The sequence below is a fragment of the Parasphingomonas caseinilytica genome, assembly GCF_036663755.1.
Taxonomy (GTDB): Bacteria; Pseudomonadota; Alphaproteobacteria; order Sphingomonadales; family Sphingomonadaceae; genus Sphingomonas.
The window spans coordinates 570,477-626,377 of the sequence record NZ_JAXOJL010000001.1 but is presented as its reverse complement, the minus strand read 5'-3'; the positions used below and the strand labels follow the sequence as shown (position 1 = coordinate 626,377).

The 55,901-nt window shown below is 64.9% G+C and carries 57 protein-coding genes (2 of these 57 cut by a window edge); 40 read left to right on the top strand and 17 right to left on the bottom strand.

The genetic code is table 11. The features are described from left to right. Positions 1 to 300, bottom strand: the 5' portion of a protein-coding gene (locus tag U1738_RS02905) for a TlpA family protein disulfide reductase (RefSeq protein ID WP_332787517.1). It extends 210 nt beyond the left edge of the window; only the first 300 of its 510 coding nucleotides appear in the window; its start codon is at positions 298 to 300; the stop codon falls past the left edge of the window. 142 nt (positions 301 to 442) lie between these two features. On the opposite strand from U1738_RS02905, the gene U1738_RS02900 reads away from it, so the two are divergent. From U1738_RS02900 to U1738_RS02880, 5 genes are read left to right on the top strand one after another with little or no spacing between them, the layout of a single operon-like run. Next, positions 443 to 1,351, top strand: coding sequence for a class I fructose-bisphosphate aldolase (locus U1738_RS02900; RefSeq protein WP_332787516.1), 909 nt, complete (start codon positions 443 to 445; stop codon positions 1,349 to 1,351). Positions 1,352 to 1,360: 9 nt separating this feature from the next. Next, on the top strand, positions 1,361 to 1,843 hold the full coding sequence (locus tag U1738_RS02895; RefSeq protein WP_332787515.1) for a hypothetical protein: 483 nt from the start codon (positions 1,361 to 1,363) through the stop codon (positions 1,841 to 1,843). Beyond that, positions 1,833 to 2,531 (top strand): thiamine phosphate synthase, encoded by a 699-nt coding sequence (gene thiE / locus U1738_RS02890; protein ID WP_332787514.1) that lies wholly within the window; start codon positions 1,833 to 1,835, stop codon positions 2,529 to 2,531. Before U1738_RS02895 ends, thiE begins: the two co-directional genes overlap by 11 nt. A gap of 33 nt (positions 2,532 to 2,564) precedes the next feature. Continuing rightward, the gene (relB, locus tag U1738_RS02885) at positions 2,565 to 2,759 is read left to right on the top strand and encodes a type II toxin-antitoxin system RelB family antitoxin (protein ID WP_332787513.1); all 195 of its coding nucleotides are present in this window, start codon (positions 2,565 to 2,567) and stop codon (positions 2,757 to 2,759) included. Next, complete coding sequence (locus tag U1738_RS02880) at positions 2,737 to 3,009, top strand: type II toxin-antitoxin system RelE/ParE family toxin (protein WP_332787512.1); 273 nt, start codon at positions 2,737 to 2,739, stop codon at positions 3,007 to 3,009. The genes relB and U1738_RS02880 overlap by 23 nt, the downstream gene beginning before the upstream one ends. Before the next feature lie 4 nt (positions 3,010 to 3,013). Here U1738_RS02880 and U1738_RS02875 read toward each other — a convergent pair whose 3' ends face one another. After that, on the bottom strand, positions 3,014 to 3,607 hold the full coding sequence (locus U1738_RS02875) for a peptidoglycan L,D-endopeptidase MepK (protein WP_443026966.1): 594 nt from the start codon (positions 3,605 to 3,607) through the stop codon (positions 3,014 to 3,016). A 79-nt stretch (positions 3,608 to 3,686) separates the two neighbouring features. Here U1738_RS02875 and U1738_RS02870 point away from each other — a divergent pair, with 79 nt between their 5' ends. The 25 genes from U1738_RS02870 to U1738_RS02750 all read left to right on the top strand — a co-directional run bounded on the left by U1738_RS02870 (position 3,687) and on the right by U1738_RS02750 (position 26,675). Continuing rightward, positions 3,687 to 4,649, top strand: coding sequence for a L,D-transpeptidase family protein (locus tag U1738_RS02870; RefSeq protein WP_443026980.1), 963 nt, complete (start codon positions 3,687 to 3,689; stop codon positions 4,647 to 4,649). Positions 4,650 to 4,722: 73 nt separating this feature from the next. After that, positions 4,723 to 5,259, top strand: coding sequence for a M23 family metallopeptidase (locus U1738_RS02865; RefSeq protein WP_332787511.1), 537 nt, complete (start codon positions 4,723 to 4,725; stop codon positions 5,257 to 5,259). 37 nt (positions 5,260 to 5,296) lie between these two features. Then, entirely contained in the window at positions 5,297 to 5,860 is a 564-nt protein-coding gene (gene efp / locus U1738_RS02860) for an elongation factor P (protein ID WP_332787510.1), read from the top strand. Between the two features lie 161 nt (positions 5,861 to 6,021). Then, entirely contained in the window at positions 6,022 to 6,834 is an 813-nt protein-coding gene (locus U1738_RS02855; protein WP_332787509.1) for an inositol monophosphatase family protein, read from the top strand. A gap of 195 nt (positions 6,835 to 7,029) precedes the next feature. Then, a complete protein-coding gene (ndhC, locus tag U1738_RS02850) occupies positions 7,030 to 7,404 on the top strand; it encodes an NADH-quinone oxidoreductase subunit A (RefSeq protein ID WP_055778644.1) in 375 nt (124 codons plus the stop codon). Then, on the top strand, positions 7,395 to 7,946 hold the full coding sequence (locus tag U1738_RS02845; RefSeq protein ID WP_332787508.1) for a NuoB/complex I 20 kDa subunit family protein: 552 nt from the start codon (positions 7,395 to 7,397) through the stop codon (positions 7,944 to 7,946). The genes ndhC and U1738_RS02845 overlap by 10 nt, the downstream gene beginning before the upstream one ends. Further along, entirely contained in the window at positions 7,943 to 8,836 is an 894-nt protein-coding gene (locus tag U1738_RS02840) for an NADH-quinone oxidoreductase subunit C (RefSeq protein WP_332787507.1), read from the top strand. Before U1738_RS02845 ends, U1738_RS02840 begins: the two co-directional genes overlap by 4 nt. Next, positions 8,836 to 10,071, top strand: a complete 1,236-nt coding sequence (locus U1738_RS02835) for an NADH-quinone oxidoreductase subunit D (protein ID WP_055778652.1) — start codon at positions 8,836 to 8,838, stop codon at positions 10,069 to 10,071. Before U1738_RS02840 ends, U1738_RS02835 begins: the two co-directional genes overlap by 1 nt. After that, positions 10,068 to 10,247, top strand: a complete 180-nt coding sequence (locus tag U1738_RS02830) for a hypothetical protein (RefSeq protein WP_332787506.1) — start codon at positions 10,068 to 10,070, stop codon at positions 10,245 to 10,247. The genes U1738_RS02835 and U1738_RS02830 overlap by 4 nt, the downstream gene beginning before the upstream one ends. Next, the gene (locus U1738_RS02825; protein WP_332787505.1) at positions 10,240 to 10,908 is read left to right on the top strand and encodes a complex I 24 kDa subunit family protein; all 669 of its coding nucleotides are present in this window, start codon (positions 10,240 to 10,242) and stop codon (positions 10,906 to 10,908) included. The genes U1738_RS02830 and U1738_RS02825 overlap by 8 nt, the downstream gene beginning before the upstream one ends. After that, positions 10,908 to 12,212, top strand: a complete 1,305-nt coding sequence (gene nuoF / locus U1738_RS02820) for an NADH-quinone oxidoreductase subunit NuoF (RefSeq protein WP_332787504.1) — start codon at positions 10,908 to 10,910, stop codon at positions 12,210 to 12,212. The genes U1738_RS02825 and nuoF overlap by 1 nt, the downstream gene beginning before the upstream one ends. Next, positions 12,209 to 12,895 carry a hypothetical protein gene (locus U1738_RS02815; protein WP_332787503.1) on the top strand — a complete coding sequence of 229 codons (687 nt, stop codon included), beginning with the start codon at positions 12,209 to 12,211 and terminating at the stop codon, positions 12,893 to 12,895. The genes nuoF and U1738_RS02815 overlap by 4 nt, the downstream gene beginning before the upstream one ends. After that, on the top strand, positions 12,888 to 14,894 hold the full coding sequence (gene nuoG / locus U1738_RS02810) for an NADH-quinone oxidoreductase subunit NuoG (protein WP_332787502.1): 2,007 nt from the start codon (positions 12,888 to 12,890) through the stop codon (positions 14,892 to 14,894). The genes U1738_RS02815 and nuoG overlap by 8 nt, the downstream gene beginning before the upstream one ends. Before the next feature lie 106 nt (positions 14,895 to 15,000). Further along, entirely contained in the window at positions 15,001 to 16,173 is a 1,173-nt protein-coding gene (gene nuoH, locus U1738_RS02805; RefSeq protein ID WP_332787501.1) for an NADH-quinone oxidoreductase subunit NuoH, read from the top strand. After that, positions 16,170 to 16,655 carry an NADH-quinone oxidoreductase subunit NuoI gene (gene nuoI, locus U1738_RS02800; RefSeq protein ID WP_332787500.1) on the top strand — a complete coding sequence of 162 codons (486 nt, stop codon included), beginning with the start codon at positions 16,170 to 16,172 and terminating at the stop codon, positions 16,653 to 16,655. Before nuoH ends, nuoI begins: the two co-directional genes overlap by 4 nt. Positions 16,656 to 16,688: 33 nt before the next feature. Next, the gene (locus U1738_RS02795) at positions 16,689 to 17,300 is read left to right on the top strand and encodes an NADH-quinone oxidoreductase subunit J (protein WP_055778675.1); all 612 of its coding nucleotides are present in this window, start codon (positions 16,689 to 16,691) and stop codon (positions 17,298 to 17,300) included. 46 nt (positions 17,301 to 17,346) lie between these two features. Further along, positions 17,347 to 17,652 carry an NADH-quinone oxidoreductase subunit NuoK gene (gene nuoK, locus U1738_RS02790; protein ID WP_055778679.1) on the top strand — a complete coding sequence of 102 codons (306 nt, stop codon included), beginning with the start codon at positions 17,347 to 17,349 and terminating at the stop codon, positions 17,650 to 17,652. A gap of 7 nt (positions 17,653 to 17,659) precedes the next feature. Further along, a complete protein-coding gene (gene nuoL, locus U1738_RS02785) occupies positions 17,660 to 19,780 on the top strand; it encodes an NADH-quinone oxidoreductase subunit L (RefSeq protein ID WP_332787499.1) in 2,121 nt (706 codons plus the stop codon). After that, on the top strand, positions 19,777 to 19,899 hold the full coding sequence (locus tag U1738_RS02780; RefSeq protein WP_332787498.1) for a hypothetical protein: 123 nt from the start codon (positions 19,777 to 19,779) through the stop codon (positions 19,897 to 19,899). The genes nuoL and U1738_RS02780 overlap by 4 nt, the downstream gene beginning before the upstream one ends. Continuing rightward, positions 19,896 to 21,437: an NADH-quinone oxidoreductase subunit M gene (locus tag U1738_RS02775; RefSeq protein WP_332787497.1), complete on the top strand. Its 1,542-nt coding sequence runs from the start codon at positions 19,896 to 19,898 to the stop codon at positions 21,435 to 21,437. The genes U1738_RS02780 and U1738_RS02775 overlap by 4 nt, the downstream gene beginning before the upstream one ends. Then, the gene (nuoN, locus tag U1738_RS02770; RefSeq protein ID WP_332787496.1) at positions 21,434 to 22,879 is read left to right on the top strand and encodes an NADH-quinone oxidoreductase subunit NuoN; all 1,446 of its coding nucleotides are present in this window, start codon (positions 21,434 to 21,436) and stop codon (positions 22,877 to 22,879) included. Before U1738_RS02775 ends, nuoN begins: the two co-directional genes overlap by 4 nt. Before the next feature lie 44 nt (positions 22,880 to 22,923). After that, positions 22,924 to 23,745, top strand: a complete 822-nt coding sequence (locus tag U1738_RS02765) for a biotin--[acetyl-CoA-carboxylase] ligase (RefSeq protein WP_332787495.1) — start codon at positions 22,924 to 22,926, stop codon at positions 23,743 to 23,745. Positions 23,746 to 23,848: 103 nt separating this feature from the next. Beyond that, the gene (locus tag U1738_RS02760) at positions 23,849 to 24,631 is read left to right on the top strand and encodes a type III pantothenate kinase (RefSeq protein WP_332787494.1); all 783 of its coding nucleotides are present in this window, start codon (positions 23,849 to 23,851) and stop codon (positions 24,629 to 24,631) included. A gap of 185 nt (positions 24,632 to 24,816) precedes the next feature. After that, a complete protein-coding gene (locus U1738_RS02755) occupies positions 24,817 to 26,397 on the top strand; it encodes a ribonuclease J (protein WP_332788206.1) in 1,581 nt (526 codons plus the stop codon). A gap of 8 nt (positions 26,398 to 26,405) precedes the next feature. Next, entirely contained in the window at positions 26,406 to 26,675 is a 270-nt protein-coding gene (locus U1738_RS02750) for a DUF1467 family protein (RefSeq protein WP_332788205.1), read from the top strand. Positions 26,676 to 26,880: 205 nt separating this feature from the next. Here U1738_RS02750 and U1738_RS02745 read toward each other — a convergent pair whose 3' ends face one another. Then, complete coding sequence (locus U1738_RS02745) at positions 26,881 to 29,202, bottom strand: hypothetical protein (protein WP_332787493.1); 2,322 nt, start codon at positions 29,200 to 29,202, stop codon at positions 26,881 to 26,883. An 82-nt stretch (positions 29,203 to 29,284) separates the two neighbouring features. Between U1738_RS02745 and U1738_RS02740 the strand changes: the two genes are divergently transcribed. The 4 genes from U1738_RS02740 to U1738_RS02725 all read left to right on the top strand — a co-directional run bounded on the left by U1738_RS02740 (position 29,285) and on the right by U1738_RS02725 (position 33,391). Continuing rightward, positions 29,285 to 29,578: an Hpt domain-containing protein gene (locus tag U1738_RS02740; RefSeq protein ID WP_332787492.1), complete on the top strand. Its 294-nt coding sequence runs from the start codon at positions 29,285 to 29,287 to the stop codon at positions 29,576 to 29,578. Between the two features lie 71 nt (positions 29,579 to 29,649). After that, positions 29,650 to 30,831, top strand: coding sequence for a hypothetical protein (locus U1738_RS02735; protein WP_332787491.1), 1,182 nt, complete (start codon positions 29,650 to 29,652; stop codon positions 30,829 to 30,831). Positions 30,832 to 30,866: 35 nt separating this feature from the next. Continuing rightward, positions 30,867 to 32,006, top strand: a complete 1,140-nt coding sequence (locus U1738_RS02730; RefSeq protein WP_332787490.1) for a DUF2336 domain-containing protein — start codon at positions 30,867 to 30,869, stop codon at positions 32,004 to 32,006. Next, a complete protein-coding gene (locus U1738_RS02725; protein ID WP_332787489.1) occupies positions 32,003 to 33,391 on the top strand; it encodes a sensor histidine kinase in 1,389 nt (462 codons plus the stop codon). Before U1738_RS02730 ends, U1738_RS02725 begins: the two co-directional genes overlap by 4 nt. Here U1738_RS02725 and U1738_RS02720 read toward each other — a convergent pair. The 4 genes from U1738_RS02720 to gltX all read right to left on the bottom strand — a co-directional run bounded on the left by U1738_RS02720 (position 33,357) and on the right by gltX (position 37,511). After that, positions 33,357 to 34,436, bottom strand: coding sequence for an AI-2E family transporter (locus U1738_RS02720; RefSeq protein WP_332787488.1), 1,080 nt, complete (start codon positions 34,434 to 34,436; stop codon positions 33,357 to 33,359). The two genes, U1738_RS02725 and U1738_RS02720, sit on opposite strands and share 35 nt — an antisense overlap. 118 nt (positions 34,437 to 34,554) lie before the next feature. Then, positions 34,555 to 34,755: a hypothetical protein gene (locus U1738_RS02715; RefSeq protein WP_332787487.1), complete on the bottom strand. Its 201-nt coding sequence runs from the start codon at positions 34,753 to 34,755 to the stop codon at positions 34,555 to 34,557. Position 34,756: 1 nt separating this feature from the next. After that, positions 34,757 to 36,040, bottom strand: coding sequence for a citrate synthase (locus U1738_RS02710; protein WP_332787486.1), 1,284 nt, complete (start codon positions 36,038 to 36,040; stop codon positions 34,757 to 34,759). A 25-nt stretch (positions 36,041 to 36,065) separates the two neighbouring features. Continuing rightward, a complete protein-coding gene (gene gltX, locus U1738_RS02705; RefSeq protein ID WP_332787485.1) occupies positions 36,066 to 37,511 on the bottom strand; it encodes a glutamate--tRNA ligase in 1,446 nt (481 codons plus the stop codon). Positions 37,512 to 37,538: 27 nt separating this feature from the next. Here gltX and U1738_RS02700 point away from each other — a divergent pair, with 27 nt between their 5' ends. Continuing rightward, positions 37,539 to 39,782, top strand: coding sequence for a ComEC/Rec2 family competence protein (locus U1738_RS02700; RefSeq protein ID WP_443026965.1), 2,244 nt, complete (start codon positions 37,539 to 37,541; stop codon positions 39,780 to 39,782). A gap of 375 nt (positions 39,783 to 40,157) precedes the next feature. On the opposite strand, the gene lexA is transcribed toward U1738_RS02700, so the two are convergent. Continuing rightward, positions 40,158 to 40,823 (bottom strand): transcriptional repressor LexA, encoded by a 666-nt coding sequence (gene lexA, locus U1738_RS02695; RefSeq protein WP_332787484.1) that lies wholly within the window; start codon positions 40,821 to 40,823, stop codon positions 40,158 to 40,160. A gap of 54 nt (positions 40,824 to 40,877) precedes the next feature. Further along, entirely contained in the window at positions 40,878 to 42,062 is a 1,185-nt protein-coding gene (locus tag U1738_RS02690; RefSeq protein ID WP_332787483.1) for a molybdopterin molybdotransferase MoeA, read from the bottom strand. Positions 42,063 to 42,334: 272 nt separating this feature from the next. Here U1738_RS02690 and U1738_RS02685 point away from each other — a divergent pair, with 272 nt between their 5' ends. Continuing rightward, on the top strand, positions 42,335 to 44,659 hold the full coding sequence (locus tag U1738_RS02685; protein WP_332787482.1) for a TonB-dependent receptor: 2,325 nt from the start codon (positions 42,335 to 42,337) through the stop codon (positions 44,657 to 44,659). Between the two features lie 396 nt (positions 44,660 to 45,055). Here U1738_RS02685 and moaC read toward each other — a convergent pair whose 3' ends face one another. From moaC to U1738_RS02665, 4 genes are all read right to left on the bottom strand, one after another. Then, positions 45,056 to 45,523 (bottom strand): cyclic pyranopterin monophosphate synthase MoaC, encoded by a 468-nt coding sequence (gene moaC, locus U1738_RS02680; protein WP_332787481.1) that lies wholly within the window; start codon positions 45,521 to 45,523, stop codon positions 45,056 to 45,058. A gap of 95 nt (positions 45,524 to 45,618) precedes the next feature. Next, entirely contained in the window at positions 45,619 to 46,404 is a 786-nt protein-coding gene (gene trpC, locus U1738_RS02675) for an indole-3-glycerol phosphate synthase TrpC (RefSeq protein ID WP_332787480.1), read from the bottom strand. Next, positions 46,401 to 47,396 (bottom strand): anthranilate phosphoribosyltransferase, encoded by a 996-nt coding sequence (gene trpD, locus U1738_RS02670; protein WP_332787479.1) that lies wholly within the window; start codon positions 47,394 to 47,396, stop codon positions 46,401 to 46,403. Before trpD ends, trpC begins: the two co-directional genes overlap by 4 nt. Next, complete coding sequence (locus tag U1738_RS02665) at positions 47,393 to 47,977, bottom strand: anthranilate synthase component II (RefSeq protein WP_332787478.1); 585 nt, start codon at positions 47,975 to 47,977, stop codon at positions 47,393 to 47,395. Before U1738_RS02665 ends, trpD begins: the two co-directional genes overlap by 4 nt. Positions 47,978 to 48,106: 129 nt before the next feature. Between U1738_RS02665 and U1738_RS02660 the strand changes: the two genes are divergently transcribed. Beyond that, complete coding sequence (locus U1738_RS02660) at positions 48,107 to 48,529, top strand: hypothetical protein (protein WP_332787477.1); 423 nt, start codon at positions 48,107 to 48,109, stop codon at positions 48,527 to 48,529. A 4-nt stretch (positions 48,530 to 48,533) separates the two neighbouring features. Here the strand turns inward: U1738_RS02660 and trpE are convergent, their stop codons facing one another. Next, positions 48,534 to 50,045: an anthranilate synthase component I gene (gene trpE, locus U1738_RS02655; protein ID WP_332787476.1), complete on the bottom strand. Its 1,512-nt coding sequence runs from the start codon at positions 50,043 to 50,045 to the stop codon at positions 48,534 to 48,536. Positions 50,046 to 50,162: 117 nt separating this feature from the next. After that, positions 50,163 to 52,112, bottom strand: coding sequence for a peptidylprolyl isomerase (locus tag U1738_RS02650; protein WP_332787475.1), 1,950 nt, complete (start codon positions 52,110 to 52,112; stop codon positions 50,163 to 50,165). A gap of 139 nt (positions 52,113 to 52,251) precedes the next feature. Here U1738_RS02650 and tpiA point away from each other — a divergent pair, with 139 nt between their 5' ends. Then, a complete protein-coding gene (tpiA, locus tag U1738_RS02645) occupies positions 52,252 to 53,001 on the top strand; it encodes a triose-phosphate isomerase (RefSeq protein ID WP_332787474.1) in 750 nt (249 codons plus the stop codon). Between the two features lie 280 nt (positions 53,002 to 53,281). Here tpiA and U1738_RS02640 read toward each other — a convergent pair whose 3' ends face one another. After that, a complete protein-coding gene (locus U1738_RS02640) occupies positions 53,282 to 54,664 on the bottom strand; it encodes a leucyl aminopeptidase family protein (RefSeq protein ID WP_332787473.1) in 1,383 nt (460 codons plus the stop codon). A 171-nt stretch (positions 54,665 to 54,835) separates the two neighbouring features. Here U1738_RS02640 and U1738_RS02635 point away from each other — a divergent pair, with 171 nt between their 5' ends. Together U1738_RS02635 and U1738_RS02630 are read left to right on the top strand one after the other, a co-directional pair. Continuing rightward, complete coding sequence (locus U1738_RS02635) at positions 54,836 to 55,225, top strand: MAPEG family protein (RefSeq protein ID WP_332787472.1); 390 nt, start codon at positions 54,836 to 54,838, stop codon at positions 55,223 to 55,225. Between the two features lie 98 nt (positions 55,226 to 55,323). Continuing rightward, positions 55,324 to 55,788, top strand: a complete 465-nt coding sequence (locus U1738_RS02630; RefSeq protein ID WP_332787471.1) for a hemerythrin domain-containing protein — start codon at positions 55,324 to 55,326, stop codon at positions 55,786 to 55,788. 5 nt (positions 55,789 to 55,793) lie between these two features. Here U1738_RS02630 and rimO read toward each other — a convergent pair whose 3' ends face one another. Beyond that, positions 55,794 to 55,901: the 3' end of a 30S ribosomal protein S12 methylthiotransferase RimO gene (gene rimO, locus U1738_RS02625; RefSeq protein ID WP_332787470.1), read on the bottom strand. It continues 1,221 nt past the right edge of the window; the window shows 108 of its 1,329 coding nt (coding positions 1,222-1,329); its start codon lies off the right edge, out of view; its stop codon occupies positions 55,794 to 55,796.

Sequence of the window (55,901 nt, the reverse complement as noted above, 5' to 3'; positions counted from 1 at the left end):
CGGCAACGACCCCTCTGTCGTAATCGCATAGACTTTCAGCCCGTTCTTGCGTTGCAGATCGTAATAGCGATCGAGCAGGGGCAGTTCCTCACGGCAGGGCACGCACCAGGTCGCCCAGTAATTGAGCACCACGACGCTGCCGCGCAGCTCTTCGCTCTTGATCTTTGTGCCATCGACCAACGTGATTTCGAACGGCGGCGCGATGTCGCCTACCTTGGGGGAGCGCGAGCCACCGATCAGCAGCGCGGCGGCAAGGCCCAGCGTGAAAGGCTTGATAAGCCGCGACAATCGATTCGCCATGATCTTCCCCCCGGAAACCCGGCACGAAGGTGCGCCCCGGTCCGGGACAGGTCAAGCGAGGCTGTCCGCTACGATGTTGCTCGTCTTCGCCGCACCGGCTAACAGCCGCGCCAGAACAAGTTCAGTGGACAGGGGATCAAAGATGACGCCGATCGTGAAGGCCATTCTCGACAAATACGAGTCCGATAATCCTGCGACCAAGGCAAATCTCGGTCGCATCCTGATGCAGGGCAAGCTGGGCGGCACCGGCAAGCTGATCATCCTGCCGGTGGATCAGGGTTTCGAACACGGGCCTGCGCGCAGCTTCGCGATCAATCCCCCGGCCTATGACCCGCATTACCATTGGCAGTTGGCGATCGACGCCGGCTTGTCGGCATTCGCCGCACCGCTCGGCATGATCGAAGCGGGTGCGACGACCTTTGCCGGTCAGGTGCCGACGATCCTGAAGGTCAACAGCTCTAACAGCTGGGCGCAGGGCGCGAACCAGGCCGTGACCGCTTCGGTCGAGGATGCCGTGCGGCTGGGTTGTGCTGCAATCGGCTTCACGATCTATCCGGGATCGGACGATTTGTTCGAGATGATCGGGCAGATCCGCGAAATGTCGGCCGAGGCCAAGGCGCTAGGCATCGCGACGGTGATCTGGTCGTACCCGCGCGGTGGCGTGCTGCCGAAATCGGGCGAACTGGCTTTGGACGTCGGCGCCTATGCCGCGCACATGGCGGCCCTGCTGGGCGCACACATCATCAAGGTGAAGCTGCCGAGCGATCACATCGAGCAGGCGGAAGCCAAGCCGATGTACGAGGGCACCGACTGGTCGAAGCAGTCCGATCGCGTGAAACACGTCGTGCAGTCGAGCTTTGCCGGGCGGCGCATCGTGGTGTTCTCGGGCGGTGCCGCCAAGGGTGCCGATGCGGTCTATCAGGACGCGCGCGACATCCGTGACGGCGGCGGCAACGGATCGATCATCGGTCGCAACACCTTCCAGCGCCCGCGCGACGAGGCGCTGGCGATGCTCGACAAGCTGGTTCGCATTTACAAGAACGAGGAATAAGCCTTCGCCATGGAGTTCGCCTATCATCGTAGCCTCGGCCCGATGATCGGCGTGCTTCTGGGAATCGCGATCGTCGAGATGTGCGTCGTGCATCTCGTCGTCGCGGCGCTTTGGGGCTGGATCGCCGCAGTGATCGTCGGCGTGATCGATCTGTCGCTGGTGGTGTGGCTCGTCGCGCTGCTGCGCTCGTTCAAGCGCCTGCCGGTGACGATCGTGGGCGGCGTGCTGAAGATGCAGGCGGGATCGCTTCGGTCCGTGACGATACCAGTCGGGCAGATCGCCGGGTTGCGGAAAAGTTGGGACGCGGCGGCGATCAAGGATCGCGGTGTCCTGAACTTGGCGCTGGCGAGCTGGCCGAGCGTCGTAGTCGATCTGCGTGAGCCGATCGTGATGCGGCGCGGCCGGGCGGTGAAGGCGATCGCGCACAAGCTGGACGATCCGGCGGCTTTCCATGCCGCCATCGTGGCGCTATCGCCGCGCGATGGACATTGAAGACCAGTTTGGGGAAGACCCTTTAGGCCCGCTCGACCCCAATTTCGCGGCGCGGTTCGTGCGCGATATGCGGCGGCCGCCGTGCCAGCTCTACCTCGTCTCGCCGCTGGATGTCGGCGGGGGGTTCGCCGATCGGTTGAAGCGTGCGCTGGACGCCGGGCCGGTGGCTGCGTTTCAGTTTCGGGTAAAGGACGTGGATCAACATGCGGCGGCGGCCTTGGCCGAACCGTTGCAGCGCATCTGCGCCGACGCGGATGTGGCGTTCATCGTCAACGACAGCATCGCGCTGGCCAAGCGGCTGGGGGCGGACGGCGTGCATCTCGGGCAGGATGACGGCGATCCGCGCGATGCGCGTGAGCAACTCGGGCCGACGGCGCAGATTGGCGTGACGTGTCACGACAGCCGGCACCTTGCGATGGAAGCAGGCGAGGGCGGCGCGGATTATGTCGCGTTCGGGGCGTTTTATCCGACGATCACCAAGACGGTCAGTCATCATGCCGATCCGGTGCTGCTTAGTTGGTGGTCGACCGTATTCGAGATTCCGTGTGTCGCGATTGGCGGGATCACGCCGGCCAATGCCGCGCCGCTGGTTGCGGCGGGGGCGGATTTTCTTGCCGTGTCCAATGCGGTATGGGGCGGGGACGAGGCGGCGGCGATCCGCGCGTTCGGCAAGGTGCTGAGGGGCTAGAGGCCTCGCTATTTTGGTGATAATCTCTGGGCCATGGCGAAACTGTCACCCATCGAGTCCGAGTTCGCATCGACCGAAGAGGCCGAGGCGTATGATGTATGGTTTCGCGCCAAGGTGCAGTCCGCGCTGGACGATCCCGGGCCTTTCATTCCGCATGATGAGGTAATGGCGGAAATGCGAGCATTGATTGAGTCGAAAAAGCGCAATGCGTCTAATTTGGGACGATAGAGCAAGACGCGATCTTCGCGAAGTTCTCGACTATATTTCAGATCGTAATATTGTTGCTGCTGAACGTCTTGAAGAGACGATTTCACACACGCTCGAGTTTCTGACGATCCACCCATTCATGTATCGGGCTGGCCGAATTTCGCGTACGCGGGAAGCGGTAGTTCACCCCAATTATGTTGTGGTCTACAGCGTTGACGATGATCTCATCACGATCAGACGCGTTCTCCACGCCCGCCAGAATTACCCCTGACGCATCACCAATGCCGTACGCGTCCGGTGTCCACATGGACGAAGCCGTCGCGCGGATAATAACCGACACCGCCGCCGCCCAGCGCCATCGCCGCGCCGTGAAGCCGTTCCAGGCTGACACCCGGCACCATGATGTCGGTCGCTTTGCCGAGCATGTGCTGGCTCTGGCTCGCGACGCCGGTATGCGCACCGCCTTTGGCGCGAAGCGCGGCGTTGGTGTGGGGGGAGCGGTAGCCGGAGATCAGGTCGATCTTGCTGCGCCCGGTCACTTCGAGCTTTTCGCGAAGCTGGACCAACAAGGCGAGCAGGCGGCGATCCATCACGGTCGCTTCGCCAGTGCGCCAGTCGCGCAGGCCGTGGTTCAGTTCGGCCAGGCCATCCGGGACGAACTGACCGCTGCGAGCGAAGACCGCATCGACGCTTTCGTTGGTGTGCACGTTGCGGATCGCGAGGCGCAGTTCGCCGCCCAAAGCCATCGCCGGAAACGGAAAGAATGCCGCCATGCCGCCCAACGCGGCGGCGCCGATCAGCCTGCGACGCGAAAGATCGGGATTTCGTGACGGCTGGGAAACAAGCCGGTCGTCCAACGTTGTCTGCATATCGTATATGTAGGAGTTTGAATTCTTGAGGAAAACCGCTCTCGGCGCAGCCTGTCTGGCGATTGCCTCGCTTGGTCCGATATCGGCGCAGGCGCAGGGAACCAAAGCCGCCGTTGCTTCACCGGGGCTCGATCGATCGACGCTGCACGTCCAGGTGATTCTCGATCATCTCGGCTTTTCGCCGGGCGTGCTCGATGGGCGATCCGGCAAGTCGCTGACCGCGGCACTGAAGGGGTTTCAGGAAACGCGCAACCTTAAACAAACCGGCGAGATGGACCCCGCGACGCTGTATGCGCTCCACCAATATCGCGACTGGAGGCCGACCCAGACGGTGACGCTGACGCAAGAGATGCTGGCCGGGCCGTATGTCGATCCGATGCCCAAGGATCCGCAGCTTCAGGCCAAGCTGCCCGCGCTTGGTTATCGCAACGCGCTGGAGAAATTGGGTGAGATGTTTCACACCAAGCCGGAAGTGCTGGTCGAGCTGAACGGGGCGGGGACGAAGCTTGCCGCTGGTGCGAAGATCATCGTGCCGAACGCCATCGCCACGGCGCGTGCCTATGACGCCAAGCTGCCGGCAACGTGGCGGCAGACGCTGTCCGACCTGAATGTGAGTTCCGACCAGCCCAAGGGCACCCGCATAGTCGTCGACAAGTCCGACGAGGTGCTGCGCGTGTTCGACAAGGACGGCAAGCTGGTCGCGCAATTCATGGCGACGATGGGCAGCAGCCATGATCCACTGCCGATCGGCAAGTGGACGGTGAAGGGCGCGTCGTACAATCCGACGTTCCATTATAATCCCGACCTGTTCTGGGATGCCAAGGACAGCGCCAAGGCGGCGAAGCTGCCGGCCGGGCCGAATGGGCCGGTCGGCGTGATCTGGCTCGATTTGTCGAAGCCGCATTACGGCATCCACGGTACGCCCGAACCGAGCACGATCGGGCGGGCGGAAAGCCATGGCTGCATTCGCCTGACCAACTGGGATGCGGCGCGGCTGTCGCTGATGATCAAGCCGGGGACGCCGGCGATCTTCCAGAAGTGAGGTAGTTCTGGGACTGCTTCGCAAACTGGGCATCGGGCTTATCGTCGTCTCGCTGGCGGCGATCGGCCTGTGGGTGGCGGCGCTGAAGTGGTTGCCGGATGCGCCGACCGGGGCGGGCGGCCCCGCCGCGTCGCCGTCGCCGCAAGCGGTGATCGTGGCGCATGACGGGCCATTGGCGATACCGGTCACGGGCGTTGCGAGCAGCGCGGTGCGCGATAGCTGGGGCGATCCGCGCGAGAATGGTTTGCGCGAGCATCACGGGACCGACATCGTCGCGGCGGCCGGTACGCCGGTGATCGCGGCTGCGCCGGGGCGGATCGAGAAATTGTGGGACAGCGCTGCGGGTGGGATCACCCTTTACGTGCGATCACCGAAGCGCGTGTGGCTGTATTATTACGCGCACCTGAGCGGCTATGCGCCCGGGGTGCACGAGGGTCAGGTGGTAAAGGCCGGCGATCCGCTGGGCTTCGTAGGCGATACCGGTAATGCCGGGGCTGGCAATTACCACCTGCATTTCGGGCTGACCCGCACGACGCCTGAGCAGCATTGGTACGAGGGGCGGGATGTCGATCCTTACCCCTACCTTGCCGAAAAGCCCGCCGCCCGCTAAGGCCGCCGCCTTCGCTCTTTCCAGCTACAGGTATCCCATGAAGATCAACGCGGTCGAGATTCGTCCCGGCAACATCCTCGAATATGAAGGCGGCATCTGGAAGACCGTCAAGATCCAGCACACCCAGCCGGGCAAGGGCGGGGCGTATATGCAGGTCGAGATGAAGAACCTGATCGACGGCCGCAAGACCAACGTCCGCTTCCGTTCCGCCGAGAGCGTCGAGCGCGTGCGGCTCGACACGGTCGATTTCCAGTTCCTGTTCCGGGAAGGCGAAACGCTGACCTTCATGGACAAGATCAACTACGAACAGGTCTCGCTCGACGCGGGCATTCTGGGGGACGCCGCGGCGTTCCTGCAGGACGGCATGGACGTGGTGATGGAGCTGTGGGACGAGCGCCCGATTTCGGTGCAGCTGCCCGACACGATCGAGGCGATGATCGTCGAGGCCGATGCCGTGGTGAAGGGGCAGACGGCGTCTTCCTCCTACAAGCCGGCGATCCTCGAGAACGGTGTGCGCGTGATGGTGCCGCCGCATATCGGTGCGGGCACGCGGATCGTGGTCGACGTTTACGAGCAGACGTATGTGAGGCGGGCTGAGTGAGGCCGAGCGGACGAGTCAAATAGCGACGCTATTTGTCCGATCCGCCGCCCGGCCGGCGAGCGCAGCTCGACCGACGACACGGGCTTTGCCCGTGGCGCGCGTTTGCGGCACGGCCCCACCCCAACCCCTCCCCTGAAGGGGAGGGGCTTAAAGGATAGATTATGGTTTCCCATTCCGGCCTGATGACGATCATGGACCGCGCCGCGCGCAAGGCGGGGCCGCGGCTGCGTCGTGACTTTAACGAGGTCCAGCAATTGCAGGTCAGTCGCAAGGGCCCGGCCGATTTCGTGTCGATGGCCGATCAGCGTGCCGAGCAGACCCTGTTCGAGGAACTGAGCCACGCCCGCCCCGATTGGGGTTTCCTGATGGAGGAGCGCGGCGAGATTGCCGGCGATCCCAACAAGCCGCGCTTCATCGTCGATCCGCTGGATGGCACGTCGAACTTCCTGCACGGCATTCCGCATTTCGCGATCTCGATCGCGGTCGAGGAGACGCTGGCCAATGGCAAGCGCGAGATCACCGCGGGGCTGGTCTATCAGCCGCTGACCGACGAGAGTTTCTGGGCCGAAAAGGGCAAGGGCGCATGGGTGCAGTCCGAGCGGCTGCGCGTTTCGGCGCGCCGCGACATGGCGGATGCGTTGATCGCGACCGGCATTCCGTTCCTGGGCCATGGCAATTTCGCGCAATGGAGCCGCATTTTCGGGGCGATCGCGCCGGAAGTGGCCGGCATTCGGCGCTTCGGTGCGGCGTCGCTGGATTTGGCGTGGGTCGCGGCGGGGCGGTATGACGGGTTCTGGGAATCGGACCTGCAGCCGTGGGACGTCGCGGCCGGCATGTTGCTGATCAAGGAAGCCGGCGGCTTCGTCACCGACTATCGCGGCGGCGACCAGATGCTCGCGCGCAAGGAGATCCTGGCGGCGAACGACGTGCTGCAATCTAAGCTGCACAAGCTGGTGGCCGGGGCTTTGCGGTAAAGGCAGCAACCGTCATCCCAGCGAAGGCTGGGATCTCTGTGGGGATGACGCGGCGCTCTCCTCATGGCGACCCCAGCCTTCGCTGGGGTGACGATTGTATGATTGTTGCGAGTCATTCTCACGCCACTCGCCCTTGCCCGTCAAAGACCATCGTCCTAAAGCCCGGACCATCCACTTCGCACATGCGAGAAACCCTTGGTCGACCTGTCGCAATATCTTCCGATCCTGCTTTTCCTGGGCGTCGCCATCGTCCTGTCGAGCGCGTTCGTGTTCCTGCCGATGATCGCGGCGCGCTTCACCGGCGCGCACAAGCCGACGGCGGAAAAGCTCACCGAATATGAATGCGGTTTCCCGGCGTTCGAGGACAGCCGCAGCCAGTTCGACGTGCGCTTCTACCTCGTCGCGATCCTGTTCATCATCTTCGATCTGGAGGCGGCGTTCCTCTATCCATGGGCGGTGAGCGTGTTCAAGCTGGGCTGGCTCGCCTGGGGCTCGATGATGGTGTTCATCGCCGAACTGGCGCTCGGCCTGATCTATGCCTGGAAGAAGGGAGCGCTGGAATGGGAGTAGAGCTTACGGCCCAGCCGATTGGCGCGCCCGCGACCGGCACTTTGCCTGACGTCGCATTCCTGAACGACATCAACAGCGAGCTGGGCGACAAGGGTTTTCTGGTCACCTCGACCGAAGAGCTGTTTCAGTGGGCGCGTACGGGTTCGCTGTGGTGGATGACCTTCGGTCTCGCGTGCTGCGCGGTCGAGATGATCCACGTGAACATGCCGCGCTACGATCTCGAACGCTTCGGCGCTGCGCCGCGCGCGTCTCCGCGCCAGTCGGATGTGATGATCGTGGCGGGCACATTGTGCAACAAGATGGCCCCGGCTTTGCGCAAGGTCTACGACCAGATGTCGGAGCCTAAATACGTCATTTCGATGGGGTCGTGCGCCAATGGCGGCGGCTATTATCATTACAGCTACAGCGTCGTGCGCGGGTGCGACCGGATCGTGCCGGTGGATATCTACGTGCCGGGCTGCCCGCCGACCGCCGAGGCGTTGTTGTACGGGATCATGCAGTTGCAGCGAAAGATCCGCCGTGTCGGGACGATCGAACGGTGAGGTCGCCCGCGCCCGCTTACACGTCCAACGACGGCGTGATCGATGCTGCCGGAAAGGCGCTCGGCAATAAGGTTTTGTCGTCGCTCGAGGCGGTTAACGAGGTGTCGTTCACGGTCGATCGCGAAAGCCTGATCGATACGATGATCCTGCTGCGGGACACGCCGGGGCTCGAATATCAGCAACTCATGGAGATCGCCGGCGTCGATTATCCGGAACGGGCGGACCGTTTTGAGGTGGTCTATTGCCTGCTCTCGCTGACGCGCAATCACCGCATCCGCGTGCATGTGCAGACCGACGAGGAAAAGCCGGTGCCGTCGGTGACGGGCATCTGGCCGGTCGCGGGCTGGCTGGAGCGCGAGGTGTACGACATGTACGGCGTGCTGTTCTCGGGCAATCCGGACCTGCGCCGCATCCTGACCGATTACGGTTTCCGCGGGCATCCCCAGCGCAAGGATTTCCCGCTCTCCGGCTTCGTCGAACTGCGCTACTCGGAAGAAGCGAAGCGCGTTGTGTACGAGCCGGTCAAGCTGGCGCAGGATTTCCGCACGTTCGATTTCACGTCCCCGTGGGAGGGGGCGGAGTATATCTTGCCGGGTGACGAGAAGGCGAAACTGCCCGAAGCGAAGGGTGCTCCGACACCGCTGAAAGCCGACGAAATCGTCAAGGCCGATGCCGCCAAGAGCGAGGCCAAGGCACCACCGCCGGAAGTAAAGACCACTGAGGCTCCGGCGCAAACGGGGGCGGGCAAGGCGTCCCCCGACGCCGAGCCCAAGCCTGCCGATCCGGATGTCGTGAAGACGCCGCGCAAGCGTACGCCGAAGGCGGAAGCATCCGGCGATACGCCGCCTGCTAAGCTGCGTGCCCCGCGCAAGCCGAAGGCTGACAAGTAATGGCCGATCATCTCGAAGCGGTCGAACACCGCATGGACGCCGCCGACCCCACGCCGGGCGATGTGGAGATCCAAAACTACACGATCAATTTCGGCCCGCAGCATCCGGCCGCGCACGGCGTGTTGCGCCTCGTCATGGAGCTGGACGGCGAGATCGTCGAACGCGTCGATCCGCATGTCGGCCTGCTGCATCGCGGCACCGAGAAGCTGATCGAGCATAAGACCTACATCCAGGCGCTGCCGTATTTCGACCGGCTCGATTATTGCTCGCCGCTTTGCATGGAGCATAGCTTCGTGCTGGCGATCGAGAAACTGCTCGATCTGGAAGTGCCGATCCGCGCGCAATATCTGCGCGTGTTCTTCGCCGAGCTGACCCGCATTTCGAACCATATGCTCAACCTCGGGTCGCACGTGATGGACGTCGGCGCGATGACGCCTAACCTGTGGCTGTTCGAAATCCGCGAAGACTGCATGAACTTCTTCGAGCGCGTGTCCGGCGCGCGTATGCATTCGGCCTATTTCCGTCCGGGTGGCGTGCATCAGGATACGCCGCTGAAGCTGTTGACCGATATCGCCGACTGGCTCGACACCCGTCTGCCGCGTTTGTTCGAGGATGCGATTTCGCTCGTCGCGGACAATCGCATCTTCAAGCAGCGCAATGTGGATATCGCCACGGTCAGCCGTGACGATGCAGTGAAATGGGGCTTTTCCGGCCCGATGATTCGTGGATCCGGCATTCCGTGGGATCTGCGCAAGTCGCAGCCATACGATGTCTATGCGAAGATGGATTTCGACGTGCCGGTCGGCACGCGCGGCGATTGCTACGACCGGTTCATGGTGCGCGTCGAGGAGGTCCGCCAGTCGGCGCGGATCATGAAGCAATGCCTGAACGAAATGCCGGACGGGCCGATCGCGAGCCTTGATCGCAAGGTCGTGCCGCCCAAGCGCGGCGAGATGAAGCGGTCGATGGAAGCGCTGATCCATCACTTCAAGCTGTATACCGAAGGCTTCCACGTGCCGGCGGGCGACGTGTACGTCGCGACCGAAAGCCCGAAGGGCGAGTTCGGCGTGTATCTGGTCGCCGATGGCAGCAACAAGCCGTACCGCTGCAAGATCCGCCCGACCGCGTTCAGCCATTTGCAGGCGATGGACTTCATGGCCAAGGGGCACATGCTGGCGGACACAACGGCGATCCTGGGCGCGATGGATATCGTGTTCGGGGAGTGCGACCGGTGATGCGTCAGGTCCACATTGTTAATTTGGTTGCTGCGACCATCGGGGCGCTCGCTGCCGCATTGCTCATCGATGGCAATGTTAAGCTTTCGTCATTTGCTGGTTGGTTCCTGGTGGTTTTGTTCGCGCTCTATGTTTCTGAGATCGCGATTTCGAAAATGAAGCGAAGCAATGGCTGAAGCACCCCAAATCCCCGACGAGGCCGAGACCCGCGCGCGCTGGGGCGCGTTTGCGTGGACCGAGGAAAACCAGAAGAAGGCGAACGAGATACTCGGGCGCTATCCCAAGGGGCGCGAGCGATCGGCGTCGATCCCGTTCCTCGATCTCGCCCAGCGGCAGGTCGGCGCGGAAACGCAGACCCAGGGCTGGTTGCCGGTGCCGGTGATCGAATTCGTCGCGCGCCAGATCGGGGTGCCGTACATGCGCGTGTATGAGGTCGTGACTTTCTACACGATGTTCAATCTGGCGCCGGTCGGCCGCTATCATGTGCAGGTCTGCGGCACGACGCCGTGCATGCTGGCGGGTTCGGACGATGTGCTGGCGGCGTGCAAGAACAAAGGTCTGATCAAGGGGCGGACGACGCCCGATGGCCTGTTCACGCTGACCGAGGTCGAGTGCCTCGGCACTTGCGCCAACGCGCCGATGGTGCAGATCAACGACGATAATTACGAAGACCTGGACTATGATCGTACCAACGCGATCCTGGAGGCGCTCGCTTCCGGCCAGACGCCCAAGCCCGGCTCCACGATCGGCCGCAGATCGAGCGAACCCACCGGTGGGGCGACCTCGCTTGCCGCGATGGTGGACGAGAACCACGATTATCGGGGGGAGTGGGCATAATGCTCGCTGACAAGGACCGCATCTTCACCAACGTATACGGGTTCCAGCCCTGGAACCTGAAGGCGGCGATGGCGCGTGGCGATTGGGACAAGACCGCCGATCTGATGAAGATCGGGCAGGACGGGCTGATCGACAAGGTCAAGGCGTCGGGCCTGCGCGGGCGCGGCGGGGCAGGGTTCCCGACCGGCATGAAGTGGAGCTTCATGCCCAAGGAACCGAAGCCGGACCGGCCGAACTTCCTGGTGATCAACGCGGATGAGAGCGAGCCGGGGTCGTGCAAGGACCGCGAGATCATTCGTCACGATCCGCACAAGCTGATCGAGGGCGCGCTGATCGCAGGCTTCGCGATGCGCGCGCGCGCGGCGTACATCTACATTCGCGGCGAGTATATCCGCGAGGCGGAGACGTTGTTCGCGGCGGTGGCGGAGGCTTATGCCGCCGGGCTGATCGGCAAGAATGCGTGCAAATCGGGCTATGATTTCGACGTCTTCGTCCACCGGGGTGCTGGCGCGTATATCTGCGGCGAAGAGACCGCGATGCTTGAAAGCCTGGAAGGCAAGAAGGGGCAGCCGCGCCTGAAGCCGCCATTCCCGGCCGGCGCTGGTCTGTACGGTTGCCCGACGACGGTGAACAACGTCGAATCGATCGCGGTGGTGCCGACGATCCTGCGCCGCTCGCCGGAATGGTTCGCCAGCTTCGGTCGCGAGAAGAACGAAGGCACCAAGCTGTTCCAGATCAGCGGCCATGTGAATACGCCGTGCGTCGTGGAAGAGGCGATGAGCATCACCTTCCGCGAACTCATCGAGACGCATTGCGGCGGCATTCGTGGCGGGTGGGACAATCTGCTCGCGGTGATCCCGGGCGGATCTTCGGTGCCGCTGGTGCCGGCGGCCGAGATCATGGACGTGCCGATGGATTTCGACGGGCTGAAGGCGGTCGGTTCCGGCCTCGGCACGGCGGCGGTGATCGTGATGGACAAGTCGACCGATATCGTCCGCGCGATCAGCCGCATCTCGTATTTCTACAAACACGAGAGCTGCGGCCAGTGCACGCCGTGCCGCGAAGGCACCGGCTGGATGTGGCGCGTGATGGAACGGATGCGCACCGGCGACGCGGACATCTCCGAGATCGACATGCTGCAACAGGTCACCAAGCAGGTCGAAGGCCATTCGATCTGCGCGCTGGGCGATGCCGCGGCGTGGCCGATCCAGGGGCTGATCAAGCATTTCCGGCCGGAGATGGAGCGGCGGATTATCGCCAAGAATGGCGGTGGTGATGCGCCGATGATGGAGGCGGCGGAGTGAGGCCTCACGTTTCCCTTGTATTTGGAATTTTGGGTGTCGCTGCGGTTTGTGCGCTTCCTGCGCACGCTCAAAAGACGGGCACGCGTATCGACCATAATGCGGGCGCGGTCGGTTCGGTCAGCCGCCTTGATGCTGAGACTGCGGCTATTGCGGCTAATACTTTCGCTCAGTGTTTGGCGCGACGTGAAGGTAAGAGCATGAGGAATGCGCTCGCGTTCCCATTCGTGTCGCCCGAGCAGAGCAAGGCAATCGCAAGATTGCGTACCCAGTTCGAAGAGTGCCTGGGTAATGCCAATGAGTTTGATCAATTGGTACTCGGCCAGGTGTTGCAGGCGGGCGGCGCTGCCGAATGGTTCGTTCGGACCGAATTGAAGAATGTCGATCTGAGTTCGTTAAAGGGAATGTCGGACGAGGCCCTCGAGAAAACTTCCTTTCGACCACGAACCGCACTGGAAGATCTGGGGCTTTGTATCGTTCGTCGTGATCCGGATCGTGCTCGTGGTTTCGTAGAAAGCAAGATGGGTACTTTGGAAGCAAAGACAGCCTTCAAGGCGATCACGCCGGATTTAGGGCCATGCGTGACTGGCGGAACTGAAATGAAGTTGAATTCGGTAAATTTGCGAGCGGTCGTCTCGTACGCACTGTACCGCGCATCTTCTATGCTGGGAGCGACTGGTGCCTAAGCTCAAAGTCGACGGCGTCGAAATCGAAGTTCCTGCCGGTGCCACGGTGCTGCAGGCGTGCGAGATCGCCGGCAAGGAAATCCCGCGTTTCTGCTATCACGAGCGGCTGAGCATCGCGGGGAATTGCCGCATGTGTCTGGTCGAGGTGAAGCCGGGGCCGCCCAAGCCGCAGGCGTCGTGCGCGTTGCCGGCGGCCGACAATCAGGAGATATTCACCAACACGCCGATGGTGAAGAATGCCCGTGAGGGCATCATGGAATTCCTGTTGATCAATCACCCGCTCGATTGCCCGATCTGCGATCAGGGCGGCGAGTGCGATTTGCAGGACCAGTCGGTCGCTTACGGGCGCGGACAGTCTCGCTACGGCGAGAACAAGCGCGCCGTGACCGAGAAGTATATGGGGCCGATCGTGAAGACGGTGATGACGCGATGCATCCAGTGCACGCGCTGCATCCGCTTTGCCGAGGAAGTGTCCGGCGTGGAGGAAATCGGCGCGATCTATCGCGGCGAAGACATGCAGATCACGTCGTATCTCGAGAACGCGGTGAAGAGCGAGCTTTCGGGTAACGTGGTCGATCTGTGCCCGGTCGGTGCGCTGACCAGCAAGCCGTACGCGTTCGAGGCGCGGCCGTGGGAACTGAAGAAGACGCTGACCATCGACGTGATGGACGCGGTGGGGACGAATATCCGGCTCGACAGCCGTGGGCGCCAGGTGCTGCGCGCGCTTCCCGTGATCAACGAGGACGTCAACGAGGAATGGGCGTCGGACAAGACGCGCCACGCGGTGGACGGTCTGGTGCGCGGGCGGCTGGACAAGCCGTATGTGCGGGTGAACGGCAAGCTGGTTGCGGCGACGTGGGACGAGGCGTTTGCGGCGATTGCGGATGTTGCCAAAGGTGCCGCCGACAGCGTTGCAGCGATCCATGGCGACCTGTTGGATTGCGAAACGCTGTTTGCTACGAAATCGCTTTTGAAATCAATGGGTTCTTCGCTGATCGAGGGTCGCCAGACGGGCATGGCCTATGACACGTCCTCGATGGCGGCGGTGAATTTCAACACCACCATCGCCGGTGCGGAAGATGCGGACGTTATCTTGCTGGTCGGGACCAACGTGCGCTGGGAAGCTCCGCTGGTGAACACGCGGATCCGCAAGGCGATCAAGAAGGGTGCCAAGGTCTTCGCGATCGGGCCGGAAACCGAGTTGACCTACAAGGTCGAGTGGCTCGGCAATGATCTGGCGCTGCTCGGCAAGTTGCCCGAGGCCGTGACGGAAGCGTTCAAGGGTGCGGCCAAGCCGATGATGATCGTCGGCGGCGCGGCGCTCAAGGGCGGGCACGGCGCGGCGCTGGCGTTGGCAAGCACGCTGAACCTCGTTCGGGATGGCTGGAACGGTTTCAACGTGCTGCACTTCTCGGCGGCGCGGAATGGCGGGCTGATGCTCGGTTGGGCGCAGAAGGGTGGGATCGCGGATATCGTCGCGGCCAAGCCGAAGCTGGCGTTCTTCCTCGGCGCGGACGAGGTGGATTTCGGCGCGTTTGCGGACAGCTTCAAGGTGTATATCGGTCATCATGGCGACAAGGGTGCCGCGCATGCCGACGTGATCCTGCCGGGTGCGAGCTATGCCGAGAAATCGGGCACCTGGGTCAATCTCGAAGGACGCGTGCAGCGTGGCGAGCGGGCCGTGTTCCCGCCGGGCGATGCGCGTGAGGACTGGACGATCCTACGCGCGCTGTCGGCGGTGCTGGGCAAGACGCTGCCGTTCGACACGATCGACGAACTGCGTGCGGCGATGAGCGGGGACACACCCGATCTCGCGACGTTGGGCCTCAAGACCTTCGCGTGGAACCCGCCGGCGCTCGACGCGACGGGATCGGGCGAAGTCGCGTATCCGATCAAGGATTTCTACCTGACCAACGCGATCTGCCGCGCGAGCCCGACGATGCAGCGCTGCTCAGCCGAACTGGTGCATGGCCAGGATTATGCGGAGGCGGCGGAATGACCACCGATATCGTCATCCTGGCGCAGGCCGGGATCGCGTGCCGCACGGATGCGCTTCGTAACATGGCGGCCCCGGCCTTCGCCGGGGTGACGTTGGAGTGGGTCAAATGACCGCGTTCTTCCAATCCTTCGGCATGGAATATGGCTGGGCGTGGTTCACCTCCACCATCATCGGCATCCTCGTGATCGCGTTGCCGCTGATGCTGGCGGTGGCGATGATCATCTATGCCGATCGCAAGATCTGGGCAGCGATGGCGCTGCGCCGCGGGCCGAATGTGGTCGGGCCGTTCGGGCTGCTACAATCGTTCGCGGACGGCCTGAAAGTGTTCCTGCAGGAAACCATCGTGCCGACGGCGGCAAACAAGGTGCTCTTCCTGCTCGCGCCGATCATCACCTTCACGGTCGCGTTGATCGTGTGGGCGGTGGTGCCGTTCCAGGTCGGCGTGGTGCTGGCGAACATCAATGTCGGCCTGCTGTACGTGCTCGCGGCGTCGTCGCTCGGCGTGTACGGGATTATCCTGGCGGGCTGGTCGTCCAACTCGAAATACCCGTTCTTCTCGGCGATCCGCGCGGCGGCGCAGATGGTGAGTTACGAAGTCGCGATCGGGTTCGTGCTGATCTCGATCGTCTTGTGGACCGGCAGCTTCAACCTGACGGCGATCGTCGAGGGGCAGAAGGGTCTGTACGGCTTCGTCAACGGTTATGCGTTCAACCCGCTGCTGTTCCCGATGGCGATCGTGTTCTTCATCTCCTCGCTGGCAGAGACGCAGCGCGCGCCGTTCGATCTGACCGAGGCGGAGAGCGAACTCGTCGCCGGGTACCAGACCGAATATTCGTCGATGTCATTCGCGCTCTACTGGCTCGGCGAATATGCCAACGTCATCCTGATGTGCACGCTGAACGCGACGCTCTTCTGGGGTGGGTATCTGCCGCCGTTCGACTGGGCGCCATTGTATCTGGTGCCGGGGATCATCTGGCTGTTCGCCAAGATCCTGTTCTTCTTCTTCGCGTTCAGCTGGGTGAAGGCGACGGTACCGCGCTATCGCTACGACCAGTTGATGCGGCTGGGGTGGAAGGTGTTCCTGCCGCTGTCGCTGTTCTGGGTTTTCCTGGTGTCCGGCTTCCTGATGCTGACCCGCGTCGGCACCGAGTGCAGCCCGGCGGAGCGCGTGTATCTCAAGCAATATGCGACGGGCTTCTACGACGCCCAGCGTCCGCAATATCCGACCGACGGCGTGTGTCGTGACAAGGTCGTTACCAAATCGGAGGCCAGCTCGTGAGCATCGGTCAGTACGTCAAGGCGTTCACATTGTGGGAGTTCGTCAAGGCGCATGCCCTGACGTTGAAATACTTCTTCAAGGCGAAGGCGACGATCAACTATCCGTTTGAGAAGAACCCGATCTCTCCGCGCTTCCGGGGCGAGCATGTGCTGCGCCGGTATCCGAACGGCGAGGAACGCTGCATCGCGTGCAAATTGTGCGAGGCTGTGTGCCCGGCGCAGGCGATCACGATCGAGGCCGAGCCGCGTGACGACGGATCGCGCCGCACGACGCGCTACGATATCGATATGACCAAGTGCATCTTCTGCGGCCTGTGCCAGGAAGCATGCCCGGTCGATGCGGTGGTCGAGGGTCCGAACTTCGAATATGCGACGGAAACGCGCGAGGAACTGATCTACGACAAGGCGAAACTGCTCGCCAATGGCGATCGGTGGGAGCGCGCGATCGCGGCGAACCTTGCCGCCGATGCGCCGTACCGTTAAGCGCGCGACAACTCTGAGGGGCACACAGATTCCGTGATCCAAGCCATAGCCTTTTACCTGTTCGCCGCGATGGTGATCGTGTCGGGAGCGTTGACCATTACGGCGCGCAACCCGGTGCATGCCGTGCTGTGGCTGATCCTGGCCTTCTTCAATGCCGCAGGGCTGATGGTGCTGGTCGGTGCCGAGTTCATCGCGATGCTGCTGGTGATCGTCTATGTCGGTGCGGTCGCGGTGCTGTTCCTGTTCGTCGTGATGATGCTCAACATCGATTTCGCCGAATTGCGGCAAGGTTTCGCGCGCTATGCGGCGATCGGGCTCGTGCTGGCGATCGCGCTGGCGGCCGAGATCATGATCGCGTTCGGCGCGTGGAGCGCGGGCGGGTTGCAACTGTCGCGACGCGCGGCGGTGATCGACAATGCGGTGCCGAACATCGAGGCGATCGGGCAATTGCTCTACACGCGCTATCTGTTCGTGTTCGAAGGCGCGGGGCTCGTGCTGCTCGTCGCGATGATCGGGGCGATCGTGCTGACGCATCGCGAGCGTGGCGGCGTACGCGGGCAGAATATCGCGCGTCAGGTGGCGCGCCGTCCGCAGGATGCGACGCGCAATACGCAGCCGGGCGTCGGCCAGGGGGTGGAATTGTGATCCTTCGACAGGCTCAGGACGTACGGTTCAGCGGAGTGCTTCGCACGTGATTGGTTTGACGCACTATCTGGTCGTCGCGGCGATCCTCTTCGCCTTGGGCGTGGTGGGCATCATCGCCAACCGCAAGAATTTGATCGTCATGTTGATGGCGGTGGAATTGATCCTGCTAAGCGTGAACCTGAACTTCGTCGCTTTCTCCAGCTATCTGCATGACCTGGTTGGACAAGTGTTCGCGATGTTCGTGCTGACCGTCGCGGCGGGCGAGGCGGCGATCGGCCTGGCCATTCTGGTGATCTATTTCCGTGGGCGCGGGACCATTTCGGTCGATGACGTCAACCGGATGAAGGGGTGATCGAGTAGTGAACGCGATCCTCTTCGTCGTCTTCCTGCCGCTGCTGGCCGCGATTGTCGCGGGCCTCGGCCGCAACGTGATCGGGCTGGTGCCGTCCAAGGTGATCACCACCGGTGCGCTGTTCCTGTCCTGCGCGCTGAGCTGGCCGATCTTCCTGGAGTTCATCAATGGCAGCGCCGAGGCGTATGTCGTGCCGGTGCTGCACTTCATCCATTCCGGCGACATGGACGTCTCCTGGGCGCTGAAGGTAGATGCGCTGACCGCGGTGATGCTGGTCGTCGTCACCAGCGTTTCGGCGCTCGTCCATCTCTATAGCTGGGGCTATATGTCCGAGGACGACAGCCAGCCGCGCTTCTTCGCATATCTGTCGCTGTTCACCTTCGCGATGCTGATGCTGGTGACGGCCAACAACCTCGTGCAGATGTTCTTCGGCTGGGAAGGCGTCGGTCTCGCCAGCTATCTGCTGATCGGCTTCTGGTTCAAGAAGCCGAGCGCCAATGCCGCCGCGATCAAGGCGTTCGTCGTCAACCGCGTCGGCGATCTCGGCTTCATGCTGGGCATCTTCGGCACGTTCCTGGTGTTCGGCACCGTCTCGATCCCCGAAATCCTCGCCGCCGCGCCGGGCATGGCGGGATCGACGATCGGCTTCCTGGGCCATCGCTTCGATACGATGACCGTTCTTTGTCTTCTGCTATTCGTCGGCGCGATGGGCAAATCGGCGCAGCTCGGCCTGCACACATGGTTGCCGGACGCGATGGAAGGCCCGACGCCGGTGTCGGCGCTGATCCACGCCGCGACGATGGTCACGGCCGGCGTATTCATGGTGTGCCGCCTGTCGCCGATGTTCGAAACATCGCCCGTGGCGCTGGGTGTCGTGACCACGGTGGGTGCGGCGACGTGCCTGTTCGCCGCGACCTGCGGTCTGGTGCAGACCGATATCAAGCGCGTAATCGCCTATTCGACCTGCTCGCAGCTCGGTTATATGTTCTTCGCGGCCGGCGTCGGCGCGTATGGCGCGGCGATGTTCCACCTGTTCACGCACGCCTTCTTCAAGGCGTTGCTGTTCCTCGGCGCGGGTTCGGTGATCCATGCGATGCATCACGAACAGGACATGCGTTATTATGGCGGCTTGCGGAAAAGCATTCCGGTCACGTTCTGGGCGATGATGGCGGGCACGCTGGCGATCACCGGCGTCGGCCTGCCGGCGGTGTTCGGTAACACCCTTGCGATCGGTTTCGCCGGCTTCCATTCGAAGGACGCGATCATCGAAGGCGCCTGGGCTGCGGGTCGGCCTGGCGTGTGGCTGGTCGGCGTATTGGTCGCGTTACTGACGAGCTTCTATTCGTGGCGGCTGATGTTCCTGACCTTCTACGGCGCGCCGCGCTGGGCACAGTCGGAGCATATCCAGCATGCGATCCATGACGCGCATGGGCATCACGATGCGCACGGCCAAGATGCGCATCATGCCGATCACCACGCCGATCATGACGATCAGTCGATCGAGGACACGACAGCGCATCCGCACACGCATGACGCCCACGCGCATGATGTGGCGGAAGGGACGGGTGGCTATCATCCGCATGAAAGCCCGCTGCCGATGCTGATTCCGCTGATCGTATTGTCGATCGGTGCGATCGCGGCCGGCTTCGCATTCCACGGCTTCTTCATCGAGCCCGATGCGGGCGAGCGGTTCTGGCACAATGCGATCGCGTTCCGCGAACATCTGATGCACGAGATGCACGGCGTGCCGACGGCGATCAAACTGAGCGCGACGATCGCGATGCTGCTCGGCCTGTGGACCGCGTGGATGGCGTATATCCGCAATCCGGGCTTCCCGGCGAAACTCGCCGCGCAGTTCAGCGTGATCTACGATTTCCTGCTGCACAAATGGTATTTCGACGAGCTGTATCACCTGATCTTCGTGCGCCCGGCGTTCGCGATCGGACGGTTGTTCTGGCACCGTGGCGACGAACAGACGATCGATCGCTTCGGGCCGAACGGCTCGGCGTGGCTGGTGCAACAGGGCACGCGCGTCACCGCCAAGGTGCAAACGGGGTATCTCTATAGCTATGCGTTCGTCATGCTGATCGGCCTGACCGCCGCGATTACCTGGGCGATTTCCCAATGAGCGGCGTTCCGAACATCGTCGTCCCGGCGCAGGCCGGGACCGCCGGGATGCCGGGTGATTGGCTTGCCACAAACGCAGCGGCCCCGGCCTGCGCCGGGGTGACGGGAGACGTGTCGTGAGCGGGTTCCCGATCCTCACGGTCATGCTGGCGATCCCGGCGGTCGCGGCGGTGGCATGCCTGTTCGTTTCGGCCAACACCGCGCGGTGGCTGGCTCTGGCGGCGACGCTGGTGGATTTCGTGCTCGGCATCGGGCTGTGGACGCAGTTCGATATCGGCGGGCCACAATGGCAGTTCGTCGAGCATGCCGGGTCGCTCGGTGTGTTCGACTGGAAGCTCGGCATCGACGGGTTCGCGCTGCTGCTGATCATGCTCAGCGTGTTCCTGATGCCGATCTGCATCGGCGCGAGCTGGGTCGCGATCACCAAGCGCGTGCCGGAATATATGGCGGCGTTCCTGCTGACCGAAGTGCTGATGATCGGCACGTTCGCGGCGCAGGATCTGTTCCTGTTCTACATCTTCTTCGAAGCCGGCCTGATCCCGATGTACCTGATCATCGGCATCTGGGGCGGGGCGAACCGGATCTACGCGAGCTACAAATTCTTCCTCTACACGTTGCTCGGATCGGTGTTGATGCTGGTCGCGATGCTGTGGATGGTGAACTATGCCGGCACGAGCGATATCCCGACGCTGATGAACACCGATTTCCCGGCGCATGCGCAGACCTGGCTGTGGCTGGCATTCTTCGCCTCGTTCGCGGTGAAGATGCCGATGTGGCCGGTGCATACCTGGTTGCCGGATGCGCACGTGCAGGCGCCGACGGCCGGGTCGGTGATTCTGGCCGGCGTGCTGCTGAAGCTCGGCGGTTACGGTTTCCTGCGTTTCTCGCTGCCGATGTTCCCGGAGGCTTCGGCGCAGCTCACTTGGCTGATCCTGACGCTGTCGGCGGTGGCGGTGATCTATACCTCGCTCGTGGCGCTGGTGCAGTCGGACATGAAGAAGCTGATCGCCTATTCCTCCGTCGCGCACATGGCGATCGTGACGATCGGCCTGTTCGCTTTCAACCAGCAGGGCATCGAGGGCGCGATGATGGTCATGCTGTCGCATGGCCTGGCGTCGGGTGCGTTGTTCCTGTGCGTCGGCGTGATCTACGACCGGTTGCACACGCGCGAGATCGATCGCTACGGCGGCCTCGCGATCAACATGCCGCGCTATGCATTGTTCTTCCTGCTCTTCACGATGGCGTCGATCGGCCTGCCGGGGACGAGCGGGTTCGTCGGCGAATTCCTGTCGCTGATGGGCACGTACAAGGTTTCGACCTGGGCGACGTTGCTGTGCACGACCGGCATCATTCTGGGCGCGGCGTACATGCTGTATCTGTACCGTCGCGTGGTGTTCGGCGATCTGGTCAAGGACGACGTCAAGGCGATGCCGGACCTCAGCCTGCGCGAGATCGCGTTGCTGGCGCCGATCGCCGCCGTCATTCTGTGGATGGGCGTCTATCCGGAAAGCTTCATGGCGCCGATGCGCGGTGACGTCTCCGCTCTGGTCGCCCGCGTGGCGCGCGCCGCGCCGGCCGGGGACAGCAAGCCGACGATAGGAAAGGCACCGGCGGTCATGCCCGCGCATGCCGGGGAACACGCCGGGGATCATAAATGAGCACGTCCGCCAATCTGTTGTTGACCCTGCCGGAGATCGTGCTGGCGCTTGGCGCGCTGGCACTGATGATGGTGTCCGCCTGGGGCGGGCAGGCGTCGACCGAGGCCGTGTCCTGGACTGCGGTCGCGGTGCTGGCAGGCGCGGGCATCGCGCTGGTCGGCCCGAGCTCGCATGGCGGGTTGGCCTTTGACGGCCTGTATCATGCCGATGCGTTCGGCGCGTTCGCCAAGGTACTGATCTATATCGCGGCAGCCGTCGCCATCATCATGGCACCGCGCTTCTTCGAACGCAGCACCGGCGACGATCTGCGCCCGGAATATCCGGTGCTGATCCTGCTGTCCGCCGTGGGCATGGGCATGATGGTGTCGGCGGGCGATCTGCTGACGCTCTATGTCGGGCTCGAACTGCAGAGCCTTGCCGCCTATGTGCTGGCGAGCTTCATGCGGCGTGACACGCGCTCGGCCGAAGCGGGCCTCAAATATTTCGTGTTGGGCGCGCTGGCGAGCGGCATCCTGCTTTACGGTATCTCGCTGATCTACGGGTTCAGCGGTTCGACTACGTTCGACCAGATCTCGGCTGCCTATGCCGGCAGCAAGTCGCTCGGGCTGACGTTCGGGCTGGTGTTCGTCTTCGCAGGGCTGGCGTTCAAGATCAGTGCGGTGCCGTTCCATATGTGGACGCCGGACGTATACGAAGGCGCGCCGACGCCGGTGACGGCATTCTTCGCCAGCGCGCCCAAGGTGGCGGCCATGGCCATGGCGGTGCGCGTCGCGATCGAGGCGATGGGCCCGGCGACCGATGCGTGGCGGCAGATCGTGATCTTCGCGGCCCTGGCGTCGATCATCCTGGGTGCGGTCGCGGCGATCGGGCAGAGCAATATCAAGCGGCTGCTGGCCTATTCGTCGATCAACAATGTCGGTTTCATGCTGGTCGGCCTCGCCGCCGGCACGGAAGCGGGCATTGCCTCGGTGCTGTTCTATCTGACCGTTTACGTCGTGATGACGCTCGGCAGCTTCCTCGTCGTGCTGCAGATGCGCGATGCAGGCGGTCAGCCGGTCGAGACGATCGCAAGCCTGTCCGGCCTGTCGCAGACGCGGCCCGGTCTGGCGGCGGCACTGGCGATCTTCATGTTCTCGCTGGCCGGTATTCCGCCGTTGCTCGGGTTCAACGCCAAGCTGGCGGTGTTCAAGGCGGCGGTGGATGGCGGACTGTATCCGCTGGCGGTGGCGGGCTTCGTCGCATCTGTGATCGGCGCATATTATTATCTGCGCATCGTCAAGGTGATGTATTTCGACGATCCGGCGCCGGAATTCGAGCGCGGCGGCAGCGTGGTCGAAGGCGGGCTGATCGCCGCAGCGGCGGTGTTCGTCTCGCCGATCGGCTGGGTGCTACTCGCGCCGCTGGGTGTGCTGACGCTGAGCGCGGCACAGTCACTGTTCTGAGCAACATCCGCACCGTCGCGGAGACGGGATCGACCAATGCCGACATGCTGGGGCTGGCGCGTAGTGGCGTAGCGGAAGGCCTGTGGTTGCGGGCCGAGCGGCAGTCGAGCGGACGCGGCCGGCAGGGACGGGCTTGGGTTTCGCCGGTCGGCAATTTGAGCGCCAGCACTTTGGTGCGGTTGCGGGCGACCGATCCGCAGGCGGCGACATTGGCTTTGGTTGCGGCGGTGGCGTTGGAGGAGGCGGTGGCCGTCTATCTCAAGCCCCTCCCCTTAAGGAGAGGGGTTGGGGTGGGGCCTATCCGCGAGTCCCCGCACCGCCATCTTCGGCACGGCCCCACCCCCAACCCAGCGTCAGGTCGGTCCGGCCCCCGGCCGGACCTGAACCGCATGGGGCGCGGTTCACCTGACGCTCCTGAAGGGGAGGGGCTTAAGGCGTTGCTCAAATGGCCCAACGACCTCCTCATCGATGGGGCGAAGGTGTCCGGTATCCTGCTGGAACGCGCCGATGACGCGGTGGTGATCGGTATCGGGGTCAATCTGGCGCATCATCCCGAAGGATTGGAGCGGCCGACGACGAGCCTCGCCGCGCAGGGCGTGACGCCGGATCCGGCGGAGTTTCTCGAAACGCTGGCGGAATGCTTCGCGCGTTGGTTGTCGCGTTGGAGAGGCGAGGGGATCGCGCCGGTGCGTGCGCGCTGGCTGGAGCGTGCGCATCCGATCGGCACCGCGCTGACCGCAGCGTTGCCCGATGGCAGTGCGGTCGATGGATTGTTTCAGGGGTTGGACGCGGACGGCGCGCTGATCCTGCGCTTGGCGGATGGCACGGCGCGTGTCATTCACGCCGCCGATGTGTTCCTGATATGACTCCCGTCTCCGTTCGTTTCGAGCGTAGTCGAGAAACTGTTCCGGAACGCCCAACTTCCGTGTCTCGACTGCGCTCGACACGAACGGTGAGGAACTGACGCCGATGCTGCTCGCGATCGATGCCGGCAATACCAATGTCGTGTTCGCCCTGGTGGAAGCCGGAGCGATCAAGGCGCGCTGGCGCATCGCGACCGATCCGCGCCGCACCGCCGACGAATATGCCGTCTGGCTCAGCCAGTTGCTGAGTCTGGAGGGGTATGATCGCAGGCAAGTGACCGGCGTGATCATCGCCACCGTCGTGCCACGCGCGCTGCACAATCTGCAGGTGCTGGCGCGCAAATATTTCGGGGGCGAGCCGCTGATTGCCGGTGAGCCGCCGGTCGAATGGGGCATGGCGCTGGACGTGGACGAGCCGCGCTCGGTCGGGGCGGATCGCGCGGTCACGATGATCGCGGCGCACGCGCTGCATCCGGGCGATCTGATCGTGATCGATTTCGGCACCGCGACGACATTCGACGTGGTCGATTATTCCGGCGCGTATAAGGGCGGGATCATCGCGCCGGGGATCAACCTGTCGCTGGACGCGCTGGTGACGGCCGCCGCCAAGCTGCCGCGTATCGCGATCGAGGCACCAGTCGGCACCAGCGTGATCGGGCGCGACACGGTCAGCCAGATGCATATCGGCATCTATTGGGGCTATGTCGCGATGATCGAGGGGCTGGTCGCGCGCATGAAGGCGGAGGTCGGGCGGCCGGTGAAGGTGATCGCGACCGGCGGCCTAGCGACGCTGTTCGAGAAGCAGACCGATGTTTTCGACGTCATCGAAGGCGACCTGACCATTCAGGGGCTGGCGATGCTGTGGGATCGCGCCCATATAGACGCATAAGAGTTTCGAGTGCGCGCCCTTCGTTGCGGCGCCCCGCTCTTCCTCAACGAAATCAATCGCGCCTGACCGCGCACCACCTGCCGTCCGCCAAGATGCGGTCAAACGGCTGAATTAGAAAGACAATAGTGACTAATCCAAAGAAAGAACTCCTCTACGTCGCGCTCGGCGGCTCCGGTGAAATCGGCATGAACGTCAACCTGTACGGGTGTGACGGCAAATGGGTGATGGTGGATTGCGGCGTGACGTTCGCCGATCCGCAATATCCCGGCATCGACCTGATCCTGCCCGATCTCGCCTTCATCGAGGAGCGGCTCGACGATCTGGTCGGCATCGTGCTGACGCACGGGCATGAGGATCATATCGGGGCGCTGCCGTATCTGGCCGAGGATCTCGGCGTGCCGCTCTATGCGACACCGTTCACCGCCGGCCTGATCCGTGGCAAGCTGGACGAGGAAGGCAATGCCGCGCGCGTCAAGCTGAAGACCATTCCGGTCGGCGAGAGCTTCGACCTCGGGCCGTTCCACTTCACCTTCGTGCCGATGGCGCATTCCATTCCCGAACCGAGCGCGCTGCTGATCGATACGCCTTATGGGTGCATCTTCCACACCGGCGACTGGAAGCTGGATAATTCCCCGCAGGTCGGCAGCCCGGCCACGCCCGCGCAGCTGGAAGCGATCGGCGATAGCGGCATTCTGGCTTTGGTGTGCGATTCCACCAATGTGTTCAACACCGAGGCTTCGGGGTCCGAGGCGGATGTCCGGACCGGTCTGATGGAGACGGTGGCGAAGGCTCGCGGCCGCGTGCTGGTGACGTCGTTCGCGTCGAATGCCGCGCGCCTGCACACGCTGGGCGAAGTGGCGCGCGAGACGGGGCGCAAATTGTGCGTCGCCGGTCGCTCGCTCGATCGTATCCTGAAGGTGGCGAAGGCGACCGGATATCTGAAAGATTTCCCCGAGACGATCGATCCCGAGGCGGCGATGCGGCTACCGGCCAACAAGCTGCTGGTGATCGCGACCGGCGGGCAGGGCGAGGAGCGCGCGGCGCTCGGCCGGGTCGCGGCGGGGTCGCATCCGATCTCGCTCGATGCGGGCGATACGGTGATCTTCTCTTCGAAGCAGATTCCGGGCAACGAGGTCGCGATCGGCCTGATCCAGAACAAGCTGGCGGCGAAAGGCGTGGTGATGATCACCGATCGCCAGGCGCATGTCCACGTCTCGGGCCATCCGGGTCGGCCGGAACTGGCGCAGATGTATCGCTGGATGCGGCCGGAGGTGCTGATCCCGGTGCATGGCGAGATGCGGCACCTGATGGAGCAGGCGCGCTATGGCCTGTCCGAGGGTGTGCCGCGCGCGCTGGTGCAGACCAATGGCGATATCGTGCGGCTGGCGCCGGGCGATCCGGTGAAGATCGGCAATGCGCAGTTCGGGCGGCTCGTGCTCGACGGGGACGTGATCCTGCCGGGTGACGGCCAGACGATCAACGAACGGCGCAAGCTGGCGGTGAACGGGCAGATTTCGGTCGCGGTGGCGATCGACAAGGGCGGTCGCCTGATCGGCGAGCCGCAGGTGCGCCTGCAGGGCATTCCGGTCGAGGAAGACCGTGATCCGTTCATCGACGAGGCGACCGATGCGCTGGTGCAGGCGGTGCGACAGGGCGGGCGTGACCGCGCCAAGCTGCGTGAATCGCTGCGGCTGGCGGTACGCCGGGTGGCGACGCGCTGGACCGGTAAGAAGCCGATCGTCGACGTACTGCTGATCGAGGCCTGACCGTCATGATGAAGTGGACCTCCGCGCTGGCGATCTACTTCCTGTTCTGGTCGCTGTCCGTGTTCCTCGTCCTGCCGTTCGGAGTGCGAACGGCGGACGAGGCCGGTGCGGAGCGCGTTCCGGGGCAAGCCGAAAGCGCGCCGCACGAGTTTCGCGCCGGGCGGATTGCGCTCCGCGTGACGGTGGTGGCGACGGTGCTGTTCGTGCTGTTTCAGCTGAATTATGTTTACGGATGGGTCACGCCGCAGATCATCGACCGGATTTTGCCGGCGGAGTGATTGGGGCGTTTGGCGCACCCTTTGGAATAACAAAGCTGCCGTCATGCTGAACTCGTTTCAGCATCCATCGTGCCGCAAACTCTGTCGTGTGTGCTGAGGGCCGGGGTGGGCTGGCGGGCGATGATGCTCGTGTTGAGCCAATGAGCTTCCCCTTGCTGCATGATGGATCCTGACCTGCGTCAGGGTGACGGCAGCTTTCAAAAGCTTACGTCCGCAGCCGCTCGATCGCTTGTGCCAGCGCCACGTAGAGCTTGCCCATGTCCGACGACAGCAATGTCACGCCCAGCGGTGAGCCGTCGCGTTGGGCGAGGATCGTGCGGAGCATCGCTTCGAAATCGTGGATGTAGCGGTTGACCTGTTCGCGGAAGGCCATGTCGTCGTCGTAGAGGCGGACGATGTCGCGCGCTTCGCCGGTGTCGATCAGGCGCACGGCGCGGCGCGTGAACACGCCGCGGTCGCCCTTCAGATATGCGGCCCAGGCGCTGTCGGTAACTTCGGCCGAGAAGGATTTGGTGATGTCGATCGAGGCCGAATTGAGCGCCTCGATCAACAGCGACACGCGCTTGGCGAGCGAATCCTTGTCCGAACTCTCGCGTTCGGCGCGCTCTTCCTCGAAGCGGCTTTCCACCAAGGCGGTCGAATCGGCGATCGCGAGCATCTGATGGGTCAGGCGATCCGAAACGCGCGCGGCGGCGAGAACGGCGTCGTCGGCGGCGCGCGCGATCGCAGCGATCTGTTGTTCCACCGCGCCCTCGGTCGCGCGGCGCATCGCGGCACCGCTGGCGGCTTCGAGCGCATCGGCAGCCTCGGGGATGACATTTGCCAAGGTTTCGCGCGCGCGATCGGCGGCGGCGCTGGCGGTGTCGCGGACGCGGAGCAGCGCCTCGACCAGGCGCGGCGCGGCTTCCTCGGCGAACAGATTGGTGCGGCCGATCGTCTCGTCGACCATCTGCCCGATCTCGTCGGCCTTGATACGCCCGTTGTTGAGCGTGGCGATCATCGTGCCGGAGAGTTTGTCGAGTATATCGCGCTGGCCGGAGATGACCTGCGCGATCGCCTCGATCGCGTCGTGCGTGCTTTCCGCCGCCGTGACCAAGGCGAGCAGTTCGGGCTTCGCGTCGCTGACTACGCGGCGGCTGCCGGCGACGCGGCTATCGAGGCGCGTGAGGGCGTCGGGCAACGTCTCGTCGATCTCGCGCGCGGCGGCATCGAGCGCGACTAGCAGGTGTTCGGTGGTGTTGATCGTGTTGCGCGCCATGTCGTCGCCGGTCTTCAACGCCTCGGTCATCGCGTCGGCCGAGCCGCCCAGCGCGCTGATCGATGCGGCGAGCGTTTGCGTGCGATCGATGCCCTGACCATGCAAGGCGTCGAGCCGCCCCGACACGCGCGTGATGCCACTGTCGAGTTCGTGAATGATCGCATCGCTGGCGGTGCGTTGGTCGCTCAATCGATCCGCGATCCGGTCGATCAGCGATTCGATCGCGGCGATGCGCGTGGACAGCGCCTCGGCACTGTCATGCCCGACACGATCCAATGCCGCCTGATTGGTGCCGAGCATCGCCAGCATCGCGTCGCCTTGTGCGGCAATGCCCTTGCGGGCTTCGTCGACCGCATCGGCGGTGCGGCCGAGCAGCCCGTCGACCGCTTCCGACATCTGGCCGGTGACCTGTTCGAGCCGTGCGCCGGCGGTCTCGCCGGTGGCCTCCATGCGGGTGATGTGCGCGGCGAGCCGCTGCGCCGCGCCGCTGGCGAGATTGTCCGCCTCGCGACCGCGTTCGGCCAGTGCCGACAATTGCGCATCGAGCGCGGCGGCGTGGGAGGCGGCGGACAGGCCGGTCGTTTCCAGCGACTGCGCGAGATCGCCGGTTTCCTTGTGCGCGCGCGGCAGCATCGCGGTGAGCACGTCGAGTTTGCCGTGCGCCGCCGCCGCCGCTTCGGCAAGCGTGCGGGCGTGGCTGTCGGTCGCCGAGACTTGATCGGCGAGACCGGTGCCGATCGTCGCCAGCTTGGCGGCGGCACCGTCGCCCAGCGCCAGCAGGGTCGTGACCTGTTCGGCGAGCCGGGCGCGGTTGACGTCGATCGTATCGGACAGCGTTGCGACGGCGCGTTCCAGGCTGGCCGCTTCGGCGCGCATCGCGTGGGCGGTGCGGCCGAATCGCTGCGCTTCCGCCGTGCTTGTGCGCAGCGAGAGCAACAGCAGGATGCCGATCAGCGCAGGGGGAACGCACAAGGCGGCGACGAAACCGGCCAGCGCGATGGGCGTGGTGTTACCCAGCGTCGGCCAGGCGAAATAGAGCGCGCCGCCGATCCAGCCGAGCGACACCAGCAGCCCGAGGATCGGCAAGACGATCCCGGCCCAATTGGACGAATCCTCGTAATCGACCATTTCGATATGGTAGGTGGGAGCGGGCGTGGGGGCGGATGCGGGGCCTGTGGCCTCCACGAGATCTTCGAGCAGCAGGTCATCCTCCGGTGCGTTATCCGACCGGTCGGATTTGAAATCGACGATGCGAGAACCCCCGTTCATCCGAACCGTTTACCATGAATCGCGGCACAAGGAAGCGAATAGCGAAACCTTGAATTAAGGGATCGGGCGTTAGGGATGATGGATGGCTTATGATCCCGGTGCAATTGATGCGGCCCTGGCGGCGGCGGTGGGCGACGAACCCGCGCTGATCGCGGAACTGCGCGAGGCGTTTCTCGATAGTGTGCGACGGGGGCTGGATGGTCTGGAGGCCGCGCGCGACGACGATGGCTGGCAAGTGGCTGCGGCCCGGCTGAAAGGCCTGGCGGCGAGCTTCGGCGCGGTGCGGCTGATGGCGCTGGCGATCGAGGCGGCGGATGCGCCGACCCAGGATGCCGGCGTGTTGCGCAAGCTGAAGCGTGCGGTGGAGCGGCTGTAACATCCATCGGGGCGGGCGGGGCTCAACCCCGCCTTTGCCAATCGCAGCCTGACCGCCTAACACCCGCCGCCATGCTGGCTGGACTGATTTTCGCGACCGACGATGCCGATGATCGCCCGGGCATGCTCGCGGCGACGTTGCCTTTCGGCGGACTGACGCTGATCGAATTCCAGGCGCGGTTGCTGGTGTCGGCGGGGGTGAGCCAGATGATCGTGGTCGTCGCGCGGCTGACGCCCGAGCTGCTCGGCGCGATTGCGCGGATCGGGCGGCGCGGTGCGTCGGTGGATGTCGTGCGATCGGCGACCGAGGCGGCGGAGAAATTGCACCCGCTCGCGCGCGTTCTCGTCGTGGCGGACGGTCTGGTCACGACCAGCGACGTGATGGCGGTGATGGCCGAGGATGGCGGCGATGCGCTGCTCACCGTTTCCGATCGCGACGCGTCTCCGGGATTCGAGCGGGTCGGTTCCGAAACCGCCTGGGCGGGGCTGGCGCGGCTGGAGGCGAAGCGGATCGCCGAGGTCGCGGCGATGCCCAAGGATTACGATTTCCAGTCGACGCTGTTGCGCGTCGCGGCGCAGGCCCGGGCGCAGCACATCCCGTTGCTGCCCGGTGCGGCGCGCGGCGCGCATGGTATCGAGCGCGATTCGCGCACGCTGGCGCAGCGCGGCAACGTCATTCTGGCGGCTTTGGTGTCGAAACCCTTGGTGTGGGCGGATCGCTACATCCTCGCACCGCTGGCGCGGTTGGCGCTGCCCCCTTTGATGGCGCGGGTGGTGCCGAGCTGGGCCGTGTGCGCGGGGGGCGTGGTGCTGGGACTGGCGGCGCTGGCGGCGATCCTGTTCGGGTTGATCTGGGGCGGGGTGATTCTGGCGATCGTGGCAAGTTTGGCCTTCACGATCGGCGCGGCGCTGGCATGGCTGCGCGACGAGGAGCCGCTGGCGCGGTTCCAGACCCTTGCGATCCCCGGGCTGGCGGCGCTGTCGGCGTTGCTGATCGGGCATGTTGCGAGCGTCCAGCAGGGGACGGCGACGGGATGGACGCTGGCGATCGCACTGGTCGTGGCGGGGGCGCTGACCGAACGGGCCGCCGGTGCGCGTATGCGGCGGCGCTGGTGGGGCAGCCCGGTTGCGTATCTGCTGACGATCCTGCCCTTCGCGATTGCCGGTCTGCCGCTGATCGCGCTGGCGGCGGCGGCGCTCTACGCCACCGTCACGTTGTCCGCCGCGATCGAGGGCTTTCGCAAAAAGCCTTAGGGCCGTTTTAACGACAATTGCCTAGACCGGCCGTCATGTCGACCAATGTTCGCGACCCGGATGACGGGCTCCTGAAGGGTGCCAGCCTGCTGATCGCGCGTGCGACGGCGGCGGACGACCGCGCGTATCTGCGGCTGGCGGCGGCGATCGACGACTTTTTCCTGCCCGAAGACGCACGGCTCGATGACCGGATGCGCAGCGGCATTGCGGCGGCGCTCACCGCTTTGGTTGCCGGCGTCGAGGGCGCGCTGACCCAGCATGCCGGGCGGTTGCTCGTGGCGCGGGCCGAGCCGGAACTGGCGCTGCGGCTGACTTCTAATACCGCATCGGTGCTCGATCGGCTGGTCGCTGCCGGGCTGTTGCGCGATAGCGATATGATGCGCGAGTTGATCGCGCGGGTGCGGCAGGAGGTGATCGGCGACGCGCTTCCCTCCACGCTGCCCGCGGCGAGCCCGGCCGAACTGGATGCGCCGAGCCTTCTGACGCGGTTGGCCAATCACGGCGATTCCGTGGTTGCGGGCGCGGCGACGGCATTGTTCGCGGCGGAAAGCCGACGGCGCGGCGTGGTCGAAGGTGCGATGCAGACAGACCTGCCGGCCGAATTGCACCACCGGCTCGTCTGGTGGGTGGCGGCAGCGCTGCGGGAACGCTGCGACGCGAGTGGCGACGAGGTTTCCCAGCTCGACAAGGCCCTGGCGGAGGCCGCGGTGCGCAGCCTTTCGGCGCATGACGAGGGCGATCGGCTGGAGGCGGCAGCGATGCGTCTGGCGGTGGCCTATGAGGCCGGGCCGCAAGAGCTGCCGGGTCTGCTGGTCGAAGCGTTGGGCGATCGGCGGATCGCTTTGTTCATTGGCGTGTTGTCGCACGCGGTGGGACTGGATTACGAACAGGGACGCGATATCGTCAGCGATGCGGATGCCGGGCGCTTGTGGCTGGTGCTGCGCGCGCTGGAAACCGATCGTCAGGCGATCGCGCGGATCGGGCTCGCATTGTGCGAAGCCGATCCGCGCCGCGATCTGGAGGAGTTTGCCGATGCCCTGGATGACATCGCCGCTATTCCGGCCGATCGGGCGCGGGTGGCGCTGGCCCCGTTGAAACTGCATCCGGATTATCGCGCGGCGCTTTCCGCGTTGACCCGGGGCGGGGCTGCGTCGGTGCGCGGCGGGCGGGCGTGAACGTGGTCGATCCCGGCCTGCCGCCGGTGCGTGGACTGATCGACCCCGACGGGCGATTGATTGAGGCCGATCAGCGCCTGAACGAACTGAATGCCCGCGCCGGCGGGGCGATCGGGCAGGCGGTCGCCATTCCGCCGATCGCGACGCTCTCGCGGCTGGCGCAGCGGCTCGGGATACTCATCTCGCGTGCCGTGGTGGCGGGCGATGGCGACGGCGATGTCGATCTGTGGGTGAAGGCCGATCCGACGTCGCAGGGCGTGCGGCTGGAAATCACCGGCTGGCGGATGCGTGCGGCGTGGCGGCCCGGCGCGTCGGATGACGAACGCGACGGCGATTTCCTGCGCAGCGGTGCGGACTGGCTGTGGGAATCGGATGCGTCGTTGCGGTTGACGTTCCTGTCGGCGGGGGCTGGCGCGCGGTACGGTTTCGACGTGACCGAGATGTTGGGACAGCCGCTGACCGGATTGTTCGCGCTGGGCGAGGACAAGGAGGGCGCTTTTCCGATCTTGGGCGGGCTCGCGATGCGGCAGCGCTTCGACGATCAGCGCGCGACGCTGCGACCTACGGGACAGGTCGTACGGCTGGCCGCGACGCCGCGAACCGATCGGATGGGCGTGTTTGCTGGGTTTATCGGCGCGGTGCACATGATCGCGCCGGAGCCGGCACGACCCGAACCGGCACTTGCCATTGGCGAGGGCCTGTCGGGCGAGTTCGCTACGCGGCTGGATGCTGCGCTGCGCTTTCCACTCGGCCGGATTATCGCCAATGCCGACAGCATCAATGCGCAATCGGAAGGTCCATTGCGCCAGGATTATGCGGACTACGCCGCCGATATCGCCAATGCCGGGCGGCATCTGATGGGCCTGGTCGACGATCTGGTGGATCTTCAGGCGATCGAACGGCCCGATTTCGTCGTGGCGGTCGAGGCGATCGACCTGATCGACGTGTCGCGCCGCGCCGCCGGCTTGCTCGGCGTGCGCGCGGGCGAGGCCAAGGTGCGGATCGACAAGCCTGCGCTGGAGGATGTGCTGCCCGCCACCGGCGAATTCCGCCGCGCCTTGCAGGTGCTGGTCAATCTGATCGGCAATGCGGTGCGCTATTCGCCCGCGGGCGGCATGGTGTGGATCCGTGCCGAACGCGAGGGCGATATCGCGGCCATCATCGTGGCGGATCAGGGCAAGGGCATCGCCCTGGAGGATCAGGCGCGGATCTTCGAGAAATTCGAGCGTGTTGATGCGCGGGAGCCCGGTGGCAACGGGCTGGGCCTGTATATCGCACGGCGGCTGGCGCGGGCGATGGGCGGCGACATCACGGTGGACAGCGCGCCGGGGCAGGGCGCGCGGTTCGTCTTCACGTTGCCGTATGGGGTGCCGGATCGGCCCTAGCCGGTTCGAGCCATTCCTGCAGTACGAGCAGCAAGGCGGCCATGATCACCGGGCCGACGAACAGCCCAACCAATCCCAGCTCGGCCAGCCCGCCGAACGCGCCGATCATGGCGAGAAGGAACGGCAATTCCACCGCGCTGCCGATCACCGAGGGTTGCACGACATTGTCGCCGATCGTCATGATCGTCGCGCCGAACGCGAACAAAAGCGCGCCGGCCAGCACATGCCCGGTCGATATGAGGATCAGGCTGGCCAGGCCGAAAATCAGCCAGGCCCCGAACGGGATGAGCGCGAGGACGATCGTGAAGGTGGCGAACAGCAACGGCTGGGGCACCCCGGCCACCGCATAGCCAATCCCGATGATCCCACCCTCGACCACCGACACCAGGATCGTGCCGTTGACGGTGGCGCGCACCGCCTCGGTCATGCGACGCAGAAACTCTCCACCGAATTCACCGAACATTCCGACAAAGATTGTGCGTGCCTTCACAGCAATAACCCGCCCGCTGCCGAGCAGGGACACCAAGGCGAGCAGGGTGACGAGGAACAAAGCCGATTCGCGCGCGACCTCGCCGCCGATCGAACGGGTCCAGCCGAGGATCGATCCGGCGCTGAGCGTGCCGAGCAAGGCATTGGCTGCCTGCGGATTGGAAACATGCTCCTGCCAATAGGCGGCAACTCGGGTGCCGATCAGCGGTATGCCGGGCAACCAGGACGGTGCGGCGATGCCGAATTGCTGAGCGTGCTTCAGCCAGGCGATCGCGCCGTCGCTTTCCTGCGCGAGCGTGACCGCCGCAAGCGAGAGCGGCAGGATCACCAGCAGCGCGGTGGCCAGCGTGAAGCCCAGAGCGATCAGGCCGGGATGCCGGGGAAAGCGCTTGGTGGCGCGGCGATACAACGGCCACTCGGCGATCGCTAGCACCGCGGCCCAGGCGATCGGGGTGAGGAATTCCAGCGCCATCCACAGAGCGAGCAGGACGATCGCGATCGTCAGCAGGATCTGGCGTTGATGGACGCCGCTTGATTGGGGTTTTTCGATGGTCACGGGGCTGCCTTCCGGGGTGGATGTTGGCAGATCATCACCCTTGGCGCACTATTAAATCGTGTTCCCTCAAACACCTGCTTCTTCGGCGCGGTTTCAGCGACAAGAAGTGTCTTCCGCGTCAGCGCCGGCGCGACCACCAGATCGCGATCACGCCGAGCAGCGCGAGGAGGGCACCCTTTACGGCCCATTCGCGCTGATCGAGCATGAAATTGCCCTTGGCCGGCCAATGGATATAGCCGAGGCCCTGACCCGCCCACAGCAACCCCATCGCCACCGCGATCACGCCGACGATGAGAACGAGGATGCGGGTGAAGGGCATGTCAGCGCTTGCCGACGGGGACGTAATCGCGCTGGGTCGGGCCGGTGTAGAGCTGGCGCGGACGGCCGATCTTCTGCTCCGGATCGGCGATCATTTCGTTCCATTGGGCGACCCAGCCTACTGTGCGGGCGAGTGCGAACAGGGCTGTGAACATGGTGGTCGGGAAACCGATCGCCGATAGGATGACGCCCGAGTAGAAATCGACGTTCGGAAACAGTTTCTTTTCAATGAAATAGGGGTCGCTGAGCGCCATTTCCTCGAGCTGGATCGCGACGTCGAAGACGGGATCGGTGACACCGAGTTCGCCAAGCACTTCGCGCACGGTTTGCTGCATAACGGTCGCGCGGGGGTCGTAATTCTTGTAAACGCGGTGTCCGAAGCCCATCAGACGGAACGGATCGTTCTTGTCCTTGGCGCGGGCGATGAATTCCGGAATGCGATCGACCGTACCGATCTCGCGCAGCATGTTGAGCGCGGCTTCGTTGGCACCGCCATGCGCCGGGCCCCACAGACAGGCGATGCCCGCCGCGATGCAGGCGAACGGATTGGCACCCGACGAGCCGGCGAGACGCACGGTCGAGGTCGAGGCATTCTGTTCGTGATCGGCATGGAGGATGAAGATGCGGTCCATCGCCTTTTCGACGATCGGGTTCACCACATAAGGCTCGGCCGGCACGCCGAACGTCATGCGCAGGAAGTTGCCGGTGTAGCTCAGCGAATTGTCGGGATAGAGGAACGGCTGACCGGTCGAATATTTATACGCCATCGCGGCGATCGTCGGCATCTTGGCGATCAGGCGGTGGCTGGCGATCATGCGCTGCTGCGGATCGGTGATGTCGGTCGAATCGTGGTAGAATGCCGACAGCGCGCCGACGACGCCGCACATGATCGCCATCGGATGCGCATCGCGCCGGAAGCCGCGATAGAAGGTCGCCAGCTGTTCGTGCAGCATCGTGTGGCGGCTGATCGTGTGGCTGAACGAATCCAGTTCCTCCTTCGACGGCAACTCGCCGTTCAGAAGCAGGTAGCTGACCTCCATGAAGCTGGAATCCTCGGCCAGCTGGCCGATCGGGTAGCCGCGATGGAGCAGGACGCCTTCGTCACCGTCGATGTAGGTGATCGCCGAATCACAGGATGCGGTGGACGTGAAGCCCGGATCGTAGGTGAACTTGCCGGTCTGCGCATAGAGTTTGCGGATGTCGATGACGTCCGGCCCGACGGTACCGGACAGGACGGCGCTTTCGATATCCTTGCCGCCGACGCTCAGCTTTGCGGTCTCGCTCATACTACGTCCTTTTCTCGTAGCCCGTTCAGGCGTTCATGTGATCGGCGATCCGGCCGAGGCTTTCCTCACGCCCGAGCAATACGAGCACGTCAAAAATCCCCGGCGAGGTCTTCTTGCCAGTCAGCGCGGCCCGCAAGGGCTGTGCGACCTGGCCGAGTTTGACCCCGGATTGCTCGGCGACCTGCCGAACCGCGTCTTCGAGTTTCTCCGTATCCCAGCCGTCCAGCGCGTCAAGCGCGCTGTGTGCGGTTGCGAGAATGACGGGGGCGTCGCCCTTCAGCAGATCGGCGGCTGCGGGGTCGATTTCGAGCGGCCGTACCGCAAACAGGAAGGCGGTGGCGACGGTCAGCTCGTTCAGATTGGCCGCGCGGGGCTTTAGCGACGGCATCGCGCGGACGAGAACATCATGCTGCGCCTGCGAAAGCGCGAAGCCAAGCTTGCCGGCCACGAGCGCCGCCAGACGGGCATCGTCCGATTCCCGCATGTAATGACCATTGAGGTTTTCGAGCTTCTTGAGGTCGAAACGCGAGGGCGATTTGCCGACGCCGGACAGGTCGAACCACTCGATCGCCTGATCGCGGCTGATGACCTCGTCATCACCGTGGCCCCAGCCCAGGCGGAGCAGGTAATTGTCCAGCGCCTCGGGCAGGATGCCGAGTTCGTCGCGGTACGAATCGACCCCGACCGCGCCGTGGCGCTTGCTGAGCTTCGCGCCGTCGGTGCCGTGGATCAGCGGGATGTGGGCGTAGATCGGCTCGGGCCAGCCCATGCCGCGGATCACGGCCAATTGGCGGAAGGCGTTGTTGAGATGATCGTCACCGCGGATGACGTGGGTGACGCCCATGTCGTGATCATCGACGACAACTGCGAGCATGTAGGTCGGCGTACCGTCCGAGCGCAGCAGGACGAAATCGTCCAGTTCGGCATTCTGTACCGTCACCGCGCCCTGGACCTTGTCGTCGATCGTCGTGGCGCCGTCCTTCGGTGCCTTGATACGGACGACGAACGGTGCGCCTTCCGGGGCGTCGCTATCCGGGCGATCGCGCCAGCGGCCATCGTAGCGCATCGGCTGCTTGGCGGCCTTCTGGGATTCGCGCAGCGCGGTAAGTTCCTCGGGCGTGGCGTAGCATTTGTACGCATTGCCGGTGGCGAGCAACTGGTTGGCGACCTCGGCATGGCGCGCGGCGCGGGCGAATTGATAGACGGTGTCGCCGTCCCAATCCAGGCCGAGCCAGGTCATCGAATCGAGGATCGCGTCGATCGCCGGCTGGGTTGAGCGGGCGCGATCGGTATCCTCGATACGCAACAGGAAGTCGCCGCCGTGATGGCGGGCATAGAGCCAGTTGAACAGCGCCGTGCGCGCGCCGCCGATGTGCAAAAAACCGGTCGGCGAAGGCGCGAACCGGGTGACGACCTTGGTGGCCGGGGGCGTCGCCTGATTGGCCGCCCCTGCTTCGTTAGTTGCGCCCAACCGCGCTTGCTCCCAAACTTGATGATGATGGCCAGTTCCGCCGCCGAGCCCCCTAGCACGCGTGCCAAGCCGCTTCAAATCGGCGGGCGCGGCGCGTTGACGCAGGTGCGGAATGGGGTGGAGCGTTGGCTGGAGGCGGAGCGCGACCAGCTCGTCTTGTGGCTGCCGGTGATGCTGGGCCTGGGGATCGCCGCGTGGTTCGTATTGCCGGACGAGCGGAGTTGGGCGACGGCGTTGTTGCTGTTTGGCGCGGTGGCGCTGGGGGCGATGGCCTTGGGGCGCGGCGGGCGGGCGGCGCGGGCGATCGTCATTGCCGGATTGGCAGCGGCTTTGGGGCTGGCCTCGGTATGGTGGCGGGCCGAGCAGGCGCGCGGCGTGGTGCTGACACGAGCGACGATCGCGACGTTCGAGGCGCGGGTGGACAGCATCCAGCCGCTGCCGGCGCGCGAACTGGTGCGATTGCGACTGGCACCGATCCGGGTGGCGGAGGCTGGGGCAGGGCGGAGTCCAATGGCGCTGCCCGCGTTCGTTCGGGTCAATCTGGCTGAGGCGGATGTGCCGAAGGGGCTGACGCGCGGAGCGGTGATCGCGCTGCGGGCGCGGCTGATGCCGCCGCCCCAGCCTGCGGTGCCGGGCGCTTATGATTATGCACGGGTGGCGTGGTTCGACCGGATCGGCGGAACCGGGCGGGGATTTGCGCCGGTCAGGATCGTGACAGCGGGCGAAGGCGAGGGATCGGCACTGAGGCAGCGATTGTCGGCACATATCGAGAACAGTCTGGAGGGCAGTGCGGGCGGCATCGCCAGCGCGTTGGCGACCGGAGACGAAGGCGCGATATCCGAGGAGGATGCGGAGGCGATGCGGCGTTCGGGGCTGGCGCATCTGTTGTCGGTCAGCGGGCTGCATATAACGGCCGTCGTCGCTGCGACGATGCTGGTGGTGGTGCGCTTGCTGGCGTTGAGCCCGTGGCTGGCATTGCGGTTTCGCCTGCCGTTGATCGCGGCGGGCGCGGGGGCGGCGGCGGCGATCGGCTACACTCTGCTGACGGGATCGCAGGTGCCGACGATCCGATCGTGCGTGGCGGCCTTGCTGGTGCTGGTGGCGCTGGCGATGGGGCGGGAGGCGATGACGCTCAGGCTGGTCGCGGCGGGGGCGGTGATCGTGTTGCTGTTGTGGCCGGAGGCACTGGCCGGGCCGAGTTTCCAGCTGTCGTTCGCGGCGATCACCGCGATCGTGGCGTTGAACGAACATCCGGGGATTCGCGCGCTGGTAGCCGCGCGGGACGAGCCGGGCACGAAGAAGTTCGGGCGGGCGATCGGGGCGCTGGTGCTGACCGGTCTGGCGGTGGAGATCGCGCTGCTGCCGATCGGGTTGTACCATTTCCACAAGGCCGGACTCTATGGCGTGGTGGCCAACATCGTCGCGATTCCGCTGACGACCTTTGTGATCATGCCGATGGAGGCGCTGTCCCTGGCGTTCGACTTCGTTGGCCTCGGTGCGTCGCTCTGGTGGGTGACCGACAAGGCGCTGGCGGTCCTTTTGTGGATCGCGCGGACGACGGCGGAGGCTCCGGGATCGGTTGCGGCATTGCCCGCCATGCCTGCGGGGGCGTTTGCCGCGACGGTGATCGGCGGATTGTGGATCGCCTTGTGGCGGACCCGGTGGCGGCGACTGGGGATCGCGCCGCTCGGGTTCGGTATCGTCTGGGCGTTGATCACCCCGGCGCCGGACCTGCTGGTGACGGGCGATGGACGGCATGTCGCGGTGCGGACGACGAATGGCGGGCTGGCGATGCTGCGCGATCGGGCGGGCGACTACATTTCCGACACTTTGGCCGAGAATGGCGGGGTGGACGGCGCGCCGATGTTACTGTCCGAACGATCCGAGGCGCGGTGCAGTCGTGATCTGTGCCTGATCGAGCGTGAGGCGGACGGGCGGGCCTGGCGGATTCTGGCGACGCGCAGTGCGTATCTGGTGCCGGTGGCGGAGCTTGTCGCCGCCTGTGTGACGGCGGATATCGTCGTGAGCGAGCGGTGGTTGCCTAAGGGGTGTCGTCCGCGCTGGCTGCGATTGGACAAGACCATGCTGGCGCAGACGGGGGGTGTGGCTGTCACCCTGTTGCGGCAGAGCGTCGTCAGCGTGGTGCGGCCGGGGGATCGGCATCCGTGGCGGGTGGCGAGTGCCGATAACGCGCCGTCCAGTTCGTTCGGGAGATCGCGCTTTTCCGGTGATCGCTGGCATCCGCGTGCAGCACGCAGGGGTGCGGAGTGAGTCTGGTTTGATCGCCTGGAGCGCGATGACTTTAAATAAAACCGTTCGTGCTGAGCTTGTCGAAGCACGTCCCCCGCACGGACGGTTGCGCCTGAAGCACGTCCTTCGACAAGCTCAGGACGAACGGAAAGGGGAATGGTTCAACCTCACGTGCCCATGCTCTAATGAGCAATGGAGCGCCATCAGCACGGGCGTAGTCACCCCATGCCGAACGCGGCCGGCCGAAATAACGGGCGTATCGAAAGCCGCTTGATGGATCCCGGATCAAGTCCGGGATGACGGCGTGGTTAGGACTGCATTCTATGACGATGAGCGCCTTGCCGGCCTCCGTTGGAAAGCCGATGCAAAACGACCGCCCGCCCGAAGCTTCGAACGTCAGTCGTAGCGGCGGAGCAGGCCGGCGAGCTTTCCCTGAACGCGCACCTGCTGCGGCGCGTAGCGCTGCGGATCATAGGCGCGGTTGGCGGGATCGAGCCGGATCATCGCGCCTTCGCGGCGGAAATATTTGAGCGTCGCCTCGCTATCTTCGATCAGCGCGACGACGATCTCCCCGTCGCGGGCGGTATCGGCGCGCCGAATGAGGGCGTAATCGCCATCCAGGATACCGGCCTCGACCATCGAATCGCCGGACACTTCGAGCGCATAATGCTCACCGCCACCGAGCAGGGCCGCCGGCACGGCGAGCATCGCACTCCCCTCGAACGCCTCAATCGGCACACCGGCCGCGATCCGGCCGTGCAGCGGGATCTCGATCACGTCGTTGGCGGGCTGCGGAAGGCTGCGGATATTGACCTCCGGCGCCTTGACCGCAGGTTTGGTCTCGCCGCGCTCGGGCATCTTGAGCACTTCGAGCGCGCGGGCGCGATTGGGCAGGCGGCGGATGAACTTACGTTCCTCGAGCGCGCTGATGAGGCGGTGAACGCCGGACTTCGACTTGAGGTCGAGCGCCTCCTTCATCTCCTCGAACGAGGGCGATACGCCCGATTCCTCGAGCCGATCGTTGATGAAGCAGATAAGCTCGTGCTGCTTGCGCGTAAGCATTGCGTTCCTCCGTCAGAACAGACGAGGAACCTTTATGGAACACTTCGATGGGTGTCAAGCGAGCGGGAGGATGTCCACCGACTCGCCTGTTTCCGCTGACGGAGCGTAAGCCGGGCGCAGCACCAGACAGTTGGCGCGGGCGAGCGTGCGCAGCATCGAACTGTCCTGAATCGTCGAAGCGTAGACGCGTCCGTCGCGCAATTCGGCGCGAAGATAATCGGTGCGGTGATCGTTGGCGCGCAGCGGTTCGCCGAGCGGGGCGGCGAGCGTGCGGGGCAGGGGATCGGCCGCGCCGGACATGGCGGCGATCAGCGGGCGGAGGAAGATCGTCGCGGTGACGAAGGCCGACACCGGATTTCCGGGCAGACCGAGCACGACCGTTTCGCCCAACCGGCCCGCCATCATCGGCTTGCCGGGGCGAAGTGCGATCTTCCAGAAATCTATCGTCCCACCGGCCGCCTCCAGCGCGGGGCGAACGAGGTCGTGGTCGCCGACCGATGCGCCGCCGGTGGTGACGAGGATGTCGGCGCGGACGGCGGCGAAGGCGGCGGTCAGGACGGCGAGATCGTCGGGGATGATACCGAGATCGATGATGTCGACGGGCAGATCGCGCAGCATCGCGGCGAGCATCAGGCCGTTGGTTTCGGGCAATTTGGTTGGATCGTCGCTGCCGGGGCGGGCGAGTTCGTCGCCGGTGGCGGCGATGGCGACGGTCAGGCGGCGTATGACGGGAAGAGTGGCATGGCCGCCGAGGGCGACGAGCGCGAGTGCTGCGGGGGTGAGGCGGTCGCCTTTCGCGATCAACACGTCGCCGGCGGAGAAATCCAGCCCGCGGGGCCGGACGCTGCTGGCGTGGCGGGCGGGGCCTTCGCCGGTGAGGTGGATCGTGTCGCCTTCTCGCGTAGCCTCTTCCTGGACGAGGATGGTGTCTGCGCCGGGCGGCAATGCGGCGCCGGTGAAGATGCGCACCGTCTCGCCTGCACCGACCTGGCCGGCAAAGGCGTGGCCAGCGGCGCTCTCGCCGATCAGCGCGAACGGGCCGGGCAGGTCGTCGTAGCGGATCGCATAGCCGTCCATCGCCGACAGATCGGCGTCGGGCTGGGTGCGGCGGGCGTGGATCGCATCGGTCGGCCAGCGAGCGATCGCTTGGGCGAGCGGGATGGTTTCCTCGGGGATGGCGGGGGCGAGCGCGAAGAGACGGGTCTGGGCTTCTGCGACGGCGAGGAGGGCGGGAGGCATGAGGCGTTCAGTGTCACGATCATCGGCGCTGGAACAGGAAATATTCGCGCCGCTCGCCGCAAGGGTGTGACCCCAAAAACACACATTGGCCTTTTCGATCGGCGTGGGGAACTGTGTCACGATTCGGTCTCAATCGTTACATAGTGCTTCCGGCAAGGCGGGGATCAGCCAGATTTAGCGAGAGGGACAGCGGTGCCCGCATTGGCGGGCGGCGTGCCTTTTTGCGCATGAATTTCAATCAAACCAATAGTTTAGAGTTCAGGGACAGAATGATGTTGAACAAGACTTTCGCCAAATCCGCTTTGCTGATCGGCACGGCCTTCGGTGCGATGATGATCCCGACTTTGGCCGCCGCGCAGGACGTTCCTGCCGCAGCGCCGGTTGCGGACGCCGCCGACAGCGGCGAGATCGGCGAGATCGTGGTGACGGCCGAGCGCCGCAGCGAGAATCTGCAGAAGGTGCCGGTGTCGGTCGCGGTGGTGAACGGCGACAGCCTGCGCGCCTTCCAGAGCGGTGGCGAGGACGCGCTGTCGCTCGCCGGTCGTGTGCCGGGGCTTTATGCCGAGACGACCACCGGTCGCATCTTCCCGCGCTTCTACATTCGCGGCCTCGGCAATATCGATTTCTATCTCGGCGCGTCGCAGCCGGTGTCGATCATCCAAGACGATGTCGTGCTCGAGCATGTCGTGCTCAAGTCGAACCCGGTGTTCGACGTCAACCAGGTGGAAGTGCTGCGCGGTCCGCAGGGTTCGCTGTTCGGGCGCAACACCACGGCCGGCATCATCAAGTTCGACACGATCCGCCCGAGCCAGGTGTTCCAGGGCCGCGGTTCGGCATCGTACGGCACGTACAACACGGTGACGGCGGACGTCGGCGTCGGCGGCCCGATCGTCGCGGACAAGATCGCGTTCCGCATCTCGGGCCTGTACCAGCATCGCGACAATTGGGTCGACAACACCTTCACCGGCACCGGTCCTGATGGCACGACCGGCGGCAAGAATGCGCTGGGCGGCTTCGACGAGAAGGACGTGCGCCTGCAACTGCTGTTCACGCCGACCAGCGACCTGTCGATCAACGTCTCGGGCCATGCTCGCGATTACAAGGGCACCTCGACGATCTTCCATCGCGCCGCACTGATGCGCGGATCGAACAACATCCAGCGCGAGCCGCGCACCAGCGTGGCGCTCGACGAGGCCGTGGGCAATCCGCAGGCGTACAAGACCTATGGTGCCTCGGTGAATGCGGCGTGGGATTTCGGTGCCGTGACGCTGAGCTCGATCACCGCCTACGAGACGACCAGCGGTTATAGCCGTGGCGACACCGATGGCGGTGCGGCGGTCAACTTCCCCGGCTTCGGCAATCCCGGCCAGAGCCAGGGGCGGATCCGCGATCTCGACCAGTGGACGCAGGAAGTGCGTCTGGCGAGCAACGGCGACGGCCCGTTCAAGTGGCAGGTCGGCGGCTTCTATTTCGATCAGCGCGATCTGACCGAGTTCGACCAGCGCGCGTCGCTGCTGCTGCCGACGAACGCCGCATACAACCCGCGCAACTTCGTGCAGTTGCGCGACGTCAACACGTCGTGGGCCGTGTTCGGCCAGGCGAGCTACAAGATTGGCGACAAGCTGACGCTGACCGCCGGTGGCCGCTATACCGAGGACAACAAGCACACCATCCTGGTGACGCCGGCCTACACGCTGGCCGGTGCGGTGAACTTCCCCGCGACGGCGCCGCGCGACGTGCGCCTGAAGGGCAAGGAGCCGAGCTTCGACGTGTCCGCCCTGTACGAGGCCACGCCGGACGTGAGCCTGTACGGCCGCGTCGCGCGCGGTTTCCGCGGGCCGACGATCCAGGGCCGTTCGGCCGTGTTCGGTTCGGCGTTCACGACGGCGAATTCGGAAACGGTGATGTCGTATGAAGCCGGCGTGAAGACGCGTCCGTTCAGCAACATGACCTTCAACCTGACGGGCTTCACCTACCGGGTGAAGGACATCCAGCTGAACGGCAACGATTCCAACGGCAACGGCGTGTTGTTCAATGCCGATCACGCCAACGCTTATGGCTTCGAAGCGGAGATGCAGTGGAAGCCGACCCGCAACATCAGCATCTCGCTGGGCGGCAGCGCGCTGCACACCGCGATCAAGGACAAGAACGTCTATGCGCAGGTCTGCGGGATCGGCGCGGTCGTGACCTGCACGGTGCAGGATCCGACGATCGTCCGCACGGTGTTCGGCACGCCGACCACCTTCGCGCAGATCGACGGCAACCCGCTGCCGAATGCGCCGAAATGGCAGTTGGACGCAGCGGTGCGCTACGACATTCCGCTGTGGACCGGTGGCAAGATGTTCGTCGCGACCGACTGGAACGTGCAGGGCTACACCAACCTCGTGCTGTACAAGACGGCGGAATTCTATTCGAAAGGCAATTTCGAAGGCGGCCTGAAGGTCGGCTACACCACGTCGGACAACAAGTACGAGATCGCGGCATTCGCCCGCAACATCACCAACGAGAAGAACCTCAAGGGTGTGATCGAGAACTTCACGGCGGCGGTGTTCAACGAACCGCGGATCATCGGCGTTTCGGTGAGCGGCAAGTTCTGATCGGGCGATTTGCCGGATCGTGATGTGGGGGCGGTGCGCTTTTGGCGCGCCGCCCTTTTTTTGCGGGTGTTTGGGCTGCTGGAGCGGGATGATCTCAAACCGACCCGTTCGTCCTGAGTAGCGGCTGAGCTTGTCGAAGACGCGTATCGAAGGACAGGCGTCACGCGCTCGGAAGGTGCTTCGATACGAGCCCTCGATACGCCTTCGGCTACTCGGTCTCTACTCAGCACGAACGGGGTGAGATTATGTACCCATGATCCGACTGCCGTCATCCTGAACTCGTTTCAGGATCCATTTCGCCTTTCGGGCGATTGGGTGTTTGGCACGATGGATCCTGAAACGAGTTCAGGATGACGGTAATTGAGGGAGGGCATCATGCCTCCGCACCGGCTTTGCTCAGGCGCGATAGTCGCCGGATTTGCCGCCGGTTTTCGCGAGCAGGCGGATGCCTTGGATCGTCATGGCTTTGTCGATCGCCTTGGCCATGTCGTAGATCGTGAGCAGCGTGACCGAGACGGCGGTGAGCGCCTCCATCTCGACGCCGGTCTTGCCGTCGGTGCGGGCGGTGGCGGTGGCGGTGACGCCGGTTTCGTCGGTGACGAGATCGATCGCGACGCGCGTCAACGGCAAAGGGTGGCAGAGCGGGATCAGGTCGCTGGTGCGCTTGGCGGCCATGATGCCGGCGATGCGGGCGACGGCGAGGACGTCGCCCTTGGCGGCAGCGCCGCTGCGGATCGCGGTGGCGGCCTCGGGGGACATGGTAATGCGGCCTTCGGCGACTGCTTCGCGCGCGGTGCTTTGTTTGGCGGAGACGTCGACCATGTGGGCGGCACCGGCGGAGTCGAGATGGGTGAGGTCGGTCATATCTGCACCCTATCCGTTCGTTTCGAGCGAAGTCGAGAAACCTGTGCCTGACGCCTGTTTCTCGACTTCGCTCGAAACGAACGGGAAATGGTGTTTTATCCCACCAACACCCGCGTCGCCGCCTCGACGTCGTCCTGCCGCATCAGCGCCTCGCCGATCAGGAAGCATTTGACGCCGTGTTCGGCCATCGCGTCGAGATCGGCGCGAACCGTCAGGCCGCTTTCGGCGACGAAGGTGCAGCCTTTGGGGGCTTTCGACACCAGTTCGTAGGTGCGGGCGAAATCGACGCTGAAGTCGCGCAGATTGCGGTTGTTGACGCCGATCAGGCGCGATTTGAGTTTCATCGCGCGATCGAGCTCCTTCTGGTCGTGGACCTCGACCAGCACGTCCATGCCGCACTCGATCGCGCTTGCCTCGATCTCGGCGAGCAGATGATCGTCCAGCGCGGACATGATCAGCAGGATCGCGTCGGCCCCGATGCCGCGCGATTCGGGCACCTGCCAAGGATCGACCATGAAATCCTTGCGCAGGACGGGCAGGTCGCAGGCGGCGCGGGCGTCGATCAGATATTGGTCGGCACCCTGGAACCAGCGTTCGTCGGTCAGCACCGACAGGCAGGCGGCACCGCCGGCCTCATAGGCGCGCGCATGGGCGGGGGGATCGAAATCCTCGCGGATCAGGCCTTTGGACGGGCTGGCCTTCTTGATCTCGGCGATCAGCGCGTGGCCGGTCTGCGCCTTGGCATCGAGCGCGGCGCGGAAGCCGCGCGGCTTGGACTGTTCCGCAATGCGTGCGTCGAGCGCGGAAAGCGGGGTGGTCGCCTTGCGCGCGGCGATGTCGGCGCGCTTGGTTTCGAGGATGCGGTCGAGAATGTCGGTCATGCGTAAGCGATCCAGCGGTCGAGCAGCGCGTTCGCATAGCCGGCATCGAGCGCTTCGGCGGCGGCGGCGGCACCGTCGGTGAGATTAGGGCTATGGCCGGCGACGACCAAAGCGGCGGCGGCGTTGAGCAGGACGGCATCGCGATAGCCGCCGGTCTCGCCTTCGAGCAGGCGCCGCAGCGCGGCGGCATTATAGGCGGGATCGCCGCCATGGATCGCGGCGATCGGGTGGCGCGGCAGGCCGGCATCCTCCGGGGCGATATGGGTGGGCAGCGCGGCGGAGCCGACATTGACGACGACGCTGGGGCCGGCACCGGACAGTTCGTCCAGACCTTCTTCGCCCGAGACGACGATCGCCGCTTCGGTGCCGAGCTGTTCGAGCGCCTCGGCATAGAGCGATGTGTAATCGGGCCGGGCGATGCCGATCAACTGGCGGGTGACGCGCGCAGGATTGGCGAGCGGGCCCATCAGGTTGAAGATCGTGCGCTTGCCGATGTGGCGGCGGATCGGCGTTATGCGCTTCATCGCCGGGTGATGATTGGCGGCGAACAGGAAGCAGATGCCGAGATCGTTGAGCGTCGCCTGGGCGAGCGTGCCGGCGCGTTCCATGTCGAGGCCGAGCGCCTCGAGCGTATCGGCGGCCCCGGCCTTGGAGGAGGCGGCGCGGTTGCCGTGCTTGGCGACAGGGATGCCGCAGGCCGCGACGACGAGGCTGACGGCGGTGGAGACGTTGAGCGTGTGGTGCCCGTCACCCCCCGTGCCGCAGACGTCGATCGCGTTGGCGGGCGCATCGATCGGGATCAGGCGGGCGCGCAGCGCGCGGGCGGCCTCGGCGATCTCGATGCTGGTCTCGCCGCGATCGGTGAGCGCGATGAGGAAGTCGGCGATCGCCTCCTCCGAGGTGCGCGCGTCGAGGACGTCGGCGAACGCCTGCGCGGCGGATTCGCGCGAGAGGGGGGAGATGGGGTTGGGGAGGAGGGTGAGCGTCGTCACGCCAGCTCCCTTACCGGCAATCCGGCGATGCGGAGGAAGTTCGCCAGCATCGCGTGGCCGTGTTCGGTGGCGATGCTTTCCGGGTGGAACTGCACGCCGTGGATCGGCAGCGTCGCGTGGCGGAAGCCCATCACCGAGCCATCGGTCGCGGTCGCGTTGACGATGAGGTCGGCGGGAATGTCTTCGACGATCAGCGAATGGTAGCGGGTGGCGGTGAACGGGCTGGGCAGGCCTGCGAACAGGCCGGTGCCGTCATGTTCGACCGGCGAGGTCTTGCCGTGCATCAGCCCGCCGCGCACGACGTTGCCGCCGAAATGCTGGCCGATCGCCTGATGGCCGAGGCACACACCGAGCAAAGGTTTGTGCGCAGCGGCGCAGGCGGCGACGAGATCGAGGCTGATCCCGGCTTGCGTGGGCGTGCACGGGCCGGGCGAGATCAGGAAGGCCTGGGCATTGGTTTCGATCGCCTCGCGTGCGGTGAGCGCGTCGTTGCGCACCACCTTAACCTCGGCACCCAGTTCCATCAGATAATGGACCAGGTTCCAGGTGAAGCTGTCGTAATTGTCGATGACCAGGATCATATGCGCGCCATAGCCGATGGGTGGTGCAGCGCAACAGCGCCGCGTTTCCGCCCTTATTCCGGTTCATTCAGCGTGGAGCAATCGTGCATGTCGGACGTTGGTCCTGCATCACCCCCAGGAGTTTCCCCGATGATCCGCCTTATCGCTGCTTCCGTGCTGCTTTCGATGGGGGCGCCTGCGCTGGCCCAGACGGCCAAGGCGGATCAGTCCGCGGAGGCGGGGAGCGTGCCGGTGCAGCGCATCCGCAACGTGCAGCTGAAGCCCGGCGATCCCTGCCCCAAGGGTGCGGCGGACGAGATCATCGTGTGCGGCACGCTGGACGATCCGTATCGCATCCCGAAGAATTTGCGCGAGCGGAAGCCGAGTGCGGTGTCCCAGAGCTGGGTGAACCGCGCGGCGACCCTGGACGATGTCGGTCGTGAGGCGGGCGGACTGCCCAATACCTGTTCGCCGGTCGGAAGCGGCGGGCAGACCGGGTGCACCACCAAGCTGCTGCGCGACTATACCGCCGAGAAGGTGGACGAGCGCCGGAAAGCCAGTTCCGTACCCTGATCGGTTATTGGCCGAAGCCGGCCTCTCCGGCGCGCGCGATCGCCTCGCGTGCGGCGGCGAGCAGGGCACCGGCCTTGGCTTCGCATTCGCGCTGTTCGTAGGCCGGGTCGCTGTCGGCGACGATGCCGGCACCGGACTGGACGTGCATGACGCCATCCTTCACCACGGCGGTGCGTAGGACGATGCACGAGTCCATCGATCCGTCGGGCGAGAAATACCCTACGCCGCCGGCATAGGCACCGCGTTTTTCGGATTCGAGTTCGGCGATGATGCCGCAGGCGCGGACCTTGGGCGCGCCGCTGACGGTGCCTGCGGGGAAGCCTGCCAACAGGGCGTCGACGGCGTCGTGCGGTTCGTCCAGCCGGCCGACGACGTTCGAGACGATGTGCATGACGTGGCTGTAGAATTCGACGGTGTAGCTGTCCGTCACGGTGACGGAGCCGGCAGAGGCTACGCGGCCAACATCGTTGCGGCCGAGATCGAGCAGCATCAGATGTTCGGCGCGTTCCTTGGGATCTGCGAGGAGGCTGGTGCGGTTGGCTTCGTCCTCGGTGGGCGTCTTGCCGCGGGGGCGGGTGCCGGCGATGGGGCGGATGGTCACTTCTCCGTCGCGGACGCGGACGAGGATTTCGGGGCTCGAGCCGGTGAGCGTGAAGCCGGGCAGATCGAGATGGTAGAGGAAGGGCGAGGGGTTGATGCGGCGGAGCGCGCGGTAGAGTTCGATTGGCGGCAGCGTGAACGGTAAGGTGAAACGCTGTGCGAGGACGACCTGAAAGATGTCTCCGGCGACGATATACTCTTTGGCGCGCGCGACCATCTCGCCGTAGCGGCCCTCTGGCAGAACGGGGGTAAGCGCGACTTCCGGGGCGTCGGGCAGGCGCGCCGGGGCAGGGAGACCGGCGCTGGCGAGACGCGCGGCGACGGCGTCGATCCGCTCTTCGCCCTCGGCGACGATCGCGGCGGGATCTCGTGACGCATCGGGCCAGACCGGGGCGACCAGGAACAGCGCGTCGGCCAAGCGATCGAAGATCAGCACGATCGTCGGGCGGACGAAGATCATGTCGGGCAGATCGAGCGGGTTGGCGTCGGGCTGCGGCAGGGTTTCGACCAGACCGATCGTCTCATAGCCGAAATAGCCGACCAAGCAGGCGAGCGCGCGGGGCAGTTCGGGCGGCACGGCCATGCGGCAATCGGCGACCAAGGCGCGCAGCGCGTCGAGCGTCGGCGCATCGCATGGCGCAAAGGCGTCGCGATCGGCGAGCCAGTGGCGGTTGATCTCGGCCGCATTGCCTTGCGCGCGGAAGACTAGATCGGGGGCGAGGCCGATCAGGCTGTGACGGCCACGGATCGCGCCGCCCTCGACCGATTCGAGCAGGAAATCGCCCCGGCCCGGCTCGATCAGCTTGAGCGCGGCGGCGACCGGGGTTTCGGTGTCGGCGATCTGGCGCCGCCACACGAGCGCCGGCTGGCCGGCGGCGAGGGCGGCAAGGGGATCGAGAGAGTCTGTGTCAGTCATTTTACCGTCGTGCCCGCGAAAGCGGGAATTCCGCTTCTTCTTCTGGCTGCGGGGCAAGGCAGCGGGATCCCCGCCTGCGCGGGGATGACGGGTGGAGGGAGCATCAGGCCATCAGACTCAGTTCGCGGCCGTCTGGCCGAGCAATTGCGCCTTCAGCGCGGCGATTGCCGCGGCGTTCTTCTTCACGCCGACGATGCCGCGGACCGCGTTGGTGAATTGCTCGGTATATTCGCGGCCGACCAGCTTGCCGAGATCACCCTGCGTGGCGCGGATCACGGCGGCGTTGCCGGTGGCGTTGCCGCGGTCGATCTTGTCGAGCTTGATGATGTACCAGCCCTGATTGTCCGCCGCTTCGAGCAGCTTGGCGCTATTTTCGGCCATGCTGAACATCAGCACCAGGGGCGGCGGCGCACCGCGCGGGTTGGCGGCCATCTGCGCGCGCGAGGTGTTGAGCGGCTGGACCGGCGGGGTCTTCACGCCGCTGGCCGCGAACAACGACGCGAACGGCTGGCCCTTATTGGCCTTGGCGACGATGTCGTTGGCGATCGTGCGCGCGGCGCGGCGGGCGCGATCGATCTGGAAATCGCGCGCGACGACGGCGCGAATCTGCGCCACCGGCGGCGCAGCGGGCGCGACCACGCGGCCCAGCGTGACGACGGCGAAGCCACCGGTTGGATCGACCTGCACCATCTGCGGCGCATCGCTTGTGCTGGCGGCGAAAGCGGCGGTGACGATGGGCATGAAATCCGGCGCGGCCTTCTTCGTGGCATCGTTCGGATCGCGGCCGTCGGCGAGTAGCGGCGGGGTGGCCTGCGGCGACAGCTTCTGTTGCGTCATGATATCGTCGAAGGTTGCGTGGTTGTTGCTGACGGAATCGTCGATCGCATCGTGGATGCGGCCGAGCACTTCGAGCGTCTTGGTCTTGGTCGCGCTGGCGATCAGTTCCGGCCTAGCCTGTTCGAGCGTCTTGCCCGGAACCTGTTCGACCTTGTCAACGCGGACCAGAGCGAAGCCGATCGCGGAGCGCACCGGGCCGACCAGCGCGCCCTTGGCGGCGGCGAACACCGCATCGGCCGCCGCCTGCGAACTCTGTGCGGCATACCCGATCTTGTCGAGCGCGGTGAGCGTGGTGGGTTCGAGGCCGGAGGCGCGCGCCGCGACGTCGAGCGGCGTGCCGCCCTTGACCTTGGCGATCAGCGCATTGGCGGCGGCCTGATCGGCGACGATCACCTGCACCAGATCGCGTTTCTCGGTCGCGGTGAAGGTGCGGGCCTGCGCCTTGTAGGCGGCGGCGAGTTCCGCCTCGGTTGGCGTGGTCTGGGCCTTGATCTGGTCGTTGGTGACCATCGCGTAGCGGATCACGCGGCGTTCGGGGATCGTATAGCGCGCGAGGTTGCGGCCATACCAGGAGGCGACTTCCGCATCGGTGGCGGGCGCGCCGTCGCCCATCGCCCTGGTCGGGATGAAGCCCATTTCACCCTGACGCTTTTCGAGCAGCAGCGAGGCATAGGGCAAAGCGACGTTCTGCGCGACCTGAGCGGCGGGCAGGATCGGGAAGATCAGCTGGCGGCCGATCAGCTGCTTCACGAGCCCCTCGCGCACGCCGCGATCGGTCAACCCCTGTTGTGACAGCAATTGTTCGTAGGCGGCCTGGTTGAACTTGCCGTCCGGGCCTTGCAGCGACGGCACGCGGGCGATCTGGCCGTCGATCAGCCGCTTGCTGACGACCATGCCCTGTTGCTGCCCGAACTGCTGGAGCGCGATCTCGACGATGCTACGATCGAGTGTGGGTTCGAACCCGCCGCCCGAGATGAACTTCACCACGTCGAGGCCCGGCTGCTGCTGCGCGTAATTCTGTACCTGGCTCTGGATTTCCTGCGTCAGGGCGGGAACCGTCACCTCGCCCTTGCCGACCGTGGCGAGCGTGGTCGACTTCGGATCGCCCGTGGCCTTGGTCAGATTGGCGAGATCCCCACCGGCGAAGGACAGGACGAGCATCGCCAGAAGCGCGAAGGCGATGACGAGACCGACCTTCGAATGGATGATACCGCGGATGACGCTGAGCATGGAGAACCGATCGTGTTGGCCCGTTTCGGGCAGAAGTTGCAGTCGCTTTACGGGCAGGACGGTGCGGCTTCAAGCTTGTGTGAACCGGCGCGGGCGCTCTATCGGTCTGGTGGAATAGAAAATTGTTTCGGGGGCGGGGATGACACGACGCAAGCTGGTGGCGGGCAATTGGAAGATGAATGGCGATCGGGCGGCGCTCGGCGAGCTGGGCGGGATCGCCATCGCCGCGCAATGCGCGCCGGGGATCGATGTCGCGATCGCTGTGCCAGCGACGCTGATCGCACCGGCGGTGGCGGCCGCCCCGGGGCTGAGCATCGGCGCGCAGGACGTGCATTGGGCGGCTAAGGGCGCGCATACGGGATGTATCTCGGTCGGCATGATCGCCGAGGCCGGGGCGGGGTTCTCGATCGTCGGGCATAGCGAGCGGCGGGCCGATAATGGTGAGACCGACGCTCAGGTGAAAGCCAAGGCGGAAGCGTTGCTGGCCGGTGGGCTGAAGGCAATTCTGTGTGTGGGCGAGACGCTGGCCGAGCGCGATGCCGGGCAGGCCGAGGCGGTGGTGACCGGGCAATTGGCGGCGAGCCTGCCGGATGGTGCCGCGGCCGGTTGGCTGTCGATCGCGTACGAGCCGGTCTGGGCGATCGGCACGGGGCGGACGCCGACGGTGGCGGACGTGGCGGCGATGCACGGCGCGATCCGGGCCAAGCTGCGCGCGCTGATCGGCGCGGATGCGGATGCGGTTCGGCTGCTGTACGGCGGGTCGGTGACCGGGGACAATGCCGCGGAGTTGCTGGCGGCTGGGGATGTGGACGGCGCGCTGGTTGGGGGTGCTAGCCTGACGGCTGCCAAGTTCGTGCCGATCGTGGAGGCTGGGGCGGTGCTGGGGTAATTCTGTTTTTAGAGCGCGGTGACTTCAAAAAATAACCGTTCGTGCTGAGCTTGTTGAAGCACGTGTTCCACACTCTCCGGCGGCGCTCGGTAACACGTCCTTCGACAGGCTCAGGACGAACGGAGAGGGTGGGGGTGGCTTTGGGTTGACGCCCTTTGCTCTTCTGCTCCCCTCCCTGGAAGGGAGGGGGCGGGGGTGGGTCGCTCACGAGGTAATGCTGTTCCCACCCCATACCGACCCACCCCCAACCCCTCCCTTCCAGGGAGGGGAGAGGTTTGGATCAGCCGTAGCGTGCTTTCAACACCGCCCATGCGGCGCGCAGGCCTAGCGCGTCGCCGCCTTTGGGGCGGCCGGGCTTGGCCGCGGGGCGCCAGGCGAAGGTGTCGAAATGCGCCCAAAGCGTGTCCTTCGGCACGAAGTGGCGGAGGAACAAGGCGGCGGTGGTCGCGCCGGCATATCCGCCTTCGGCCGAGTTCACCATGTCGGCGATGTCGGATTTGAGCATGTCGTCATAGCCGTCCCAAAGCGGCATGCGCCATAACGGGTCGCTGACCTGCGTTCCGGCCTTGAGCAATTCGTCTGCCAATGCGTCGTCGTTGCTGAAGGTGGCGGGCAGATCCGGGCCGAGCGCGACGCGGGCGGCACCGGTGAGGGTGGCGTAATCGATGATGAGTTCCGGCTTGTCTTCGCCGGCCTTGGTCAATGTGTCGCCGAGCACGAGCCGGCCCTCGGCATCTGTGTTGGTGTTCTCGACCGTCAGGCCCTGCCGCGTCTTCAACACATCGCCGGGGCGGAAGGCGTTGCCGGAGATGCTGTTTTCCACCGCCGGCACGAGCAGGTGGAGGCGGACCTTCAGGCGAGCGGCCATGACGAGGCTGGCGAGCGCGAGGGCGTGGGCCGCGCCGCCCATGTCCTTCTTCATCAGCGCCATGCCGCCGCCGGGCTTGATGTTCAGGCCGCCGGTGTCGAACGTCACGCCCTTGCCGACGATGGCGATGCGCGGGTGTTTTGGGTCACCCCATTCGAGTTCGATCAGGCGTGGTGCGCGGTCGGCGGCGGCGGCTTTGCCGACCGCGTGGATCATCGGATAACCCTTGGCGAGCGGTTCGCCCTTGATGACGGTGAGCGTGGCACCGTGCGCTTTGGCGAGGCTGTCGGCCTGCGCTTCGAGATTGGCCGGCCCCATGTCGGAGGCGGGCGTGTTGACGAGATCGCGCACGAGCGCGGTGGCGGTGGCGAGGCGGACGGTCTCCTCGATCCTGGCGGGTTCGCCGGTGAGCAGGATGCGCGCGCCCGTTTCGTCGCCCTTGCGGTACGCGTCGAAGCGATATTGTGCGAGTAGCCAGCCGAGCATCGCCGCGCCGGGTTCGCCCTCGGCCAGGCGATAGGTGCCGGCGGGCAATTGCTCGCCGAGCGAGGCGATGCGCCACGGAGAATCGAGACTTTCGTTGCAGACCAGCAGCATCGCCCAATCGTCCGCCGCATCGCCCGGCAGGACGGCGCGGTTGCCGGCCTTTCCGGTCAGCCGGTGCGCGGCCACGGCGGTGCGGGTGCGGGGCGGCTGTTTCGCCAGCCAATCGGCGTAAGCATCCGGGTGGACGACGTGGATCGTGCGCGCGCTCTGGCCGCGATCGGCCTGAAGCAGGGTAGAGAAGTCGGTCATCGCGGGATCATTTCTGCGGCTGGGGGCGGGAAGGGTATTATCCTAGAGCAGGAACGGGCCGGGATGAAATGCTTGGTGGTCGTAAATCGTAAGGTCGGGCCCCGGTTGCGAAATTGATGCTAGGACGGACAGCACCCGATATGGTGTTTCGGGACTGGTTGGAGAAATGACATGACGACCGAACTGACGATCCTCGGCCTGTCTGTCGTCCTGCTGGTGGTCCATATCGGCATTCAGGGTCAGAGCGTGACCAAGGAACGCGGTGCGACGTGGAACGCCAGCGCGCGGGACGAGCCGCAGAAGCCGTTGGGCGTTCTCGCCGGGCGGGCGCAGCGGGCGTTGGACAATTACAAGGAGACGTGGCCGGTATTCATCGCGCTGGCGCTTGGCCTTTCCGTATCCGGCCAGAGCGGTGGGATCGGAGCAATCGGGGCATGCGTGTGGTTCGCGGCGCGGATCGTTTATGTGCCGTTATATCTGCTCGGCGTCCCGGTGTGGCGGAGTGTGGTCTACCTGATTTCGCTGGCCGGGCTGGCGATGATGCTGGTCCGCTTTTTCTGAACCACGCCGGAGCAGAATAAAAACCCCATAACGGTTTTTTAGGAACAGCTTAACTGCGCCTCATCAACTCTTCGGCAGAAGAATTGGGGATTGAGGTGATGATCGAACGAAGCACGCTGTCGGACGAACATGCGGCGATCCTGGAGATCGCCGGGGCCATTCTGGATATCATCGCGCAACCGGATTTCGACGTGATCCTGGCGATCAAGATGCGCTGGCGGCTTGGCCATTCGCTGGCGGTTCACCTCGCGAAGGAAGACAAGATCATCTACCCACGGCTGAAGCAGCAGGGCAGCGCGCAGGTCGCGGATCTGGCGCAGCGTTTCGAGCGCGAGATGGGCGGCCTTTCGGTCGAATATCAGCGTTATATGGTCGCATGGGCCGGCGAGAGCATCCGCGCCGACCGCGATGCCTTCCGTGCCGACACGCGCCGCATCCTGTCGCTACTGGCGCTCCGCGTCGAGCGCGAAGAGGCCGAGCTGTATCCGATGTACGAAGCGTCCAGCGAGAGCGAGGATGCGGCCGGCGGGTATCCGGTTACGCCGATCGCCAAATCGGGCTGACGCGATCAGACCGGCACGCCGTACAGATCGTGCTCGTCGGCATCCTCGATCTCCACCGCCACGATATCGCCCTGCTTGAGATGGGCGGCGTCGCGCAGGAAGACTTCGCCGTC

What these genes read in the sequence shown, in the direction of transcription:
- U1738_RS02690 (WP_332787483.1), bottom strand. Translation starts at nt 42,062, where the DNA reads ATGCCTCCCGCCCTCCTCGCCGTCGCAGAAGCCCAGACCCGTCTCTTC.
- U1738_RS02825 (WP_332787505.1), top strand. Translation starts at nt 10,240, where the DNA reads ATGGCTGAAGCACCCCAAATCCCCGACGAGGCCGAGACCCGCGCGCGC.
- U1738_RS02895 (WP_332787515.1), top strand. Translation starts at nt 1,361, where the DNA reads ATGGAGTTCGCCTATCATCGTAGCCTCGGCCCGATGATCGGCGTGCTT.
- lexA (WP_332787484.1), bottom strand. Translation starts at nt 40,823, where the DNA reads ATGCTTACGCGCAAGCAGCACGAGCTTATCTGCTTCATCAACGATCGG.
- efp (WP_332787510.1), top strand. Translation starts at nt 5,297, where the DNA reads ATGAAGATCAACGCGGTCGAGATTCGTCCCGGCAACATCCTCGAATAT.
- U1738_RS02780 (WP_332787498.1), top strand. Translation starts at nt 19,777, where the DNA reads ATGAGCGGCGTTCCGAACATCGTCGTCCCGGCGCAGGCCGGGACCGCC.
- trpC (WP_332787480.1), bottom strand. Translation starts at nt 46,404, where the DNA reads ATGACCGACATTCTCGACCGCATCCTCGAAACCAAGCGCGCCGACATC.
- U1738_RS02700 (WP_443026965.1), top strand. Translation starts at nt 37,539, where the DNA reads ATGGCCAGTTCCGCCGCCGAGCCCCCTAGCACGCGTGCCAAGCCGCTT.
- U1738_RS02630 (WP_332787471.1), top strand. Translation starts at nt 55,324, where the DNA reads ATGATCGAACGAAGCACGCTGTCGGACGAACATGCGGCGATCCTGGAG.
- moaC (WP_332787481.1), bottom strand. Translation starts at nt 45,523, where the DNA reads ATGACCGACCTCACCCATCTCGACTCCGCCGGTGCCGCCCACATGGTC.
- thiE (WP_332787514.1), top strand. Translation starts at nt 1,833, where the DNA reads ATGGACATTGAAGACCAGTTTGGGGAAGACCCTTTAGGCCCGCTCGAC.
- U1738_RS02635 (WP_332787472.1), top strand. Translation starts at nt 54,836, where the DNA reads ATGACGACCGAACTGACGATCCTCGGCCTGTCTGTCGTCCTGCTGGTG.
- trpE (WP_332787476.1), bottom strand. Translation starts at nt 50,045, where the DNA reads ATGACTGACACAGACTCTCTCGATCCCCTTGCCGCCCTCGCCGCCGGC.
- nuoH (WP_332787501.1), top strand. Translation starts at nt 15,001, where the DNA reads ATGACCGCGTTCTTCCAATCCTTCGGCATGGAATATGGCTGGGCGTGG.
- U1738_RS02710 (WP_332787486.1), bottom strand. Translation starts at nt 36,040, where the DNA reads ATGAGCGAGACCGCAAAGCTGAGCGTCGGCGGCAAGGATATCGAAAGC.
- U1738_RS02640 (WP_332787473.1), bottom strand. Translation starts at nt 54,664, where the DNA reads ATGACCGACTTCTCTACCCTGCTTCAGGCCGATCGCGGCCAGAGCGCG.
- U1738_RS02880 (WP_332787512.1), top strand. Translation starts at nt 2,737, where the DNA reads ATGCGTCTAATTTGGGACGATAGAGCAAGACGCGATCTTCGCGAAGTT.
- U1738_RS02845 (WP_332787508.1), top strand. Translation starts at nt 7,395, where the DNA reads ATGGGAGTAGAGCTTACGGCCCAGCCGATTGGCGCGCCCGCGACCGGC.
- U1738_RS02875 (WP_443026966.1), bottom strand. Translation starts at nt 3,607, where the DNA reads ATGCAGACAACGTTGGACGACCGGCTTGTTTCCCAGCCGTCACGAAAT.
- nuoF (WP_332787504.1), top strand. Translation starts at nt 10,908, where the DNA reads ATGCTCGCTGACAAGGACCGCATCTTCACCAACGTATACGGGTTCCAG.
- U1738_RS02715 (WP_332787487.1), bottom strand. Translation starts at nt 34,755, where the DNA reads ATGCCCTTCACCCGCATCCTCGTTCTCATCGTCGGCGTGATCGCGGTG.
- U1738_RS02765 (WP_332787495.1), top strand. Translation starts at nt 22,924, where the DNA reads ATGCTGGGGCTGGCGCGTAGTGGCGTAGCGGAAGGCCTGTGGTTGCGG.
- U1738_RS02750 (WP_332788205.1), top strand. Translation starts at nt 26,406, where the DNA reads ATGAAGTGGACCTCCGCGCTGGCGATCTACTTCCTGTTCTGGTCGCTG.
- U1738_RS02745 (WP_332787493.1), bottom strand. Translation starts at nt 29,202, where the DNA reads ATGAACGGGGGTTCTCGCATCGTCGATTTCAAATCCGACCGGTCGGAT.
- nuoN (WP_332787496.1), top strand. Translation starts at nt 21,434, where the DNA reads ATGAGCACGTCCGCCAATCTGTTGTTGACCCTGCCGGAGATCGTGCTG.
- U1738_RS02660 (WP_332787477.1), top strand. Translation starts at nt 48,107, where the DNA reads ATGATCCGCCTTATCGCTGCTTCCGTGCTGCTTTCGATGGGGGCGCCT.
- U1738_RS02835 (WP_055778652.1), top strand. Translation starts at nt 8,836, where the DNA reads ATGGCCGATCATCTCGAAGCGGTCGAACACCGCATGGACGCCGCCGAC.
- U1738_RS02650 (WP_332787475.1), bottom strand. Translation starts at nt 52,112, where the DNA reads ATGCTCAGCGTCATCCGCGGTATCATCCATTCGAAGGTCGGTCTCGTC.
- tpiA (WP_332787474.1), top strand. Translation starts at nt 52,252, where the DNA reads ATGACACGACGCAAGCTGGTGGCGGGCAATTGGAAGATGAATGGCGAT.
- U1738_RS02755 (WP_332788206.1), top strand. Translation starts at nt 24,817, where the DNA reads ATGAACGTCAACCTGTACGGGTGTGACGGCAAATGGGTGATGGTGGAT.
- U1738_RS02855 (WP_332787509.1), top strand. Translation starts at nt 6,022, where the DNA reads ATGGTTTCCCATTCCGGCCTGATGACGATCATGGACCGCGCCGCGCGC.
- U1738_RS02730 (WP_332787490.1), top strand. Translation starts at nt 30,867, where the DNA reads ATGTCGACCAATGTTCGCGACCCGGATGACGGGCTCCTGAAGGGTGCC.
- relB (WP_332787513.1), top strand. Translation starts at nt 2,565, where the DNA reads ATGGCGAAACTGTCACCCATCGAGTCCGAGTTCGCATCGACCGAAGAG.
- U1738_RS02900 (WP_332787516.1), top strand. Translation starts at nt 443, where the DNA reads ATGACGCCGATCGTGAAGGCCATTCTCGACAAATACGAGTCCGATAAT.
- U1738_RS02665 (WP_332787478.1), bottom strand. Translation starts at nt 47,977, where the DNA reads ATGATCCTGGTCATCGACAATTACGACAGCTTCACCTGGAACCTGGTC.
- U1738_RS02760 (WP_332787494.1), top strand. Translation starts at nt 23,849, where the DNA reads ATGCTGCTCGCGATCGATGCCGGCAATACCAATGTCGTGTTCGCCCTG.
- U1738_RS02685 (WP_332787482.1), top strand. Translation starts at nt 42,335, where the DNA reads ATGTTGAACAAGACTTTCGCCAAATCCGCTTTGCTGATCGGCACGGCC.
- U1738_RS02740 (WP_332787492.1), top strand. Translation starts at nt 29,285, where the DNA reads ATGGCTTATGATCCCGGTGCAATTGATGCGGCCCTGGCGGCGGCGGTG.
- U1738_RS02735 (WP_332787491.1), top strand. Translation starts at nt 29,650, where the DNA reads ATGCTGGCTGGACTGATTTTCGCGACCGACGATGCCGATGATCGCCCG.